This is a genomic window from Eubacterium sp. AF34-35BH (genome assembly GCF_003477765.1).
Taxonomy (GTDB): Bacteria; Bacillota; Clostridia; order Lachnospirales; family Lachnospiraceae; genus Eubacterium_G.
Genome location: NZ_QUDZ01000003.1, coordinates 1 through 57671, shown reverse-complemented (window position 1 = coordinate 57671; position 57671 = coordinate 1). Strand labels below are relative to the sequence as shown.

General features: G+C 32.9%; 52 protein-coding genes and 3 tRNA genes (1 of these 55 running past the window's edge). 50 read left to right on the top strand and 5 right to left on the bottom strand.

The annotated features are described in order from the left end of the window. The 7 genes from buk to DWZ69_RS03905 all read left to right on the top strand — a co-directional run. A protein-coding gene (gene buk / locus DWZ69_RS03930; protein ID WP_117998944.1) for a butyrate kinase crosses the window boundary here: on the top strand, positions 1-556 show its 3' portion. It extends 512 nt beyond the left edge of the window; the window shows 556 of its 1068 coding nt (coding positions 513-1068); its start codon lies beyond the left edge, outside the window; the stop codon is at positions 554-556. A gap of 9 nt (positions 557-565) precedes the next feature. Next, the gene (locus tag DWZ69_RS03925; RefSeq protein WP_117998945.1) at positions 566-763 is read left to right on the top strand and encodes a PspC domain-containing protein; all 198 of its coding nucleotides are present in this window, start codon (positions 566-568) and stop codon (positions 761-763) included. 108 nt (positions 764-871) lie between these two features. Further along, complete coding sequence (locus tag DWZ69_RS03920) at positions 872-2599, top strand: ABC transporter ATP-binding protein (protein ID WP_118436225.1); 1728 nt, start codon at positions 872-874, stop codon at positions 2597-2599. Further along, positions 2600-4348 (top strand): ABC transporter ATP-binding protein, encoded by a 1749-nt coding sequence (locus DWZ69_RS03915; RefSeq protein WP_117998947.1) that lies wholly within the window; start codon positions 2600-2602, stop codon positions 4346-4348. A 240-nt stretch (positions 4349-4588) separates the two neighbouring features. Then, positions 4589-4759, top strand: a complete 171-nt coding sequence (locus tag DWZ69_RS12045) for a hypothetical protein (protein ID WP_158561049.1) — start codon at positions 4589-4591, stop codon at positions 4757-4759. A gap of 211 nt (positions 4760-4970) precedes the next feature. Beyond that, positions 4971-5861 (top strand): hypothetical protein, encoded by an 891-nt coding sequence (locus DWZ69_RS03910; protein WP_117998948.1) that lies wholly within the window; start codon positions 4971-4973, stop codon positions 5859-5861. A 95-nt stretch (positions 5862-5956) separates the two neighbouring features. Next, positions 5957-6832, top strand: coding sequence for a hypothetical protein (locus tag DWZ69_RS03905; protein ID WP_117998949.1), 876 nt, complete (start codon positions 5957-5959; stop codon positions 6830-6832). Positions 6833-6983: 151 nt separating this feature from the next. Here DWZ69_RS03905 and DWZ69_RS03900 read toward each other — a convergent pair whose 3' ends face one another. Further along, positions 6984-8489 (bottom strand): polysaccharide biosynthesis protein, encoded by a 1506-nt coding sequence (locus tag DWZ69_RS03900; protein ID WP_158561050.1) that lies wholly within the window; start codon positions 8487-8489, stop codon positions 6984-6986. A 79-nt stretch (positions 8490-8568) separates the two neighbouring features. Between DWZ69_RS03900 and DWZ69_RS03895 the strand changes: the two genes are divergently transcribed. After that, positions 8569-9711 (top strand): cysteine desulfurase family protein, encoded by a 1143-nt coding sequence (locus tag DWZ69_RS03895; protein ID WP_117998951.1) that lies wholly within the window; start codon positions 8569-8571, stop codon positions 9709-9711. A gap of 57 nt (positions 9712-9768) precedes the next feature. On the opposite strand, the gene DWZ69_RS03890 is transcribed toward DWZ69_RS03895, so the two are convergent. Next, positions 9769-10536 (bottom strand): histidinol-phosphatase HisJ family protein, encoded by a 768-nt coding sequence (locus DWZ69_RS03890; protein WP_117998952.1) that lies wholly within the window; start codon positions 10534-10536, stop codon positions 9769-9771. A gap of 252 nt (positions 10537-10788) precedes the next feature. On the opposite strand from DWZ69_RS03890, the gene gap reads away from it, so the two are divergent. From gap to argS, 27 genes are all read left to right on the top strand, one after another. After that, positions 10789-11805: a type I glyceraldehyde-3-phosphate dehydrogenase gene (gene gap / locus DWZ69_RS03885; protein WP_117998953.1), complete on the top strand. Its 1017-nt coding sequence runs from the start codon at positions 10789-10791 to the stop codon at positions 11803-11805. 122 nt (positions 11806-11927) lie between these two features. Further along, positions 11928-13133, top strand: a complete 1206-nt coding sequence (locus tag DWZ69_RS03880) for a phosphoglycerate kinase (protein ID WP_117998954.1) — start codon at positions 11928-11930, stop codon at positions 13131-13133. Between the two features lie 291 nt (positions 13134-13424). Further along, positions 13425-14177: a triose-phosphate isomerase gene (tpiA, locus tag DWZ69_RS03875; RefSeq protein WP_117998955.1), complete on the top strand. Its 753-nt coding sequence runs from the start codon at positions 13425-13427 to the stop codon at positions 14175-14177. Positions 14178-14242: 65 nt separating this feature from the next. Further along, positions 14243-15532, top strand: a complete 1290-nt coding sequence (locus DWZ69_RS03870) for a hypothetical protein (protein ID WP_117998956.1) — start codon at positions 14243-14245, stop codon at positions 15530-15532. A 12-nt stretch (positions 15533-15544) separates the two neighbouring features. Then, a complete protein-coding gene (gene gpmI, locus DWZ69_RS03865) occupies positions 15545-17086 on the top strand; it encodes a 2,3-bisphosphoglycerate-independent phosphoglycerate mutase (protein ID WP_117998957.1) in 1542 nt (513 codons plus the stop codon). A 77-nt stretch (positions 17087-17163) separates the two neighbouring features. Beyond that, a complete protein-coding gene (locus tag DWZ69_RS03860) occupies positions 17164-18483 on the top strand; it encodes a CapA family protein (protein WP_158573359.1) in 1320 nt (439 codons plus the stop codon). Between the two features lie 57 nt (positions 18484-18540). Then, entirely contained in the window at positions 18541-19806 is a 1266-nt protein-coding gene (eno, locus tag DWZ69_RS03855; protein ID WP_118436221.1) for a phosphopyruvate hydratase, read from the top strand. 128 nt (positions 19807-19934) lie between these two features. Further along, the gene (gene secG, locus DWZ69_RS03850) at positions 19935-20180 is read left to right on the top strand and encodes a preprotein translocase subunit SecG (RefSeq protein WP_117998960.1); all 246 of its coding nucleotides are present in this window, start codon (positions 19935-19937) and stop codon (positions 20178-20180) included. Between the two features lie 171 nt (positions 20181-20351). Beyond that, positions 20352-22466 carry a ribonuclease R gene (rnr, locus tag DWZ69_RS03845; RefSeq protein ID WP_118436219.1) on the top strand — a complete coding sequence of 705 codons (2115 nt, stop codon included), beginning with the start codon at positions 20352-20354 and terminating at the stop codon, positions 22464-22466. 166 nt (positions 22467-22632) lie between these two features. Next, positions 22633-23091 carry an SsrA-binding protein SmpB gene (gene smpB, locus DWZ69_RS03840; protein ID WP_118436217.1) on the top strand — a complete coding sequence of 153 codons (459 nt, stop codon included), beginning with the start codon at positions 22633-22635 and terminating at the stop codon, positions 23089-23091. Between the two features lie 20 nt (positions 23092-23111). Continuing rightward, a complete protein-coding gene (locus DWZ69_RS03835) occupies positions 23112-24296 on the top strand; it encodes a pyridoxal phosphate-dependent aminotransferase (protein ID WP_117998962.1) in 1185 nt (394 codons plus the stop codon). Between the two features lie 14 nt (positions 24297-24310). After that, positions 24311-24490 (top strand): DUF6472 family protein, encoded by a 180-nt coding sequence (locus tag DWZ69_RS03830; protein ID WP_022165945.1) that lies wholly within the window; start codon positions 24311-24313, stop codon positions 24488-24490. 18 nt (positions 24491-24508) lie between these two features. Continuing rightward, positions 24509-25015, top strand: coding sequence for a phosphatase PAP2 family protein (locus tag DWZ69_RS03825; RefSeq protein WP_117998963.1), 507 nt, complete (start codon positions 24509-24511; stop codon positions 25013-25015). An 82-nt stretch (positions 25016-25097) separates the two neighbouring features. Further along, positions 25098-26462, top strand: coding sequence for an MATE family efflux transporter (locus DWZ69_RS03820; RefSeq protein ID WP_243002563.1), 1365 nt, complete (start codon positions 25098-25100; stop codon positions 26460-26462). Positions 26463-26488: 26 nt separating this feature from the next. Further along, positions 26489-27724 carry a GTPase HflX gene (hflX, locus tag DWZ69_RS03815; protein ID WP_117998964.1) on the top strand — a complete coding sequence of 412 codons (1236 nt, stop codon included), beginning with the start codon at positions 26489-26491 and terminating at the stop codon, positions 27722-27724. Positions 27725-27807: 83 nt separating this feature from the next. Next, complete coding sequence (locus DWZ69_RS03810; RefSeq protein WP_118436215.1) at positions 27808-28596, top strand: transporter substrate-binding domain-containing protein; 789 nt, start codon at positions 27808-27810, stop codon at positions 28594-28596. A 90-nt stretch (positions 28597-28686) separates the two neighbouring features. Next, positions 28687-29343 carry an amino acid ABC transporter permease gene (locus tag DWZ69_RS03805; protein ID WP_022165950.1) on the top strand — a complete coding sequence of 219 codons (657 nt, stop codon included), beginning with the start codon at positions 28687-28689 and terminating at the stop codon, positions 29341-29343. A gap of 12 nt (positions 29344-29355) precedes the next feature. Then, positions 29356-30141 (top strand): amino acid ABC transporter ATP-binding protein, encoded by a 786-nt coding sequence (locus DWZ69_RS03800; protein ID WP_118436213.1) that lies wholly within the window; start codon positions 29356-29358, stop codon positions 30139-30141. Positions 30142-30282: 141 nt separating this feature from the next. Further along, positions 30283-31128, top strand: a complete 846-nt coding sequence (thyA, locus tag DWZ69_RS03795) for a thymidylate synthase (protein WP_022165952.1) — start codon at positions 30283-30285, stop codon at positions 31126-31128. 146 nt (positions 31129-31274) lie between these two features. Then, positions 31275-31763, top strand: a complete 489-nt coding sequence (locus tag DWZ69_RS03790) for a dihydrofolate reductase (protein WP_022165953.1) — start codon at positions 31275-31277, stop codon at positions 31761-31763. A 202-nt stretch (positions 31764-31965) separates the two neighbouring features. Further along, entirely contained in the window at positions 31966-32148 is a 183-nt protein-coding gene (locus DWZ69_RS03785; RefSeq protein WP_117998967.1) for a hypothetical protein, read from the top strand. 44 nt (positions 32149-32192) lie between these two features. Continuing rightward, complete coding sequence (locus DWZ69_RS03780; protein ID WP_117998968.1) at positions 32193-33467, top strand: peptidoglycan-binding protein; 1275 nt, start codon at positions 32193-32195, stop codon at positions 33465-33467. A 211-nt stretch (positions 33468-33678) separates the two neighbouring features. After that, the gene (locus DWZ69_RS03775; protein WP_117998969.1) at positions 33679-34758 is read left to right on the top strand and encodes a carbamoyl phosphate synthase small subunit; all 1080 of its coding nucleotides are present in this window, start codon (positions 33679-33681) and stop codon (positions 34756-34758) included. Further along, positions 34751-37948 carry a carbamoyl-phosphate synthase large subunit gene (gene carB / locus DWZ69_RS03770; RefSeq protein WP_117998970.1) on the top strand — a complete coding sequence of 1066 codons (3198 nt, stop codon included), beginning with the start codon at positions 34751-34753 and terminating at the stop codon, positions 37946-37948. Before DWZ69_RS03775 ends, carB begins: the two co-directional genes overlap by 8 nt. Positions 37949-37992: 44 nt before the next feature. After that, complete coding sequence (locus DWZ69_RS03765; RefSeq protein WP_147364255.1) at positions 37993-38778, top strand: serine/threonine-protein kinase; 786 nt, start codon at positions 37993-37995, stop codon at positions 38776-38778. A gap of 85 nt (positions 38779-38863) precedes the next feature. After that, on the top strand, positions 38864-40135 hold the full coding sequence (locus tag DWZ69_RS03760) for a UTP--glucose-1-phosphate uridylyltransferase (RefSeq protein WP_347475017.1): 1272 nt from the start codon (positions 38864-38866) through the stop codon (positions 40133-40135). Positions 40136-40169: 34 nt separating this feature from the next. Beyond that, positions 40170-41933, top strand: coding sequence for an arginine--tRNA ligase (gene argS, locus DWZ69_RS03755; RefSeq protein ID WP_022165435.1), 1764 nt, complete (start codon positions 40170-40172; stop codon positions 41931-41933). 401 nt (positions 41934-42334) lie between these two features. Here argS and DWZ69_RS03750 read toward each other — a convergent pair whose 3' ends face one another. After that, on the bottom strand, positions 42335-42667 hold the full coding sequence (locus DWZ69_RS03750; protein ID WP_117998972.1) for a hypothetical protein: 333 nt from the start codon (positions 42665-42667) through the stop codon (positions 42335-42337). 223 nt (positions 42668-42890) lie between these two features. On the opposite strand from DWZ69_RS03750, the gene DWZ69_RS03745 reads away from it, so the two are divergent. Genes DWZ69_RS03745 through DWZ69_RS03735 form a run of 3 tightly spaced genes read left to right on the top strand, consistent with a single transcriptional unit; the run spans position 42891 to position 45446 of the window. Continuing rightward, positions 42891-43538 (top strand): HAD-IA family hydrolase, encoded by a 648-nt coding sequence (locus tag DWZ69_RS03745; protein ID WP_117998973.1) that lies wholly within the window; start codon positions 42891-42893, stop codon positions 43536-43538. A gap of 11 nt (positions 43539-43549) precedes the next feature. After that, a complete protein-coding gene (locus DWZ69_RS03740; RefSeq protein ID WP_117998974.1) occupies positions 43550-44431 on the top strand; it encodes a CPBP family intramembrane glutamic endopeptidase in 882 nt (293 codons plus the stop codon). Between the two features lies 1 nt (position 44432). Beyond that, on the top strand, positions 44433-45446 hold the full coding sequence (locus tag DWZ69_RS03735) for a glycosyltransferase family 2 protein (RefSeq protein ID WP_118436209.1): 1014 nt from the start codon (positions 44433-44435) through the stop codon (positions 45444-45446). 137 nt (positions 45447-45583) lie between these two features. On the opposite strand, the gene DWZ69_RS03730 is transcribed toward DWZ69_RS03735, so the two are convergent. Further along, positions 45584-46306, bottom strand: coding sequence for a phosphatase PAP2 family protein (locus DWZ69_RS03730; RefSeq protein ID WP_243002564.1), 723 nt, complete (start codon positions 46304-46306; stop codon positions 45584-45586). Positions 46307-46591: 285 nt separating this feature from the next. On the opposite strand from DWZ69_RS03730, the gene DWZ69_RS03725 reads away from it, so the two are divergent. From DWZ69_RS03725 to rlmB, 11 genes are all read left to right on the top strand, one after another. After that, complete coding sequence (locus tag DWZ69_RS03725; protein ID WP_118436207.1) at positions 46592-48727, top strand: Tex family protein; 2136 nt, start codon at positions 46592-46594, stop codon at positions 48725-48727. Between the two features lie 433 nt (positions 48728-49160). Continuing rightward, positions 49161-50051, top strand: coding sequence for a leucine-rich repeat domain-containing protein (locus tag DWZ69_RS03720; RefSeq protein ID WP_158573358.1), 891 nt, complete (start codon positions 49161-49163; stop codon positions 50049-50051). Between the two features lie 264 nt (positions 50052-50315). Beyond that, positions 50316-50388, top strand: a tRNA-Val gene (locus DWZ69_RS03715). A gap of 55 nt (positions 50389-50443) precedes the next feature. Beyond that, positions 50444-50517 (top strand) — tRNA-Met (locus DWZ69_RS03710). Between the two features lie 168 nt (positions 50518-50685). Continuing rightward, positions 50686-51171, top strand: coding sequence for a 2-C-methyl-D-erythritol 2,4-cyclodiphosphate synthase (gene ispF, locus DWZ69_RS03705; protein ID WP_117998978.1), 486 nt, complete (start codon positions 50686-50688; stop codon positions 51169-51171). Between the two features lie 10 nt (positions 51172-51181). Continuing rightward, entirely contained in the window at positions 51182-52093 is a 912-nt protein-coding gene (locus DWZ69_RS03700; RefSeq protein WP_117998979.1) for a phosphatidylglycerol lysyltransferase domain-containing protein, read from the top strand. Positions 52094-52104: 11 nt separating this feature from the next. Beyond that, on the top strand, positions 52105-53115 hold the full coding sequence (locus DWZ69_RS03695) for a GNAT family N-acetyltransferase (protein ID WP_118436203.1): 1011 nt from the start codon (positions 52105-52107) through the stop codon (positions 53113-53115). A 139-nt stretch (positions 53116-53254) separates the two neighbouring features. Continuing rightward, positions 53255-53878 (top strand): serine O-acetyltransferase, encoded by a 624-nt coding sequence (gene cysE / locus DWZ69_RS03690; protein WP_117998981.1) that lies wholly within the window; start codon positions 53255-53257, stop codon positions 53876-53878. Between the two features lie 19 nt (positions 53879-53897). Beyond that, complete coding sequence (gene cysS, locus DWZ69_RS03685) at positions 53898-55310, top strand: cysteine--tRNA ligase (RefSeq protein WP_118436201.1); 1413 nt, start codon at positions 53898-53900, stop codon at positions 55308-55310. Positions 55311-55339: 29 nt separating this feature from the next. Then, positions 55340-55783 (top strand): ribonuclease III domain-containing protein, encoded by a 444-nt coding sequence (locus DWZ69_RS03680; RefSeq protein WP_022164861.1) that lies wholly within the window; start codon positions 55340-55342, stop codon positions 55781-55783. A 2-nt stretch (positions 55784-55785) separates the two neighbouring features. Further along, complete coding sequence (rlmB, locus tag DWZ69_RS03675; protein WP_117998983.1) at positions 55786-56526, top strand: 23S rRNA (guanosine(2251)-2'-O)-methyltransferase RlmB; 741 nt, start codon at positions 55786-55788, stop codon at positions 56524-56526. A 106-nt stretch (positions 56527-56632) separates the two neighbouring features. On the opposite strand, the gene DWZ69_RS03670 is transcribed toward rlmB, so the two are convergent. Further along, positions 56633-56705, bottom strand: a tRNA-Thr gene (locus tag DWZ69_RS03670). A gap of 305 nt (positions 56706-57010) precedes the next feature. Here DWZ69_RS03670 and ilvN point away from each other — a divergent pair. Then, positions 57011-57493, top strand: a complete 483-nt coding sequence (ilvN, locus tag DWZ69_RS03665) for an acetolactate synthase small subunit (RefSeq protein WP_117998984.1) — start codon at positions 57011-57013, stop codon at positions 57491-57493. Positions 57494-57671: the final 178 nt, after the last annotated feature.

Genomic DNA, 57671 nt, shown 5'->3' with positions numbered 1-57671 from the left:
AAAGGCTTATGAAGACCTTAACTTAATTGTTGTTCATATGGGTGGTGGTGTTTCAGTTGGAGCACATAAGAATGGTAAAGTTATTGATGTTGCAAATGCATTAGACGGAGACGGTCCATTCTCACCTGAAAGATCAGGCGGACTTCCATCAGGTTCATTAATGAAGCTTTGCTTTAGTGGTGAATACACAAAAGAAGAAGTTGGAAAGATGATTAACGGTAACGGTGGTTTTAACGCATACGTTGGAACAAATGATATGAGAGATCTTTTAAAGATGGCTGAAAATAATGATGAAAAGGCTCAGTTAGTAATGGACGCTTTCCATTATCAGCTAGAAAAAGAAATCGGTGCAATGGCAGTTGTTCTTGGCGGAAAAGTTGACCAGATTATCTTAACAGGTGGTATTGCATATAGTGCAAATACTCAGAATCACATGAAGAATGCCGTAGAATGGATTGCTCCAGTTACAATTTATCCTGGAGAAGATGAACTTCTTGCATTAGCTCAGGGTGCTCTTAGAGTTATGAATGGTGAAGAAGAAGCTAAAGTATACTAGGAGAAATTAATGAAGAAAAAACTTATAAGATCATCAAGTGACAGAATGTTATGTGGTGTATGTGGCGGTCTTGGAATTTATTTTAATATAGACTCAACAATTGTAAGGCTTATTTGGGCAGTAGTTACTTTATGTTCCTGTGGTACAGGAATTTTAGCCTATATAATTGCCACATTAATAATTCCTAATGATGATATAATACAGTAGTGAATATATTTTAGAGTTTAAGGAAGAATATATAATATAAATAAAGGCTATGGAGATTTAGAGAATTTGTCTCTAATATTCATAGTCTTTATTTTTAAGAGGAAAATTATGTTTAAGTTATTAAAATATTTAAAAGATTACAAAAAAGAATCATTATTAGCTCCATTATTTAAAATGTTGGAAGCGTGTTTTGATTTGCTTGTTCCATTAGTTGTGGCAGCAATAATTGATAATGGTATAGCAGAAAATGACACAGCCTACATTTTGAAAATGGGTGGTGTATTGCTTTTATTAGCTGCAATAGGTCTGACATTTTCAATAACAGCACAATATTTTGCGGCAAAAGCAGCAGCAGGTTTTGGTAGAGGGTTAAGACACGATTTGTTTAAACACATTGGCGGTTTATCTTATACACAAATTGATCAGTACGGACCATCTACTTTTATTACCAGAATGACTGCTGACGTAAACCAAATACAGAATCAGGTGAACATGATGCTAAGACTTTTATTACGTTCACCTTTTATAGTAATTGGTGCTATGATTATGGCATTTACAGTAGATGTAAAAACAGCAGTGGTTTTTGCAGTGGCAATTCAAGGACTTTCAGTGATTGTATTTGGAATAATGTTAATCACAATACCTATGTACAAAGTTGTGCAGAATTCTCTTGATGTTGTAATGGGGCATACAAGAGAAAATTTAAGTGGTACAAGAGTTATAAGGGCTTTTAACAGGGAAGCTCAGGAAGTAAAAGAATACAATGAAGAAACTCAGGTTTTAAACAGATTTCAAATTATTGCAGGAAGAATTTCAACACTTATGAATCCGGCTACTTTTATTATTATAAATGTTGCTATCATAGCAATTTTGTGGTACGGCGGAATTAGAGTAAATGTTGGTGGACTTTCTCAGGGACAGGTTGTTGCGTTAGTCAACTATATGTCACAGATTTTAGTTGAGCTAATAAAACTTGCCAGTCTTATTATTAATCTGACAAAAGCCTTTGCCTGCGCAAATCGTGTAAATGAAATATTTGATATTCCTTGTGAGGAAGATATGGGTACATTAGATAATGGACCTGATTTAGATACAAAAGTTGAATTTGATAATGTTTCCTTAATCTATGAAGGAGCAGGGGAAAGCTCCATTGAAGGTGTTAATCTGAAAGTAAAATCAGGAGAAACAATAGGTGTTATTGGTGGTACAGGTTCAGGAAAAACAACTTTAGTAAATATGATACCGGGATTTTATTATCCAACAGAAGGAACCTTGAGCATTGAGGGCGCAGATATTAAAGAATTCAAAAAATCAGCATTACAGAAGAAAATATCAATAGTTCCCCAGAAGGCTTTATTATTTAAAGGAACAATTAGAAGTAACTTATTGTGGGGGAATGAAGATGCAACTGAAGAAGAATTAACAGATGCATTAAAGAAATCACAAAGTTATGATTTTGTAATGGAAAAAGAGAATGGAATTGACTCCTATGTTACTCAAACCGGAAAGAATTTTTCAGGGGGACAGAAACAAAGATTAACCATCGCAAGAGCGTTAGTTAAGAAACCTGAAATATTAATTTTAGATGACAGCTCATCGGCACTTGATTTTGCAACAGAGGCAAATTTAAGAAAAGCCATAAGAAGCTTAGAGAATGTTACAACATTTATAGTTTCTCAGCGAACATCATCTATTATGGATGCAGACCAGATAGTTGTATTAGACGACGGAAAAGTAGTAGGTGTTGGAAAACACGAACAATTATTGGAAAATTGTGAAGTTTACAAAGAGATATACCAATCACAGTTTAAAAATTCAGAGAAGGAGGGCAGATAAATGAATAATATGACACAAAAAGATGCCCTAAAAGAACTTCTTAAGAGAATAAAAAAATACTGGTACATGTTGTTACTGTCAGTGGTTTTTGCTACAGCTTATGTAATATTGTCTTTGTATATTCCAAAACTAATCGGACTTGGAACAGACAGAATTATTGGTCAGGGAAAAGTTGATTTTGTAGGATTAAAGGGCGTTATTCTTCAAATTGTTGTATGTACAATGATTGCCGCAGTAGGTTGGTGGATAATGGGATTATGTAACAACAAAATAACTTACAACGTTATACGTGATATTAGAAAAGAATCTTTTGATAAAATTCAAAAATTACCTGTAAGTTATATTGACTCAAAATCAAGTGGTGACATTGTAAATAACGTTATTACAGATGTAGACCAGCTTGCAGATGGTCTTTTAATGGGCTTTTCAAATTTATTTACAGGTGTAATAACAATACTGTTTACATTGATTTTTATGATACAGATTGATTTGAAAATTGCTTTAGTAGTAATTTGCGTGACACCTTTATCATTTTTTGTGGCAAGCTTTATTGCCAAGAGAACATATTCCATGTTTAGAGTTCAGTCAGAAATAAGAGGTGAACAGACAGGAATTGTAGATGAAACATTAAGCGGTTTGAAGGTCGTGAAGGCGTTTGGTCAGGAAGACAGCATATTAGAGGATTTTGATGACACAAATGACAGATTGTGGAAGGTAAATGTTAAGGCAACATTCTTTTCTTCAATTACTAACCCAAGTACAAGATTTGTAAATAACATTGTATATGCGTTAGTAGCAATATTCGGTGGTTTGGAGGCTGTGATAGCAAAAGGAATAACTGTTGGTGGTTTAATGACTATTTTAAGTTATGCAAATCAGTATACTAAGCCTTTTAACGAAATTTCAGGAGTTATTACAGAATTACAAAATGCAATTGCATGTAGTGCAAGAGTTTTTTCTTTAATAAATGAAGAAGAAATTGTAGATGTAAAAGAATCAGAAGAAACAGTCTTAAAAAATGTTGATGGAAGCATTGGTATAGACAATGTGAACTTTTCATACAACAAAGATAAAGAATTAATAAAAGACCTTAATTTGCATGTAAAACCGGGACAAAGAGTTGCCATTGTTGGACCAACCGGTTGTGGAAAGACAACAATTATTAATTTGTTAATGAGATTCTACGATGTTGATTCAGGTAAAATAACTGTTGATAACAGAAATATAACTGATATCACACGAAAAAGTTTGCGTGAAAATTACGGTATGGTTCTTCAGGAAACATGGCTGCAAAAAGAAACAATTGCAGATAATATTGCTTTTGGAAAAACTGATGCAACAAGGGAAGAAATAATTGAAGCAGCAAAACAAAGTCATGCCCACAGTTTTATTAAACGTTTACCGAAGGGATATGATACGGTAATTGGTGAAGATGGTGGTATCTTATCACAGGGACAAAAACAGTTGCTATGTATTGCAAGAGTAATGCTTGCCTTACCACCAATGCTCATTTTGGACGAAGCAACATCTTCAATTGACACAAGAACAGAAATAAGAATCCAAAAAGCGTTTAATAAAATGATGAAAGGCAGAACTACATTCATAGTAGCCCATCGTCTTTCAACAATAAAAGAAGCAGACATAATTCTTGTAATGAATAACGGAAAAATAATTGAACAGGGAAATCATCAGCAATTGCTTGAACAAAAAGGATTTTACTATAATTTATATAATAGTCAGTACCAATAAAGTAATGTTGCATAATATTTATATAAATGGTAGAATAAACAGTAAGAAAAACAGAATGAAAAACTAACAAAACAAAAGATTGTATTGAAAAACATTAACAAAAACACATAAACTCTCACATAACCATAATGTAAGTATAATCAAATGTATTTGTGGTTATGTGGGAGTTTTTTTATAGTGGTTATAAAAAATCTGTTGTTCGAAAACAACTTTGTGTTTAATGTTAGGGGAGGAAAAGTAATGAAGATAGCAGTGATAGATAATGATGAGAAATTTGCTAATGAAATGGCGAAATACATAAAGAGGATGTATGAAAATGAAGAGAAAATAGTTGTTGATTATTATTCGTCAGGGAAAAAATATATACATAGCAAAAAGAGTTATGAAATAGCTTTTTTGAACTTGATTTAAAAGGAGAAGAACCGTTTAGAATAATTAACATTTCAAGAAATATAAGAAAAGAAACATTGAATGTAATTATAACAACAAAGATTGAATTGTGTAGGAAAGGATATTTGGTAAACGCTTTTAGATTTATATACAAAAATGAATTTAAAAACTTTTGCAATATTTTTTGTATGTAATACGTTTAAAAAGTATAAATAAAAGGAGGTACTTTGATATGAAAAATAAAAAAGCAGTAAAACTATTAGCAACTATTAATATTTTGGCAATGTTGACTATGTTAGGACAGCCGGTTGTAAAGGCGCAACAACCAAAAGATATTTATCCTGTAGAAATTAATGAAACTAATTTCCCGGATGAACTTATTAGAAAAGACATAATTAACATAGTAGATGATAACAAGGACGGAAAGATAGAAAAAAGTGAAGCTGACAAAGTTCATTATTATTCAATTAATTTCTATGAAGGACTTGGAAAACTAGAAAAATATAATACAGGATTGGGAGAATTTGTAGATGAACCGGCTACTATTAATTTAAAAGGATTAGAGGTACTGGAAAATTTGGAGGAACTCTCTGTTGGTATTGAGCATAAAATCAAATTGGAAAATCTCAGTACAGTAGAGAAATTTAAAAAATTAAAGAAATTAATTTTGCTTAATGGAACAAATACAGCATTAGACAAGATTAATCTTGAAAACAATAAGAATCTTAATACCTTAGTGATTTGTGGCAAGCTTAAAAATAAAAATCTTAATTTCATAAAGAAAAACAAAGAACTAAAGAATGTTAATTTTACATATTTGCGAGGCATTAAAACTTTGGATTTCTCTAAGAATAAGAAATTAAAAAATGTTGTTATAGCAGAAGGAGACTTTAAGAAAATTAATTTTGGAAAAAATAGTAATTTAACTAAACTTCAGATTGATATGAGCAACAAGTTTACGGGATTAAACATAAAAGGTTTGAAAAAACTAAAAAAATTAAGAATTACTCAATGTAATAAAATAAAAAGAATTTATTCAGGAAAAAAGCAAAAGGTGAAAAGTGTAAAAGTAAAAGACTGTAAGAGAATATCAAAGAAGGATGTTAAAAGAATAAAAAAATAAATACTTGAAAAGCGTTCTCAACCATTTTTTTATAATGGGAATATTTTTAGGATGTAATACGTTTAAAAAGTATAAATAAAAGGAGGTGCTGTGATATGAAAAATAAGAAAGCAGTAAAACTATTAGCAACTATTAATGTTTTAGCAATGTTGACTATGTTAGGGCAGCCAGTTGTAAAGGCACAACAACCAAAAGAGGAGTATTTAGTAGAAATTAATGAATCTAATTTTCCAGATAATTTACTTAGAAGATACATGAATTTGGTTGTTGACTCAAATCAAAATGGAAAGATTGAACAAGATGAAGTTCAAAAAATAAAATATCTGAAATTAGGTGAATATGAAGGTGAAGGCGAGCTGGAAAAATTTACTAATTTAGGTGATGAAGGTGTAGTAAGAAATTTTAAAGGCATAGAATATCTGACTAATCTTGAGAAAATGAAGATAGCAATTCCAACTAAAATGACAAATAAAGAATCTCTTTATAAACTTACTAATTTAAAAAGTGTAACAATGCTTGGTGGATTTGGAAAAACAGATTTAAAGACTTTTGATTTTTCAAATTACAGAAAATTAAATAAAATTCAAATTGTTCAATTGAACAACCTGAAGAAAATCAACATATCAAAGAATAGTAATTTAAAAAGCTTCGAGTGTTGGGCAGGTGGTAAATTAAATGAAGTAGATTTTTCAAAATGTAAAAAAGTATCAAATATAAAAATCGTAGATACTAATATTAAAAAAATTAACATTGGAAAAAATAAAAAGTTAAAAAGCATTACCATAAAAAATGACAACAGTTTAAAAAAGATTGATATTTCCAAAGCCGGAAAAATTAAGTCTTTAAAAATTGTAAATGCTCCAAAGCTGAAGAAAATTATTACATCTAAAAAACAAAAGATTAAAAGTGTAATAGTAAAAGGATGTAAAAACATCAAAAAAAAGGACATAAGGAAAATAAAGAAAAAATAGAAAATAAACAAAAAGTAAATAGAAATACTATAGTAAAACAGGATGGAAGTTGAAAAGCTTTCATCCTGTTTTTTGTAATGGAAAAATTTTTAACTAGAGGCATACTTAGCGCGTAGAATATCATAAGTCATATTTACTGATTAAAACACATTTAAAACTGCTTAATATTTTTCCAGTAAGTATAAAAGAAAAATGAAAAGACACCGGCTAAAACTACTGCGCATACTCCGTTAGAAAAGTAACTATACAAACGTGTTTCTGAATTACAAAAAGAAAAAATATATCTGATAAGATAACAGCAAAGCATACTTATACTTAGCCAAATTACAGGCTTAATTATAAAGTCCATGCAATTAAGTTTGTGTCCAATATTCTTTTTTATACAATAATTATGCAGTAAAGTAGTTATAAGATTGCTACCAAGAAGTCCCCATAAATATCCTTTAATACCGATTGCAGGAACCAAAAACCATAGACAGAAAAGACGAATAACAGTTCCAACAACATTATGTATAAAAGCCTGATTAGTTTTGCCAAGTCCATGTAATATGGCACCCATGGTAATGGACAAATACATAAAAGGGCATATCCAGGCAAGAATTTTTATATAATCACCAGCCTGTCTGTGACCGAAGATTTCGCCACCAATAAAATCTCCAAAATACAGGAAAAATCCAATAAAGAAAATCCCCATAATTATAGAAAAACAAATAGAAGTTTCCGTAGCTTTTTTTACCTGATTATTTTTACCGCTGGTGTTAGCGTCTGCAATGGCAGGCAAAATCATGGTTGAGACAGAGGTATTAATTGCCAAGGGAAAAGTTATAACAGGAACTGCCATGCCCGTTAAAATTCCATAGACACTAAGAGCATTGTCCTTTGACAAACCACTTTTAACCAAAACAATAGGCACTAAAATTGCTTCAAAACATTGGAGAAAAGTTATCATGATTTTGTTAATTGTAAGCACATAGGAAACAGAAAAAAGTTTCTTCATGGATACAAACAAATCTTTAATTTTAAAAGAGTATTTTGGTTCTCCTGTCAAAGCAATAACACAGAAAATCACACCAATAAATTCTGAAATAATCATGGAATAAACTGCAACCATAGGTGTAATTTCGATTTTGTTTGTTATGACAACCATACCAATAATATAGACAGATGCTACTTTTGCAAGTTGTTCAAGCACTGTAGAAAAAGCAGGAACAAAAGTCTTTTTCATACCAAGATAATAACCGGTTATACAGGAGTGAAAAGCTGCAAGGGGGACAGTAAGAGACGCATATTTTATCATTTCATAACACTGGCTGTTTTTTATAATATTAACAGAAATAGGCAGAGCAAATTTATACAAAATAAAAGCCGTAAAAGCAGACAGAACAGCAGACATTACAAGGCTGCTTATTAAAATCATAAATTTGCTGTTTTTGTTTTTGCTTTCTGCAACAAATCTTGAAACAGCTATTTGGATACCACCGCAACTTACAGAGGTGGCAAATCCCAGAACCGGAAAAATTAATTGAAAAAGGCCCATTCCTTTTGCACCCATTAAGTTTGAAAGGAATATTCTATATAAAAAACCAAGAATTCTACTTAATAAAGTGGCAGATGTAAGGACAATGGTTCCTTGAATAATTTGCTTTTTTACAGACATAGTACCACCGAAAAACACTTTATTATAATTTATTCTTAACATTAAAAAAAAATGCTATTAATATTATTAAGGAGAAACCATGATTTATTTGGACAATGGGGCAACAACAAAAATATGCAAAGAAGCAGCAGAAGCCATGGAACCATATTTAAATGACATGTATGGAAATCCGTCAGGCATATATACATTATCAAAAAAATCAAGAAAGATTATAGAGGAAACAAGGGAGAAAATAGCCGGAGTTTTAAACTGCAAAGGGGAAAATATTATTTTTACGTCAGGAGGAACTGAGTCGGATAATTGGGTTTTGGAAAACGCAAAACAGTGGGGAAATCATATTGTTACTTCAAAAATAGAACACCACGCTGTTTTAAATAAATGCAGTGAGCTAGAACAAAAAGGTATGCATGTTTCCTACATTGGAACAGACAGAGAAGGGCTGATAAATCCCTACGAAATTGAAAGTTACATTAGGAATGATAAAACAATAAAAACAGGGCTAATTTCCATAATGTATGCAAATAACGAAATTGGCACAATACAGGAAATAGGAAAAATTGCGCAGATTGCTAAAAAACATAATATACTGTTTCATACAGATGCTGTGCAGGCTTTTTGCCATGTACCAATTGATGTGGAAAAATTGCAGGTGGATATGTTAAGTGCCAGCGCCCACAAGTTTTACGGCCCTAAAGGAATAGGCTTTTTGTATATAAAAGAGCCGAAAAAAATGAATCCACTGGTGTATGGTGGAAGTCAGGAATTTGGCAAAAGAGCAGGCACTGAAAATGTAGCAGCTATTGTGGGCATGGGGGTGGCGGTAGAAACTGCCAAAAATATAATAACCAAAAGATTGGAAAAAGAGAGCAGACTTAGAGATTATCTAATTAACAGAATGTTAAGAGAAATTCCATACGTGAGATTAAACGGCCATCAGATAAAACGACTACCGGGAAATGCTAATTTTACAATAGCAGGAATTGATGGAACATCACTTGTAATACTAATGGATAATGAAGGTGTGTGTATTTCTGCCGGTTCAGCATGTTCTTCTTCATCAGATAAGCCGTCTCATGTTATAACCGCAATTGGCGTATCGGATAAATTTGCATACGGAACCATTAGAATTACATTATCCTACGAAAACACAAAAGAAGAGATTGATTACACAGTAAATAAACTGAAAGAAAATATTTTGAAAATGAGAAAAGCGGGAAATTAGAAAAGGAGCTGTGCGCCGGTGATTAGATATCTTTAAGGCGACAGCTCTATGTTTAAATTAAAGCGTAAATATTTTTAAATCAAAAGAATTAGCAATTTCGTATGCTTTATCAAAACCGTAACCAATGTATTCAGCTTTATGAGCGTCAGAACCAAGGGTAACATATTTTCCACCTAATTCCTTATATCTTTTAATAATATCAGTATGTGGATTAAAAAAGTCAAAACCTTTAGATAAGTTAGAAGTGTTAATTTCCAACTTAATGTCTTTTTCTATAATGAATTTTAAAATCTCATCAATAACATCCTGGTAATCACGTGGTGAATAGTTTGAGTCTCTGTTTGGACTGTATCTTACAACATAGTCTAAATGACCTAAAGTATCAATTTGGCTGAATTCTAATAAGCCTTCCAAAAGAGTTTTAAAATAAAGTTCAAAAGCATCCCTGTCCTGTCTGTTTTTCCAAAAATCTGTATAATATGGGTCCATGTTGTCCACAATATGACAGGAGCCAATTATAAAATCCAACGCTGATGCATTTATAAGCTCCAGGCATTGAGTACCTGTACCTTTCATAAGCCCCAACTCAATGCCTTTAAAAAGTTTAATTTTATTTTTGTATTGTTCTTTTTTTTGAGATAAAACCAAATTATATTTAGGAAGGTCAATAAGAGGAGTTTCGCCTTCAACAGGCCAGTTAAAATCCTCATGGTCGGTTATGACAATTTGGTTCATTTTTAACTCAATTGCTTTTGAAATAATATTGTCGATTTTTTCTTCTGAGTCAAAAGAAAATTTGCTATGAACATGATAATCTGAAAACATAATATTAGTCCTTTTTATTTTTTTGCAAAATTCACGTTAAAATTTAACTTAGAATTTTAAATAAAATATAGCAAAAACAACAATAAAAATCTACAATAACGTTTCATTATCAAAAAATTGACAAAAATTTAACAAAAAACCAAGAAAAACCATAAAAACACCTTGATATTTACAGAGTAATTATGTAAAATAATCAATAGGTTAATGAAAATTAACAATAAAAATTTTAAATTTTTCAGGAGGAAAAATCAAATGGCAGTTAAAGTTGCAATTAACGGATTTGGACGTATTGGACGTCTTGCTTTCAGACAGATGTTTGGTGCTGAAGGTTATGAAGTAGTAGCTATCAACGACTTAACAAGTCCTAAAATGTTAGCTCACTTATTAAAGTATGATTCATCACAGGGTAAATATGAAAAGGCTGATACAGTTTCAGCTACAGAAGATTCTATCATCGTTGATGGTAAGGAAATCAAGATTTATGCAGAAGCTGATGCTTCAAATTGCCCTTGGGGAGAATTAAACGTAGACGTAGTATTAGAATGTACAGGATTCTATACATCAAAGGACAAAGCACAGGCTCATATCAAAGCTGGTGCTCGTAAGGTTGTTATTTCAGCTCCAGCTGGAAATGATCTTCCTACAATCGTTTACAATACAAACCACAATACATTAAAGCCAGAAGATACAATTATCTCAGCTGCTTCATGTACAACAAACTGTTTAGCACCTATGGCTGATGCTCTTAACAAGTACGCTCCAATCCAGAGTGGTATCATGTTAACAATTCATGCTTACACAGGTGATCAGATGACTCTTGATGGCCCTCAGAGAAAGGGTGACTTAAGAAGATCAAGAGCTGCTGCAGTTAACATCGTTCCTAACTCAACAGGTGCTGCAAAAGCTATCGGATTAGTAATTCCAGAATTAAACGGAAAATTAATCGGATCTGCACAGAGAGTTCCAGTTCCAACAGGATCAACAACAGTTCTTACTGCTGTAGTTAAAGGAAAAGATATCACAGTTGAAGGTATCAACGCAGCTATGAAGGCAGCTTCAAACGAATCATACGGATACAATGAAGACGAAATCGTTTCTTCAGATATCGTAGGTATGAGATATGGTTCATTATTTGATGCTACACAGACAATGGTATCAAAGGTTGACGAAGACACATATGAAGTACAGGTTGTTTCATGGTATGACAATGAAAATTCATACACAAGCCAGATGGTTAGAACAATCAAATACTTCTCAGAACTTGCATAAGTTTAAGAATATTAAGATCCAAAAGGGTCCGGCTTTAATGGGCCGGGCCCTTTGTCTATGTATGGGCTTTTAGTTTATACAGTATGGATTTTTAAATATGAAAATTAGAAAGGAAAGTTAATATGCTTAACAAAAAATCAGTTGATGATATCAATGTAAAAGGATTAAAGGTATTAGTTCGTTGTGATTTCAACGTACCTTTAAAGGAAGGCGTTATTACTGATGAAAACCGTCTTGTAGCAGCTCTTCCAACAATCAAAAAATTAATTAATGATGGTGGTAAGGTTATCCTTTGCTCACATCTTGGAAAGCCAAAGGGAGAACCAAAGCCTGAATTATCACTTGCACCAGTTGCAGTAAGACTTTCAGAATTATTAGGACAGGAAGTTAAGTTTGCAGCAGATGATAATGTTGTAGGTGAAAATGCAAAAGCAGCAGTAGCAGCTATGCAGGATGGTGACGTAGTATTACTTCAGAATACACGTTATAGAGCAGAAGAAACAAAGAACGGAGAAGCTTTCTCAAAAGAACTTGCTTCACTTTGTGATGTATTTGTAAATGATGCATTTGGTACAGCTCATAGAGCACATTGTTCAAACGTTGGTGTAACAGAATATGTTGACACAGCAGTAGTTGGTTACTTAATGCAGAAGGAAATTGATTTCTTAGGAAATGCAGTAAACAATCCTGTAAGACCTTTCGTAGCTATTCTTGGTGGTGCTAAGGTTGCTGACAAATTAAATGTTATCAATAACTTACTTGAAAAGTGCGATACTTTAATTATCGGTGGTGGTATGGCATACACATTCGTTAAGGCTCAGGGCGGAAATGTTGGTATCTCTTTAGTAGATGACAGCAAGCTTGATTACTGTAATGATATGCTTAAGAAAGCAGAAGAATTAGGAAAGAAGATTTTACTTCCAATCGATACAGTTGCAGCTGATGGATTCCCAGATCCAATTGATGCAGAAATCGAAACAATGATAGTTCCAACAAATGCAATTCCTGATGACAAAGAAGGACTTGACATTGGACCTAAAACAAGAGAATTATTTGCTGATGCAGTAAAGAATGCTAAGACAGTAGTATGGAACGGACCTATGGGTGTTTCAGAAAATCCATGTCTTGCAGCAGGTACTATTGCAGTAGCTCAGGCTTTAGCTGATACAGATGCTACAACAATTATCGGTGGTGGTGATTCAGCAGCAGCAGTAAACAACCTTGGATTTGGTGATAAGATGACTCACATCTCAACAGGTGGTGGGGCAAGCTTAGAATTCTTAGAAGGAAAAGACTTACCAGGCGTTGTGGCAGCAAACGACAAATAACGCTAAGGCAAATGAGTCCATTTACACAAAAACAAATTAAGAACAATGAATGCTTGCATTCATTTGTTCAATGATTTGTTTTTGTGAAGCTGGCGAATGCCAGCGTGCTTATTGATGCTTTGCATCAATAAGAAAACGGCGAAAGAATGGTAGGTCATAACGTTGCCAGCGTGCTTATTGATGCTTTGCATCAATAAGAAAACGACGAAAGAATGGTAGGTCATAACGTTGCCAGCGTGCTTATTGACGTAGAACGTCAATAAGAAATGGCGAAAGAATAAAGGAGATTTCATAATGAGAAAGAAGATTATTGCAGGCAACTGGAAAATGAACAAGACTCCAAGTGAGGCAGTTGCATTAATTAATGAATTAAAACCATTAGTAGCTAATGATGAAGTTGACGTAGTATTCTGCGTACCAGCAATCGATTTAGTTCCAGCTATGGAAGCTACTAAGGGGACAAATATTAATATTGGTGCTGAAAACATGTATTTTGAAGAAAGCGGTGCTTACACAGGTGAAATCGCTCCTAACATGCTTACAGACATTGGTGTAAAATATGTTATCATCGGACATTCAGAAAGAAGAGAATACTTTGCTGAAACTGATGAAACAGTAAACAAAAAAGTTCTTAAGGCTTTCGAACATGGTATTACACCAATTATCTGCTGTGGTGAAACTCTTGAACAGAGAGAACAGGGAATCACAATTGATTTCATTCGTCAGCAGATTAAGGTTGCATTTAACAATGTAACAGCAGATCAGGCTAAGGAAGCAGTTATTGCTTACGAACCAATTTGGGCAATCGGAACAGGTAAGACAGCTACATCTGATCAGGCTGAAGAAGTATGTGCAGCTATTAGAGCTTGCATCGCTGAAGTATATGATGATGCTACAGCAGCAGCTATCAGAATCCAGTATGGTGGATCAATGAATGCAGGAAATGCTGCAGAATTACTTGCTAAACCTGACATTGATGGTGGTTTAGTTGGTGGAGCCAGCCTTAAGGTTGACTTTGGACAGATCGTTAATTACAACAAATAATATATAACCCACAGGACACTGTTCCGCAGTGTCCTGTTTTAGTAAAAAAAGGGGATAAGATAATTATGAGAACAGGTAGAATAAAAGTATTATTATCAATAGCTGCCGTATTGTTTATGTGTACAATGTTTAATTGTAATGCACAGGCAAAAATGAATGTGACAGTGTCACCGGCCAAATTAGTTCAAAATGCAAAAAAACACCCAACAGTATATGATAGCTCAGTTGCTCATTGTATGGCTTTAAATGAATATACAGAGAGCATGAGAAAAGCAGGAGGAGGAAAACTTACATTTAAAAAAGGAACATATAGATTCCAGTATTCTGTATGTATACCATCTAATGTAACAGTTGTTTTTGAAGATGGTGTTGTTATTGAGAATATATTTGATACAAAAGCACATATTAAACCTGCAACAGCTATGTGGCAGTTGGTTCCAAAGAACATGACTTACAAGAATAAGGCAATTGGTAAATATAATGGAACATCGAATGCAAAAATGATAGCTAAAGGCAAGGTTGTATTCGATATGAAGTATATTAAAGGTTTATCCATTGTAGCAGTTCATTGTAAGAATATTGAAATTTCAGGTATTACTTTCAAAGGTATGAATGGTAATCACTACATTGAAGTAAATGGTGCTAAAAATGTAAAAATTAACAAGTGCAAATTCAACAAAGCAAAGAAAGGTTCACCACAAAAAGCTTATGTTAAAGAAGCAATTAACATTGATATGGCTGATGAAATAACAGGTGGTGTTGGTTGTACTTGGGCAAAACAGGACAAAACACCATGTGTAAACATTAAAGTTACTAATAGTGTATTTCAGGGAATGAGCAGAGGTGTAGGAACACATAACTATTCTCAAACAAAGAAAAAGAAAAATATTTATCATTCAAAGATTTTAATTAAAGGAAATACTTTTAAAAATCTTTATGATGCAGGTGTTTATCTGATGAATTGGAAAAACACAAAGATATTAAATAACAGATTTATTAAAAATGGAAAAGGAAACAATCTAACAAGCACTAACACAGGTCATGCAATTTCAGGAAGTGGCGTTAAGAATATTACAATAACAGGAAATCATTTTAAACAAATTAAAAAGAATCCTATTAATTTTAACGGTCAGGAAAATGTAGGAAATGGTGCAGGTGCATATACTAGAATTTATGTATATATAACTAAAAAAGAAGCTGAAAAAATGCTTGATAATACTTCCGAAAAATGTGGTAACGATCCAAAGTTCCCAGGCTACGATGTAGTTTATTTTAGAAATGACGGAAGAAGAACAAAAGAAAACGCAGTGGGCATTAATTTTGCTAAACAAAAAGTAAATTTTAACATAGAATAAGGAGAAAAGAAAATGGCAAAGAAACCAGTAGTATTAATGGTCTTAGATGGCTATGGATTAAATGAAAAGACAGAAGGAAATGCTATTGCAATGGCAAACACACCTGTTATGGACAAATTAATGGCAGAATATCCTTTTGTAAAAGGAAATGCGTCAGGTTTGGCAGTAGGACTTCCTGATGGTCAGATGGGTAACTCAGAAGTAGGTCATATGAATATTGGTGCAGGAAGAATTATATATCAGGATCTTACAAGAATTACAAAAGATATTGAAGATGGTACATTCTTCGAAAACAAAGTATTATTACAGGCAATTGAAAACTGTAAGAAAAACAATTCAGACTTACATTTGTGGGGCTTGTTATCAGATGGTGGTGTACACAGCCATAACTCACATTTATATGGTTTATTGGAAATGGCAAAAAAGAATGGCCTTGAAAACGTGTATGTACACGCATTCTTAGATGGTAGAGATACACCTCCTGCATCAGGAAAAGATTATGTACAGCAGTTAGAAGACAAAATGAAGGAAATCGGAGTAGGAAAGATTGCTTCATTATCAGGCCGTTACTATGCAATGGATAGAGATAACAACTGGGATCGTGTAAAATTAGCTTACGATTCATTAGTTACAGGAGAAGGTGTTAAGGCTACAGATGCTGTTAAGGCTGTAGAAGATTCATACGCAAATGACAAGACAGACGAATTTGTATTACCAACAGTTATTACAGATGAAAATGGCCAGCCATTATCATTAGTAAAAGATGGTGATTCAGTTATCTTCTTTAACTTTAGACCTGATAGAGCAAGAGAAATCACAAGAGCATTCTGTGATGACAAATTTACAGGCTTTGAAAGAGATTTCTTAAAATTAACATATGTATGCTTCAAGGATTACGATGAAACAATTCCTAACAAGCTTGTTGCATTTGAAAAAGAAGAAATTAAAAATACATTTGGTGAATTTTTAGCAGCACATGGAAAGAAACAGCTACGTTTGGCAGAGACAGAAAAGTATGCTCATGTTACATTCTTCTTTAACGGTGGTGTTGAAGATCCTAACGTGGATGAATTCAGATTATTAGTAAATTCTCCAAAGGATGTTGCTACTTATGACTTAAAACCAGAAATGAGTGCACCTGAAGTAGGTATGGACTTAGTTGAAGCTATTAAATCAGATAAGTATGACGTAATCGTTATTAACTTTGCAAATCCTGACATGGTAGGTCATACAGGTGTAATTCCTGCAGCAGTAAAGGCTGTTGAAAGAGTTGACAGTCTTGTTGGAGATGCTGTTCAGGCAGTAAAAGACGTAGATGGTGTATTGTTTATTTGCGCTGACCATGGAAATGCTGAAAAGATGATTGATTACGAAACAGGTGCTCCACATACAGCACATACAACAAATCCGGTTCCATTTATTTTAGTAAATGCAGATCCTTCATGGAAATTAAGAGAAGGTGGATGTTTAGCAGACATTGCCCCAACACTTATTGAAGTAATGGGAATGGAACAGCCAAAAGAAATGACAGGAAAGTCATTGATAATTAAATAATAGCAATTAAAATAGTCATCAGACAAACTAATGTAAGTTAGAATTGTTTGATGACTATATTTGAAAAAAGGGAAATTATGACAAACAGAAGAAGAAAAGTACGCAAAAATTATAATAAGTATCATTCAATATACCACAGACATAGAAGATTAAACGTTAAACGTATAGTAATAAGTGTGGGCACATTAATTGTTTTAGGTGTATTAATGGTTATAGGAATAACGACCTTAGTATCAAACAACAAATCAGTTAAGGTTGTTCAAAATAATATAGAATTGCCAACAAAAGTAGCAGATAAAAAAGTAAAAAATACAGTTAAAAATGCAGCCCAAAATATTAAACCTACAGAAGTTTCTATAGTTGCAGTGGGGGATAATCTGGTTAGTGACTCGGTTCTTTATACTGCCAAACGTTATGGTGGTGGCAAATATGATTTTTCAGAAGTATTTGAAAAAATGAAATCTGATTTTAAGGCAGCAGATATTGCCATAATTAACCAGGAAACAATGTTAGGCGGAAAGCAGTTTGAATATCAGGGTTTTCCGTTATTTAACACACCTGATTCTATGGGAAGGGCTGTAATAGATGCCGGATTTGATATAGTCCAGTGTGCTTCAAATCATTCTTTGGATACCAAAGTTGAAGGTATGCAACATGCAATTAAGTTTTGGAAGAAACATAAGAATGAAATAATGATGGTTGGCTTAAATGAAAATGAGGAAGAATATAATAGTATACCAATTTACGAATGTAAGGGTATAAAATTCGCAGTTCTAAATTATACGTATGGACTTAATGGTTTAAAACTTCCACAGGAGTATTCATATATAGTTAATTTAATGGACAAACAACATAAAGAAAAAGTAAAATCCGATATTGAAAGAGCAGAAAAAGAAGCTGATTTTACAATTGTCCTACCACACTGGGGGCAGGAATATGTACAGCCTGAACCAATTAAGGAACAGGTGCAGTGGGCGAAGCTTATGGTAGAAGCCGGAGCTGATTTGATTATTGGAACTCATCCCCATGTATGTGAAAAGATTCAGTGGATTAAAACAGACAATGGAAATAAGGCATTGTGCTATTATTCTTTAGGTAACTACACATCAGGTCAACAGCAGTGGGAAACACTTATGGGTGGCATGGCAACTCTTACAGTTAGAAAAGACAATAAAGGAACAAGAATTATAAAGAAAACAGCTGGAGTTGTGCCTACAATCAATCATTATGTTTGGGGCAAATCTGAAAATGTTATAAGAAAACAATATACCTACAGACTAACTGATTATAATGACTCAATGTTAAGAGAACATAGTATTCAATGGTATGATCCTGTAAAATATCAGGACTACGTTGATTTGTCCAAAAAAGTGTTTGGCAAATTTATAAAAAAATAAAAGGATAAAAATCTCCTAGATGTGCAAAATAAGAAAAAGCATGTTAGGAGGTTTTTTATGTATAAATTTTTAAAAATTGTTAATGTAAAAGGCAGAGAAGTAATGGATTCAAGAGGAAATCCAACAGTTGAAGCGGAAGTTACTGTTAAGGTTGACGGTAAGGCAGGAGAGTTATATACAGGTTGTGCCATTGTGCCATCAGGGGCTTCAACAGGAAAGTTTGAGGCAGTGGAACTACGTGATAGGGGTGAAAGATATAATGGAAATGGCGTGAAAAAAGCCGTAAAAAATGTAAATGAAATTATTTATCCTGCATTAGAAGGCATCAATGGCTTAAATCAGAATAAAGTAGACAGCATAATGTTAAAGCTTGATGGAACATCTAACAAGGAAAATCTTGGAGCTAATAGTATTCTTGCAGTATCAATGGCAAATATGAAAGCCTGTGCAAAAGCATTAAAGCTTCCTGATTATAAATATATTGGTGGTATTTGTGGAAGAAAAATGCCTATACCAATGATGAATATTTTAAATGGTGGTGCTCATGCGTCAAATAATGTGGATATACAGGAGTTTATGATATTACCTGTAGGGGCAAAATCTTTTAAGGAAGGGCTTAGATGGTGCAGTGAGGTCTATCATTGCCTTAAAGGGCTGTTAAAAGAACGTAATTTGTCAGTAGCTGTTGGAGATGAAGGTGGCTTTGCACCGGATTTAGAAAGCGAAGAACAGGTTCTGGATATTATAGTTGAAGCAGTAGAAAAGAGTGGCTTTCAAAAAGGAAAGGACTTTAAAATTTCTTTGGATGTGGCAGCATCTGAATGGAAAGGAAGTTCAGTTGGAAAATATACTATGCCAAAGAAAAATAAAAATGTAACATCAGATGAATTAATTGAGATGTGGGAAAATATAGTTAATAAATATCCTATTTTTTCAATTGAAGACCCATTGGATGAAGAAGACTGGGATGGTTGGAAGAAACTAACGCAGAGAATAGGAAGTAAAGTAAGATTAGTAGGTGATGATTTATTTGTCACAAATGTAAACAGACTGCAAAAAGGCATTAAAGAGAAAAGCGCCAATGCAATATTGATTAAACCAAATCAGATAGGCTCAATTACTGAAACTATAAAGGCAGTACAATTGGCACAGAAAAAAGGCATGATAGCCATAATGTCTCATCGCTCAGGAGAAAGCGAGGATACAACAATAGCAGATTTGGCAGTGGCACTTAATACAGGCTATATAAAAACCGGTGCCCCATGCAGAGGAGAGAGAACTGCCAAATATAATCAATTACTACGAATTGAGGAAATGTTGTAAAAATCCTTAACACAAACTGCTGTAAAAATACTCTTGATTTAGAGAGCATAATATGATAATATTGTCTTTGCGTGATACGAAATATTAAGGATTGGTATCCTTGTAATAGATAGAGGAGGAAAAAACTAATGACATTACTTAGAGTATTAACAGTAGTATTTATGATCGTATGTTTAATTATTACAGTAGTAATCTTACTTCAAGAAGGAAAACAGGCAGGACTTACTGGTGCAATCAGTGGTGCAGCTGACACATATTGGGGAAAGAACAAGGGCCGTTCAATGGAAGGTAAACTTGAGAAGGCTACAAAGATTTGCGTTGTATTATTCTTTGTACTTTCAGTAATTCTCAATATGGGATTTATCGGATTTTAAGATAAAATAAAATGTTGACTGATTAAGGTGTAGGTTTCTACACCTTTTTTCTTTGTAAAAAAATACCAAATAAGTATAAACAGTTTGGACAGATTAAGGTATAATGTTTTTGGATATTATTTAAGAAGAAAACGGAATTTATGATAGACAAATAGATAAAGGGAGATTTGAATGGATTTAATAGAAGAAAAGAAAAAAATAATACTTCAGTTAATGAATGACAAACATTATGTACCAATGAAATTTAAAGAGTTGGTTGTTATTTTAAATGTTAGAAAAGAAGACAGAGGGTTGCTTGACATTGTTTTAACTGAATTACTAAACGAAGGGAAAATAACAATATCAAAAAAAGGAAAATATAGTATTCCACAGGAAGAGTACAGACAGGGACTTTTTATTGGAAATGAAAAAGGTTTTGGCTTTGTAGAAGTTGAAGGCGAGGAAGAGGATTATTTTATACCAAAAGGAAATGTTAATGGTGCCTTTCATCATGATATGGTATTGATTGCGGTAGATCCTATCCAAACAGGAAAGAGAAAAGAAGGCAAAGTTATCAAGATTATTTCTCACGAAATCAGAGAAGTAGTAGGTTATTTTCAGAAAAATAAAAGTTTTGGTTATGTTATTCCTGACAATAAGAAAATTTTTAGTGATATTTATATTGCAGGGAAAGATACAAAAGGGGCAGTAGATGGTCACAAAGTTGTTGCAAAAATTAAAACTTATGGCACAAAGGATAGAAAACCTGAAGGTGTTGTAACAGAAATTCTAGGTCACGTAAATGATCCAGGTGTAGATATTTTATCGATTGTGAAAAATTATGACATACCTTGTGAGTTTCCTGAAGAAGTAATGGAACAGATTGAAAATATTCCATCTGAAGTGGAAGAAGAAGATAAGGTAGGCAGATTTGATATTCGAGGCCTTCAGACCGTAACTATTGACGGTGAGGATGCTAAGGATTTAGATGATGCTATTACTTTGACAAAAGAAGATGGGATTTACACTTTAGGTGTTCATATTGCAGATGTATCCCACTATGTTACTGAAAATTCACCATTAGATAAAGAGGCTGTGAAAAGAGGAACAAGCGTATACTTAGTAGACAGAGTTATTCCTATGTTACCTCATAAATTATCCAATGGAATTTGTTCACTTAATCAGGGTGAGGACAGGCTTGCCCTTAGCTGTATAATGAAAATTAATGAAAAAGGTGAAATCGTAGACCATCAGGTCAAAGAAACTTTAATAAATGTTGATAGACGAATGACATATACAGCAGTAAATGATATTATAACAAATAAGGATGAAGCCACAATTAAGCAGTATGAGGATTTTGTGCCAATGTTTAATTTAATGGCTGAGTTATCAAAAATACTTAGAGATAAAAGATACAAAAGAGGTGCCATTGATTTTGATTTTCCAGAGTGTAAAATCAAACTTGACGAAAAAGGCTATCCTATATCAATTGAACCTTATGATAGAAATGCAGCTACAAAAATTATTGAAGATTTTATGTTGGCAGCTAATGAGACAATAGCCGAATATTTTTATTGGCAGCAGGTGCCTTTTGTATACAGAAATCACGAAAAGCCGGATAGTGACAGAATGAAAGCTTTGGCAACATTTATTACCAACTTTGGTTATTCTGTAAAATTATCAGGAGAGGAAGTACATCCAAAAGAAATACAAAAATTGTTAAATAACATTGAAGGAACACCGGAAGAGGCTATGATAAGCAGGGTAACTCTTCGCTCAATGAAAAGAGCAGAGTACACACCTGAATGTTTGGGACATTTTGGCTTGGCTGCAAAATATTATACGCATTTTACATCGCCTATTAGAAGATATCCTGATTTGCAGATACATCGTATTATAAAAGAATGTATTAACGGGAAGATGACGGATAAGCATGCTGAACATTACAAGAGCATACTACCTGAAGTGACAAAGAATTGTAGCACAAATGAAAGACGTGCAGATGATGCAGAAAGAGACACAGAAAAGCTAAAGCAGGCAGAATATATGCGTGGACAAATTGGCGAAGAATTTGTAGGTGTGATTTCAGGTGTTACAAACTTTGGTTTGTATGTAGAATTGCCTAATACAATAGAAGGTTTGGTGCATGTTTCAAATATGTGTGACGACCATTATATATATGATGAGGATTCTTTCTCAATGACAGGTGAAGCCACTAAGAAGACATATAAGTTGGGCCAGCCTGTAAGAATACGTGTTGAGGCGGCAGACAAATTAACAAGAACGATTGATTTTAGTCTGGTGTAAATTATTTGAAACAGATTATATTTTGTATGAATTATTTGAAATGAATTAAAGCCGGTATAAAAAATTCGAAACAAATTAGTTCTGATTTAAACAATTTGAAATAGATTATATCCGGTATGGTAATATAAAATATTATTAGTGATTAACTTTAAAGAAAGGAAAGAGTATGGCTTCAGGAAAATTAATTGCAAGCAATAAGAAAGCAAGACATGATTATTTTATAGAAGATACTTATGAGGCAGGAATTGTTTTACATGGAACAGAAGTTAAGTCTTTACGTGCAGGCCATTGCAGTATAAAAGAGTCATTTGTAAGAATTGAAAATGGCGAAGTTATAATATACGGAATGCATATTAATCCTTATGAAAAGGGAAACATTTTCAACAAAGATCCTTTAAGACCAAAGAAATTAATGCTTCATAAATATGAAATTAATAAATTATTTGGAAAACTAAATGAAAAAGGGTTGACCTTAGTACCTTTAAGAGTTTATTTTAAAGGAAGTCTGGTAAAGGTTGAAATAGGACTTGCCAGAGGTAAAAAACTATATGACAAGAGAGCAGACATTAAAAAGCGTGATTTGAAGAGAGAGCACGAAAAAGAGTTTAAGATTCATATGCGCTAGTTATAAATAAGGAGGATAAAATGTATACAGAATCATTAGTAAAGTTAGGAAAAGTACGTTCAGAAATCAGAGAAATTTTTGAATATGGTAATAAGAGAAAGGCTGAAATCGGAGCAGAGAATGTTTTTGATTTTAGTATTGGTAATCCAAGTGTACCTGCACCAAAAAGTGTAGATGATGCCATTATTGATTTAGTTAATAATTTTGATTCAGTAGCCCTTCATGGATATACATCAGCTCAGGGTGATGCACATGTTAGGGAAACAATTGCAAATTATATTAATGACAAATTTGGGACGAATGTTACAGCAAACAATATTTACATGACATGTGGAGCAGCAGCATCACTTACAATTGTAATGAATGCAATTTTACAAAAAGATGACGAGTGTATTGTATTTACTCCTTATTTTCCTGAATACGGGGTGTTTATTGAAAGAACAGGCGCTAAATTAGTAGAAGTTAAGTCACAGGAAAAGACTTTCCAGATTGACATGGATAATTTCGAAAAAGCCATTAATGAAAAAACAAAGGCAGTAATAATTAATTCACCTAACAATCCATCAGGTGTTGTTTATACTGTAGAAACAATTGAAAAAATGTGTCAGTTATTAAAAAAGAAAGAAGAGGAATATGGACATCCTATTTTCCTTATTACTGATGAACCATATAGAGAGTTAGTTTATGATGATACAGAAGTACCATATGTTATTAATTATTATGACAATACTTTTGTATGCTATTCATATAGTAAGGCATTATCTCTTCCGGGAGAAAGAATTGGATACATAGTAGTATCACCAAAGATGATTGATGAAGAAGATGCTTACGCAGCAGTTTGTGGAGCCGGAAGAGCTTTAGGCTATGTATGTGCCCCAAGTATGCTTCAAAGAGTAATTGAAAGGTGCATAAGTGATACATCTGATATTTCAATTTATAAAGAAAACAGAGATTTATTATATAATGCTTTAACAAAAATGGGCTTTGAATGTGTTTACCCTGATGGTGCATTTTACTTATTTGTAAAAGCCATGGGAGAGGACGCTTACGAATTTTGTGAAAAGGCAAAAGAATACGAATTATTACTTGTACCTGCTGACAGTTTTGGAACACCGGGATATGTAAGAGTTTCTTATTGTGTTCAGACAAAGCAGATTGAAGATGCGCTTCCTGCATTTGAAAAGTTAGCAGAAAGTTATAAGTAAACAGGAGTTTAACAATGAGTGATCAATATAGTTGTGAATTTTGTAGCAATTACGTATATGACGAAGAATATGAAGAATACGGCTGTGTTGTAAATATGGATGAAGATGATTTAGCCATGTTAATGCAGTTTAAGAGAGCAACATGTCCGTATTTCTCCTATGGTGATGAATACAGAATTGCAAGAAAACAGTAGAATTATTTCGGAGAAAAAATGAAACAGGAAAGCTATATAAAAATAACAGAAGCTGTTAGAAAAAAGAAAAACGGAGTTAAAATAGTTACAGGAATAAACAGGATAGTTACAATAATGATTTATGTTTTATTTGCTGTAATTATTTTAATGTCTGCGTTTATGCAGTATCAAAACAATAGTGGTACCTGTGTAAGAGTTGTGCTTGTATGTAGCATATCTTTTGTGGCAGTTACAATATTCAGATATATTATTGACGAAAAAAGACCTTATGTTGTATATGATTTTTCACCGTTGATTGTAAAAGAAAAAAAAGGTCAGTCAATGCCAAGTCGTCATGTTTTTTCTGCCTTTGTAATTGCTATGTCAGCTTTGTATATTTGTATCCCTTTGGGGATTTTTATGATGCTTCTTGCTGTTATTATGGCATTTGAGAGAGTAATTTGTGGAGTTCATTTTCCAAAGGATGTAATAGCAGGGGCAGTTATAGGAATTGCATCAGGAATAATTGGATTTTATTTAATTTAACAATTACATTGTCAAAAGGTTTTATACCATCTGTACAGCATGAGTGGATAACCTTAGGACAAGCTAAAGGATGAGGAAAATTATGTCAAAAGAAAATAAGTTTTTAAAGGACATGACAAAGGGCACACCTTGGAAATTGCTTTTGCAGTTTGCAGTACCTTTGTTTATTGGAAACATATTCCAGCAATTGTATAACATGGTGGATTCCATAATTGTTGGAAATTTTGTTGGTCCTAATGCGTTAGGCGCAATCGGAACAACAAACTCACTTAATTTTTTATTCTTTTCCTTAGTAGCAGGTTTATCTGTTGGAATAGGAATAATTGTCGCACAGTTTTTTGGCTCAAATAATGAAGAGAAGGTAAAAGACACAATAGGAAATGCAATATGGATTGTGCTTATAAGTTCAGTAATAATGGCTTGTATAGGCTTTTTTATAGCAAAACCGGTATTAGTGTTACTTAGAACAGATAAGGTTATTTTAGGTGACGCAACAGCTTATTTAAAAGTTACATCCATAGGTATTTGCTGTACAGGTTTATACAACGGAGTATCAAGTATACTTAGAGCCTTAGGAGACAGTAAAACACCTTTAATATTTTTAATATTTGCAAGTCTTGTTAATGTTGTGCTTGATTTGTGGTTTGTATTAGGACTTGGCTGGGGAGTTGTAGGCGCAGGTGTTGCCACAGCATTTTCACAGTTTTTATCAGCAGTTACATGTATTTTTTATGCATATAAGAGCAATACTTATTTTAGGCTAAAAAAGAAGAATTTAAAACTTAACAGTTATATTGTAGAGAAGAGTTTAAGACTGGGTATACCTGTAGCATTACAGAATTCATTAATAGCCTTTTCATTAATAGTATTACAGGCTATTGTTAATGGTTATGGAGCAACATTTACTACAGCTTTTACAGTTATTTCAAGAATAGAAACATTAGTTCAGCAGCCATTCATGTCACTAGGAGCAGCAGTTTCTACATATACAGGTCAGAATCTTGGTGCAGGAAAGACAGACAGAGTTGTGAAAGGATTTAATTCTTCAAATGTTATGAATGTAATATTTTCAGCAGTAGTCCTTGTTCTGTTTTGGACTTTCACATCACCAATTGTGTCAATATTCGGAAAAGATGCTGAAGTTTTACGGATAGCTTCAGATGGTCTTAGAATAACAAGTTGTTTCTATGTATTTTTAGGTCTCATTTATACAACACGAAATGTATTAAATGGTGCCGGGGATGCAATGTTTTCTCTTTTTACGGGCATAGTGGAATGTATAGGAAGAGTTGGATTTGCATATCCATTAACATTAATTCCATTTTTAGGTAGTTATGGTGTATTTGTTGCAACAGGAATTACATGGATGCTAAACGGGTTATTTAGTTTAATAAGATACAAACGTGGAAAGTGGAAAACTATTAATTTAGTTGTACATAATGAATAGAGTGTGAAGTTGGTTAAGGAGGCAGAATGTACGAAAATAAAGAAGAATTGGAAAAAGTAATTCTGGTGGCTGTTTCCACAGGTCATGAGGAAGATGCACAGGAATCATTAGATGAATTAGAAGAATTAGTAAGTACAGCCGGGGCTGTTGTAGTTGGAAGAGTTGTACAGAATCTTGAACATATAAATAATACAACCTATGTTGGAACAGGTAAAGTAAAGGAAATTAAAGATTTAATTTGGGAAACAGATGCAGATGCCATTGTATGTGACGATGAACTATCACCTGCCCAGTATAAGAACCTTGAAGATGAATTGGAAGTTAAGGTTATGGACAGAACCCTTATTATATTAGATATTTTCGCAGGTAGGGCAAAAACTGCTGAAGGTAAGATTCAGGTAGAATTGGCACAGCTTAGATACCGTTCAACAAGACTTATTGGTATGAGAAATCTATCAAGACAGGGTGGTGGAATCGGTACAAGAGGACCTGGTGAAAAGAAACTTGAAGTTGACAGACGTTTAATTAGAAACAGAATTTCACAGTTAAAAGAACAGGTTTCAGAAATGGAGAACCACAGACAGGTAACAAGGGCGAAACGTCAGGACAATCCTGTTCCGGTAGTTGCGATTGTAGGCTATACAAACGCAGGAAAATCAACACTTCTTAACACAGTAACAAACGCTGAAGTTTTAGAAGAGGATAAGCTTTTTGCAACCCTTGATCCAACAACAAGAAACTACAAATTACCGGATGGGCAGGAAGTGCTTTTGACAGATACAGTAGGTTTCATAAGAAAATTACCACACCACTTAATAGATGCTTTTAGAAGTACGTTAGAGGAAGCAAAATATTCTGACATTATTATTCATGTAGTGGATGCCTCTAATCCGTCAATGGATAAAAATGTTCACGCAGTGTACGAAACTCTCGATAACTTAGGTGTAAAAGACAAAACGATTATTACCGTTTTCAACAAAGAAGATAAGTTGGAAACAAAACCTATATTAAGAGATTTCAAGGCAGATTACGTTGTACATGGTGCCATTAAAAAGGGCATAGGAATTGATGACATAAACGAGGCAATTGAGAATGCAGTTAAGTCAATGCGTGTATTGTACGAAAACGTATTTACTTATGCCGAAGCAGGCAAGACAGGCCTTATTAGAAAATATGGTCAGTTACTTGAAGAAGAGTATAAAGAAGACGGTATACACGTAAAAGCATACGTGCCAACATCTTTAATTGGAAGATTAAATTGACAATGATATTTTTATATGGTATATTCTCAATAGTTTAGCATAGTAAAGCACTAACACACGAAAATGAAAGAAGAGGATAAATTATGAAAAAGAAAATAGCATTATTATTATCAGTGGTAATGGTAGCATCTTTATGCTTAGTTGGATGTGGTAGCAGTAAGAAGAGCGGAACAGACAGCAAGGTATATGCTGTAGAAGCAGGTTCAGCAGGTGAGCAGGCTGCAAAGGACAAAAAGTGGAAAACAAATGCAGTTTCATCACAGGCAGATGCTTTAATGGAAGTTAAGTCAGGTACATCTGATGCAGCTATTATTGATTTACTTATGGCTGGTGCAATGATTGGTGAAGGAACAAGCTATCCTGACCTTAAGTACACAGATAAGCTTACAACAGAAGAATATGGTGTTGGCTGTAGAAAAGATTCTGATTTAACAGATTACATTAACAACTTCTTCAAAGATACATATGCATCAGGCGAAATGGAAAAAACAGCAAAGAACTATGGTGTTCATGAAGCTATTTTAAAACAGGATAAGCCTGGTAAGTATGTTGAAGGTGATGATGTTAAATACATTAAGAAAAAAGGAACATTAATCGTTGGTATTACAGAATTTGAACCAATGGATTACAAAGATAAAGACGGTAATTGGATTGGATTTGATGCTGACATGGCATCACTTCTTGCAAAGAAATTAGGTGTTAAAGTTAAATTTGTTGTAATTGATTGGGATACAAAAGCAATGGAACTTAAGTCAAAGAACATTGATGTTGTATGGAATGGTATGACATTAACAGATGAAGTTAAGAACGCAATGAACTGTACAACTGCTTACTGCAACAATGCACAGGTAGTTGTTGTTCCATCAAAATAATATAAACAAATACTTTAAATATGTAGACTAATAAGGCAGGGAGAAAACTCTCTGCCTTATATATGCGTAAAAAGCTAAGGAGAAAATTTTATGTTTTGGGATGTAACAGAAACATTATTAAATGGACTTGGAACAACTTTTGAAATTTTTATTTTTACATTGTTGTTTTCTCTTCCATTGGGACTTATAGTTTCATTTGGAGCTATGAGTAAATTTAAACCACTTAGATATTTAGTACAGATATTTACTTGGATTATAAGAGGAACACCACTTATGCTTCAGTTAATTATTATTTTCTATGGTCCTGGTTTATGGTTAGGACATAATATTTGGAGCGGTGATGAATGGGGAAGAATTTCAGCTACAGTTGTTGCATTTACAATTAACTATGCATGTTATTTTTCAGTAATATTCAGAGGTGGTATCGAAGGTGTACCTGCAGGTCAAAGAGAAGCAGGACAGGTTTTAGGTATGACAAAATCACAGATTTTCTTTAAGATAACATTATTACAGATGATAAAGAGAATTGTGCCACCAATGTCAAATGAAATAATAACCTTAGTTAAGGATACATCATTGGCAAGAATTATTGCTGCATACGAATTAACATTTACAGGTTTTGCTTTTATGAAATCAGACGGTATTACATGGCCATTGTTCTACACAGGCGTGTTCTATTTGATTTTTGTTGGTATATTAACTTTATTATTTAACTACATAGAAAAGAAATTAGATTATTTTAAATAGGAGGTGCTATAAATGGCAATTTTGGAAGTAAAAAATATAGAAAAACATTTTGGTAGCACCAAAGTCTTAAAAGATATAAGTTTTGATTTAGAAGAGGGACAGACATTAGCAATAATTGGTTCTTCAGGTTCTGGAAAAACAACATTGCTTAGATGTTTGAATTTCCTTGAAACACCAAATCATGGAACTATTTCCGTAAAAGGTGAAAAGTTGTTTGATGCCTCATTACCTAGAGTTAAGAAGGATAAGGCATTAAGAGATAAAAGACTTCATTTTGGTATGGTTTTTCAATCATTTAATCTTTTTCCACAGTACACAGCATTAGAGAATGTTATGTTGGCACAAAAGCTTCTTGCAGAGGAAAGAGAAGATTACAAGAAAAATAAAAAAGAAATTTTGGCAGAAATTGAAAATCATGGAAAAGAACTTTTAAAGAAAATGGGTCTTGAAGACAGAATGGATCATTATCCACATCAGTTATCAGGTGGTCAGCAACAGAGAGTTGCCATAGCAAGAGCTTTGGCTTTGCAACCTGATATTTTATGCTTTGATGAGCCCACATCAGCTCTTGATCCTGAACTTACAGGAGAAGTTTTAAAAGTAATTAAGGGACTAGCAGAAGAAAAAACAACCATGGTCATTGTTACTCATGAAATGGCTTTCGCAAGAGATGTGGCAGACACGGTTGTATTTATGGACAAAGGTGTTATTGTTGAGCAGGGCGATGCAAAAGAAGTAATTAACAATCCTAAAGAAGAGAGAACTAAACAGTTCTTATTAAGATACAGTCAGGGATAAAAGGCTAAAAATTTTATATTTATTCATACGCAGGGAAAAGCTATTTTGAATTTGTATAGCTTTTCCTTTTTTACTTTTCTATTTATTAATTAAATTAAAAATGCTATACTTGTTTAAGATTTTTAAAAACAGGAGGATTCAATGAGTTACGCAGATAAAATATTTGTAAATATGTGTAGAGACATTTTAGATAACGGAACAGATACAAAAGGTGAGAAAGTACGTGCAAAGTGGGATGATGGTTCATTTGCATATACAATAAAGAAATTTGGTGTTGTAAACAGATATGATTTAAAGAAGGAATTCCCGGCTTTGACTCTTAGAAAAACAGGTTTTAAAAACTGTGTTGACGAGTTACTTTGGATTTGGCAGAAAAAGTCCAATAATGTTAATGACTTAAACAGCCATATTTGGGATGCATGGGCTGACGAAACAGGCTCAATTGGAAAAGCTTACGGCTACCAGATGTCGGTTAAACATCATTATCCTGAAGGAGACATGGATCAGGTTGACAGAGTGTTATACGACTTAAAAAACAATCCTTACAGTAGAAGAATCATGACAAACATTTATGTACATCAGGATTTATCAGAAATGAATTTATACCCATGTGCATATAGTATGACGTTTAATGTAACAAAGAATAAGGAAACTGGAAAACTTATTTTAAACGGAATACTTAATCAGCGTTCACAGGATGTTTTAACAGCAAACAACTGGAATGTGTGTCAGTATGCAGCTTTGTTACATATGTTTGCTCAGGTCAATGACATGGAGGTTGGAGAGTTTGTACATGTTATTGCTGATGCGCATATTTATGATAAACATGTAGATTTAGTTGAGGAATTAATTACAAGAAAACAGTATCCGGCACCAAAACTTTGGATTAATCCTGAAATCAAAAACTTTTATGATTTTACAGTAGATGATATAAAACTATTGGATTATGAACATGGTGAGCAGATTAAAATTCCTGTAGCAGTTTAGAATAATGCTACGGGTGAGGGTTAAGAAGTTTTAACGTAATGTAGTAGCGTGGATTATGGATTTGTGAAAATAATAGTTAGTTATTTAACCGATTTATTATTTTCGGATTGACGAGAAAGGAATCTTTGCAAAGATTAAGGTGAAACATGAATTTAATAGTAGCAGTAGATAAGAACTGGGCAATTGGAAACAACAATGAATTATTAGTTAGCATACCCGATGACATGAAGTTCTTTAGAGAACATACAACAGGAAATGTTATAATTATGGGTAAGAAAACATTAGAAAGCTTTCCAGGAAAAAGACCACTTAAGAATAGAGTAAACATTGTAATAACAAAGAATCAGAACTATAAGGTTGATGGTGCAATTGTTGTACATTCTATTGAAGAGGCAGTTGAAAAAGCAAAAGGATATAATGAAGATGTGTATGTTATAGGTGGTGGCTCAATTTATAAGCAAATGCTACCATACTGTGATACAGCCTATGTAACATACATTGATCATCAGTATGCGGCAGATACATTTATTCCAAATTTAGATGAAATGACTGACCAGTGGGAGTTGGCAGAAGAAAGTGATGAGAACACTTATTTTGATTTGGAATATTATTTTAGAACATATAAAAGAAAATAAGAATATTTGAATATTGAATAGAAATATTTGAATGTAATATAAAAGAAGTTGTGGCTTATGTACCGACCCCCAAAAGTTAGACCTAAAAGTCTAACTTTTTGGGGTCACATCATTATTATTTTTTAGACACAGCTTCTTTTTTGACTTCGTTAGTGGAGATAGTGAAAAAAAGTGATTACGCTCAAATAGGAGAGGTATGTTCATGGCAAGGAGAAAAAAATCCGTTTGCATTAACATAGTAATGATATTGTCTATATTGTTTAGTACAAACAATCAGGCGTATGCAAATAATACAGAAAATGAAATTACAAACATTGCACAGATTTATAGTTCAACTGACACAGAGGAAAAGCGGATATATGAAAATGTTGTCATAAAACATTAAGTAATCCATATAATGTATAGATTAAAAAAGTATGGAAAAAGTATATGCTTATAAAAATGCAGGTAAATTCAGGAGATATAGGTGAATTACAAATAAATGTAGTTGACAGTAATAATGTGCCAATAAAAGATGCAAGGGTAATAATTAGCAGAAAAACAAATGAGAATGAACCGCTAGATAATGAGACAACACAATTAGAGCAATTATCAACGGATTCTTCAGGTCAGACAGAAGTAGTAGACTTAGATGCCCCACCTTTAGAGTACAGTTTGGATGAAAATAATGATAATATGCCTTATGCCAATTATAATGTTGAGGTAGATGCACCGGGATATGAGTCGGAAAATATTGATAACGTTGAAATATTGCCAAGGTCTTTGGCAATACAAAATGTAAAACTTGAAAAGGTTCAAGGCGAAGAAACTGAAAATATAATTATTCCACCGCACACTCTTTATTATGAGTATCCGGCAAAAATTCCTGAAGATGACATAAAGGATGTAAATGAGCCGGGAGAAATCGTATTAAGCAGAGTGGTTGTGCCTGAATATATTGTTGTACATGATGGTACACCAAGTAGTAATGCAAGAGACTATTATGTAACTTATAAGGATTACATTAAGAATGTGGCTTCGTCAGAAATATATGCTACATGGCCAAGAGCAACCTTAGAAGCTAATATTTTGGCAATTATGTCATTTACATTAAATAGAGTGTATACGGAATGGTACAGAAACAAAGGTTACGATTTTACAATTACATCTTCCACAGCCTATGATCAAAAATGGATTAATGGCAGAAATATTTTCGAATCAATTAGTGTTGTAGTTGATAGTATATTTGATCAATATTTATCGTTTCCTGATGTGAGACAGCCAATACTTACACAGTATTGTGATGGTAGAAGAGTAACCTGTCCTAACTGGCTAAGTCAATGGGGCTCATGCAATTTAGGAGAACAGGGGTATTCAGCATTGGAAATAATCCGTAATTATTATGGTAGTGAAATGTATATTAATACAGCAGAACAAATATCAGGTATACCTGCTTCATGGCCTGGATATGATTTAACAATAGGTAGTAGAGGACAGAAAGTTCAGCAGATACAGGAGCAGTTAAATACAATCGGAAAAGTGTATACAGCCATTGGAAATGTAAATGTAGATGGTATTTACGGTGAAGACACCCAAAGAGCCGTAAGAAACTTCCAAAAAATATTTGACTTGCCACAAACAGGCATAATTGATTTTGCAACCTGGTATAAAATATCACAAATATATGTGGGCATAACAAGGATTGCAGAAGGAATTCCACGTTAAAATGTAAATTTATAAAATTTTTTGAAAAAATATGCATTCTAAGGAGTGCATATTTTTTCATTTCTGCTATAATAAAAAATTAAGAGAAAAATCAGAGATTGACGAATAGAATTAAAAAATGTTGGCAAACATATTGAAAGAAATGTCGATATTTGATATAATCTTGTAAGTTTAGGCAAAAATACTAAAACAAACGAAAGGAAAAACATTTATGAACGCATTTCTTATCTTAGAAGACGGTACAGTTTTCGAAGGAAAATCAATTGGTAGCAAAAAAGAAATTATTAGTGAAATCGTGTTTAACACATCCATGTGGGGTTATTTAGAAGTATTGACTGATCCATCATACGCAGGACAGGCAGTATGTATGACTTACCCACTTCAGGGAAATTATGGTATATGTCATGAGGATATGGAATCATTACATCCTTGGCCGGATGCTTACATAGTACATGAATTAAGCAGAATGCCAAGCAACTTCAGAAGTGATGATACAATTCAGAATTTCTTAGTTGAAAATGACATACCGGGAATTTCAGGTATTGATACAAGAGCACTTACAAAGATTCTTAGAGAAAAAGGTACCATGAATGGTATGATTACAACAAACGAAAATTATAACTTAGACGAAGTATTACCTAAGATTAAGGAATACAAAGTAACAGGAGTTGTAAAGAAAGTTTCATGTAAGGAAAAGAAAATGCTTAAAGGTGATAAGTACAATGTGGCTTTACTTGATATTGGAGCAAAAAATAACATTGCAGAATCATTAAATAAGAGAGGCTGTAATGTAACAGTTTTACCATGTGATACATCAGCAGAAGAAATTATTGCAATGAATCCTGACGGTATTATGTTATCCAACGGACCGGGAGATCCAAAAGAATGCGTTTATCAAATTGAACAGATAAAGAAATTATATAATTCAGACATTCCAATTTTTGCAATTTGTTTAGGTCATCAGCTTATGGCACTTGCAACAGGAGCTGATACAAAGAAAATGAAATATGGCCATAGAGGTGGAAATCATCCTGTAAAGGATTTAGATTCAGGTCATGTTTATATTTCATCACAGAACCATGGATATATGGTTGACGGAGATACAGTTAATCCTGAAATTGCAAAAGTTGCATTTGTAAATGTAAATGACAAGACAGTTGAAGGTTTAAGATACAAAAACAAAAACATATTTACAGTTCAGTTCCATCCGGAAGCTTGCCCGGGACCACAGGACTCAGACAGACTATTTGATGAATTTATTGAAATGATGGAGGTGAAGAAGAATGCCTAGAGATTTAAGCATAAAGAAAGTTTTAGTAATAGGTTCAGGTCCTATTGTAATAGGACAGGCAGCAGAGTTTGACTATGCCGGAACACAGGCATGTCGTTCTCTTAAAGAAGAAGGTATTGAGGTAGTATTATTAAACTCAAACCCTGCTACAATTATGACAGATAAGGATATTGCAGATGAAGTTTATATTGAACCATTAACAGTACCTGTTTTAAAGAAGATTATTCAGAAAGAAAAACCGGACAGCATTCTTCCAACTCTTGGTGGTCAGGCAGGACTTAACCTTGCAATGGAAATTGCTGAAACAGGATTTTTAGAAGAAAATAACTGTAGATTAATTGGTACAACTTCAGAAACAATTAAGAAGGCAGAAGACCGTTTGGAATTTAAGGAAACTATGGAGAAGATTAATGAGCCATGTGCCCCATCTCTTGTAGTTGAAACAGTTGAAGACGGTATTGAATTTGCTAATAAGATTGGTTACCCTGTTGTACTTCGTCCCGCATATACACTTGGTGGTAGTGGCGGTGGTATCGCTAACAACCAGCATGAATTAGTGGAAATCCTTGAGAATGGTTTAAGACTTAGCCGTGTAGGACAGGTTTTAGTAGAAAGATGTATTGCAGGTTGGAAAGAAGTTGAATACGAAGTGATGAGAGACTCAGCCGGCAACTGTATTACAGTATGTAATATGGAAAATATTGATCCTGTTGGCGTTCATACAGGTGACAGTATAGTAGTTGCTCCATCACAGACATTAGGTGATAAGGAACATCAGATGCTTCGTACATCAGCACTTAACATTATTAACGAATTAAACATTACAGGTGGATGTAACGTACAGTATGCACTTCATCCTGAAAGTTTTGAATATTGTGTAATTGAGGTAAACCCTCGTGTTAGCCGTTCATCAGCATTAGCTTCAAAGGCTACAGGTTATCCAATTGCAAAGGTTGCAGCAAAGATTGCGTTAGGTTATACATTAGATGAAATCAAGAATGCAATTACAAAGAAAACATATGCAAGTTTTGAACCTACACTTGATTACTGTGTAGTTAAGATCCCAAGACTTCCATTTGATAAATTTATTACAGCGAGTAGAAAATTAACAACTCAGATGAAAGCTACCGGTGAAGTCATGAGTATTTGCAATAACTTTGAAGGTGCATTAATGAAAGCTATCAGATCACTTGAACAGCATGTTGAATGTTTAATGGATTATGATTTTACAGAATTAAACGATGACGAATTAGAAGATATGCTTCACAAAGTAGATGATAGAAGAATCTGGGTTATTGCAGAAGCTTTAAGACGTGGTGTAAGTTACGACCATATACATGACATTACAAAGATTGACAAGTGGTTTATTGACAAACTTGCAATTATCGTAGAAATGGAAAATGCGTTAAAGACTCAGCCACTTACAGCAGAATTATTAAAAGAAGCTAAGAGAATTGAATTCCCTGATACAGTTATCAGCAGACTTACAGGAAAGAGCGCAGATGAAATTAAACAGATGCGTTATGATAACAATATTGTTGCAGCATATAAGATGGTTGATACATGTGCGGCAGAATTTGAAGCTGAAACACCATACTATTATTCAGTATACGGTGGAGAAGATGAAGCAATTGAAACAAAACCACAGAAGAAGGTTCTTGTTTTGGGTTCAGGTCCAATCCGTATTGGACAGGGTATTGAATTTGACTTCTGTTCAGTTCATTGTACATGGTCATTTAAAGAAGAGGGTTATGAAACAATTATTGTAAATAACAATCCTGAAACAGTATCAACAGACTTTGATATTGCTGATAAACTTTACTTTGAACCATTAACACCTGAAGATGTTGAAAATATTGTAAACATTGAAAAGCCTGATGGGGCAGTTGTACAGTTCGGTGGTCAGACAGCTATTAAGTTAACAGAAGCTCTTATGAAGATGGGAGTTCCAATTTTAGGTACAGATGCAAAAGATGTAGACGCTGCAGAAGATAGAGAATTATTTGATGAAATTCTTGAACAGTGTGGAATCCCAAGACCTACAGGTGGTACTGTATTTACAGCAGAAGAAGCAAAAGAAGTTGCAAACAAATTAGGTTATCCTGTATTAGTAAGACCTTCTTATGTACTTGGTGGTCAGGGTATGCAGATTGCAACATGTGATGAAGAAGTTGAAGAATTCATGGAAATCATCAACAGAATCGCACAGGATCATCCTATTTTAGTAGATAAATATTTACAGGGAACAGAAGTAGAAGTTGATGCTATCTGTGACGGAGAAGATATTTTAATTCCTGGTGTAATGGAACATATTGAAAGAGCCGGAGTTCACTCAGGTGACAGTATTTCAGTATATCCTGCATACACATTATCACAGGATATTATTGATACAATTGAAGATTATACAAAGAAACTTGCAATGTCACTTCATGTAAAAGGTATGATTAACATTCAGTTTATTGTATGTGACGGACAGGTTTATGTAATAGAAGTTAATCCACGTTCATCAAGAACAGTTCCATACATTAGTAAGGTTACAGGTATACCAATTGTAAAACTTGCTACAAAATGTATTATTGGACACAAGATTAAAGAACTTGGATATACACCTGGCTTACAGCCAAAGGCTGATTACTATGCAATTAAGATGCCTGTATTCTCATTTGAAAAGATTAGAGGAGCAGAAACAAGCTTAGGACCTGAAATGAAATCAACAGGTGAATGTTTAGGAATAGCCAAGACATTTAACGAAGCTTTATACAAAGCATTCTTAGGTGCAGGTGTAGTTCTTCCAAAACATAAGAAGATTATTATGTCAGTAAAAGATGCTGACAAGCAGGAAATTATTCCATTGGCTAAGCGTTTTGAAAAATTGGGATACGAGATTTACGCTACAAGAAGCACAGCAGATGTTTTAAGAAAAAATGGAGTAGATGCAATTAAGGTTAATAAGATTCACCAGGAAGCTCCTACAGTAATGGACTTATTACTTGAGCATAAGATTGACATTGTTGTTGATACACCAACTCAGGGACGTGATAAGAGTAGAGATGGATTCTTAATCAGACGTACATCAATCGAAACAGGTGTAAACTGCTTTACAAGTTTGGATACAGTAGATGCTTTACTTACAAGCTTAGAAAGCGATGCAAAAGAAAATCTTACATTAGTAGATATTGCTACTTTATAAGAGGCTTAAGATTGGAGAGAAGCACATCCGGAAAGGTGTGCTATATGGACAAAATAATAAATACGGTAGTTGGAGGACGATATTATGTATTGGAGAACATAGGAACCGGAGGTAGTTCCTGTGTGTATAAGGTTAAAGATGTTTATACTTCAAAAATGTTTGCCTTGAAACAGTACATAACATCAGATCCTGCCAACAGAGAAAAATTATTGGAAGGAATGGAAAAAGAACTTAATGCGCTTAAGCATTGTAGTCATCCGGTCCTTCCAAAAATTTTTAATTTAATAAAAGAAGATGGAAGATTCTATCTGATTATGGAGTATGTAGAAGGTATAAACTTAGATAACTATGTGAAAATCAATGGTTGCATGAACAGAAAACAACTTGCCAATGTGGCAGAACAGTTGTGTAGTGGGCTATATTATTTGCATTCCTTAGAGAAACCTATTATTTACAGAGATTTGAAACCGTCTAATATTATTATGAAAAAAGATGGCAGAATCAAGTTAATAGATTTTGGAATTTCTAAACGATATAGTGTTGATGCTGTTGATTATGTAGCTTTAGGAAGTGTGGGATTTGCCGCACCTGAACAATATGGAGACTGTAAAGGTATTAGTTTGTATAATACAGACATTCGAACAGATATATACGGTATAGGAACAACGTTATATTTTTTGCGCACAAAGAAAAAATATAATAACAAAATAAAATCTTTTAGAGTTAATGGTAAGTTAAGAAAGATAATAAAGAAATGTACAAAAATTAACCCAAAAGACAGATATCAAAACTGTATTGACCTTCTATGCGACATTAAAAAACTTGCATAATATACAAAAATATTTTATCCTTAATAATATGTAAGAGAGTCGTTATAATTGATAATCACAAAATTAATTTCATGGCAGTTATGTTATGGAAATTTTAATGATGGAATTGAAAGGAAAGCGAGGAAATATGAGTTACGATGATATTAAAAAGTTATTAGAGGAAAATAATCAGGAGCAGTTATTAAAGTATTATAATGAACTAAGCGATACTCAAAAAGCAAATTTATTAGATCAGATTAGTAAGCTTGATTTTAGTTTAATTGATTTAATTAAAAATAAAGATCATTGTGGAGATAAAGGTGTTATCACACCATTAGATGATGCTGTTTCCATTAAGGACATAGAGGAAAACAGAGAAAAGTTTACTGCTGTAGGTGCAGATGCAATTAAAAAAGGAAAAGTTGCAGCACTTCTTTTAGCAGGTGGTATGGGAACAAGACTTGGTTCAGATAAGCCAAAGGGCATGTACAACATTGGTGAAACAAAAGATGTTTATATTTTTGAAATGCTTATTAGAAATTTAATGGATGTTGTAAATGAAACAGGTGCTTGGGTTCCTTTATATGTTATGACAAGTGAAAAGAACAATGATGATACAATTAATTTCTTTAAAGAGATGAATTATTTTGGGTATAATCCTGATTTTGTTGATTTCTTTATTCAGGAAATGGCACCGGCAGCGTCTTTTGATGGGAAGATTTATCTTGAAGGAAAAGACAGAGTATCAACTTCACCCAATGGCAATGGTGGTTGGTTTATTTCTTTTGTTAAATCAGGTTTATGTAAAAAGGCAAAAGAAATAGGTGTAGAATATATTAATATTTTTGCTGTTGATAATGTTTGTCAGAGAATGGCTGATCCTTGTTTTGTAGGTGCTATGATTGACGGCGGCTACCGCTCAGCAGCTAAGGTTGTATCAAAGGCAAACCCTGAGGAAAAAGTAGGCGTGCTTTGTTTAGAAGATGGAAAACCATCAATAGTTGAATATTATGAACTTACAGAAGATATGCGCTATGAAACATTGGATAATGGTGAGTTGGCATATAAGTATGGTGTAATATTAAACTATTTATTTAATATAGAAGATTTAGAAACGAATCTTGAAAACAATTTATCAGTTCATATTGTAAAGAAGAAAATTCCATACATAAATGAGAACGGTGAATTAGTTAAACCTGAAACAGAAAATGGTTACAAGTTTGAAACTCTTGTTTTAGATATGATTCACATGATGGATAACTGTCTTGCCTATGAAGTGGTAAGAGAAAAAGAATTTGCCCCTATTAAAAACAAAACAGGTGTGGATTCAGTAGACACTGCAAAAGAGTTATTAAAATTAAATGGTGTTGAATTATAAAATATAATTAAATACATAAAGAATGGAGAGCATAATGAAAAAGTTACTGGAACTAATAACAGAGGAATTTGAAAAAGCATTTGAAAAATGTGATTATGATAAAAAATTAGGAAAAGTTAGTGTTTCTAACAGACCTGATCTTTGCGAATATCAGTGCAATGGTGCCATGGCCGGTGCAAAATTATACCATAAAGCGCCTATTATGATTGCAAATGATGTTGTTGAAGCAATTGGAAATAATGGCATGTTCAAATCAGTGGAAGCTGTAAATCCCGGATTTATTAATATTAATTTGAATAGCGACTTTTTAGCAAAATATTTAAATGAAATGAATTTGGCAGATAAGCTTGGAATAGAAAATGACAATATTGAAACAGTTGTAGTTGATTACGGTGGAGCAAATGTTGCAAAACCACTTCACATTGGTCATTTACGTTCAGCAGTTATTGGTGAAAGTGTAAAAAGAATTTCAAAGTACATGGGAAATAAAGTTATTGGAGATGTTCACTTAGGGGACTGGGGACTTCAGATGGGACTTATTATTACTGAGTTACAGGAACGTAAGCCGGACTTACCATATTTTGATGAAAGCTTTACAGGAGAATATCCAAGTGAAGCACCATTTACAATTTCTGAATTAGAAGAAATTTATCCATGTGCAAGTAAGAAATCAAAAGAAGATGCTGCTTTTAAGGAAAAAGCCCATGAAGCAACATTAAAACTTCAAAGTGGATATGCTCCATACACAGCACTTTGGAAACATATTATGAATGTTTCAAAAATTGATTTAAAGAAGAACTATGATAACTTAAATGTTGAATTTGATTTATGGAAAGGTGAAAGCGATGCTCAGCCTTACATACCTGGATTAATTCAGGATTTAATTGATAAGGGATTAGCATATGAAAGTCAGGGAGCTTTAGTTGTTGACATTGCAGAAGAAGGAGACAGCAAAGAACTTCCTCCATGTATAGTTAGAAAGTCAGATGGAGCAGCTTTATATGCAACATCAGATATCGCAACTTTAGTTCAAAGAGAACAGGACTTCCAGCCAAATAAGTATGTTTATTTAGCAGACAAGAGACAGGATTTGCACTATACACAGTTCTTTAGAGTTGCTAAGAAGGCAGGCATTGTTAAACCTGAAACAGAATTGAAATTTATTGGTTTTGGTACAATGAATGGCTCAGACGGTAAGCCTTTTAAGACTCGTGAAGGTGGCGTAATGCGCCTTGAAAATCTTATTTCACAGATTAACGAAGCTGTTTATAATAAGATTATGGAAAACCGTTCAGTAAGCGAAGAAGAAGCCAGAGAAACTGCAAAAATTGTAGGTTTGGCAGCTTTAAAATATGGTGATTTGTCAAATCAGGCATCAAAAGATTATGTTTTTGATATTGATAGATTTGCTTCTTTTGAAGGAAACACAGGTCCATATATTTTATATACAATTGTTCGTATTAAATCAATTATCGAAAAATACAAAGAAGAAGGAAAGACAGTAGATAATCTTTCTATTATTGATACAGATAATGATGAACAGTTACAGTTAATGCTTGAAATTGCCAAGGCAAATGAAGTAATTGAAAATGCAGCTAAGGAATTAGCCCCACACAAGATTTGTTCATATATTTATGATTTATCAAATGCATTTAACAGATTTTATCATGGAACAAAGATTCTTTCTGAAGCAGATGAAAAGAAGAAAGAAGGTTATATTGCATTAATTAATATGGCAAAGAAAGTATTAGAGACAGGTATTGATTTACTTGGTTTCTCAGCACCAGAGAAAATGTAATGTTTATACATTACTTTTTCATAAATTTTATATTTTTAATATTTTTTATGGTTATATTTATAACCTTATTATCCAACAGGATTTATTTCTAAGAAACGGTGTTTCTTAAAAAAGGCATCACTTAGTTGTTTTAGCTAAGTGGTGCCTTTGTTGTTGTGTTTATAGACGACTTTCTAATATATATAATTTCTTGACTTTTTTATCCCGGAAAATAAATAATTCGCTGCTATCTTCCTGAGATTTGTAATATGTTAAACAATTATTGTAATCAGGTCGCATATTTCAACTTTTATTTCATCAAGAAAAGAATTAGAAGCTTCTTTCATAGAAGAACTTAAAGACCGGATAGCTTATTAACTATCCGGTCTTTATAAACTGTTTAATAGTTATCTACTAGCTGTTTATTTAGTAGTAGTCTGTTCTGTAGTTGCTACAGTAGTAGTCTGTGTAGCACTGTTGTTAGTTGTTCCCTTTACATTTGAATCACCGTTCTGAACAAGAGCGTTTCTAATGCTTTCAAGCTGGCTCTTAGATAATTCAGTGTGTGATGTAGTTGTTGCAGGTGTATAAAGACCTGTTGTAACTGCAATTGAATAACCCATGTATCCTATAAAAATAATTGCCACTAATGTAGTTACAACATAAGCTGCGATTTTCTTCACGTTTCTTTTCTTTGTGGCATGTTTTCTGTTGTACTTTTCCTGTTTGTACTTGTCTACTTTTTCTTGACTCATTTTTATGTACCTCTCAAAAATTTAATATTAGATAATTCAGAAAAATCACTGGATGTAAGCGATAGTCAATTCTGTCTTATCATTGGTTTAAATATAATGAATACAATCAAAATCGTTTTCATTTTCCGAAACCAAAACACTATTAAATTATAAAGCAAAAACGGATGTAAAACAAGTGGGTTTGTGTTATAATAGTTTGAAAATTGCGTGAAAGAGGAAATCTATGAAAGAGTACAAGGTTATAATTTTTGATTTAGATGGAACCATTAGCGATTCCGGTGTTGGAATAACAAAGTGTGTTCAGTATGCTTTGAAGAAACTAAATATTATAGAAGAGGATTTGGAAAAATTAAAACATTTTGTGGGACCGCCTCTTAAAGATGAATTAATAAAAACTTATGGTTGTTCAGAAGAACAGGCAAAGCAGGGTGTTGAATTTTATAGAGAAAGATATACACCTATAGGAATATATGAAACAAGCCTGTATGAAAAGGTGGAGCAGTTACTTATATCTTTGAAAGAAAAAGGTAAAATCATTGCTTTGGCAACATCAAAACCGTTAGGCATGGCGAAGGAAGTTATTAAATATTTACATATTGAGCAATATTTTGATTATGTAATGGGAGCAGATTTAAATGGTCCTATACATAATAAGAACGATGTTTTGCTAGCTTTACTTAATGAAATTAATTCTGTAGATAAACATGAAACGGTTATGATTGGAGATACTATTTTTGACATTGAAGGTGCAAATTCAGTTGGAATAGATTCAATAGGTGTTTCATATGGATATGGAGTTGTAGAAGAAATGAAAGAAAAAGGCGCAAAGGCAATAGCAAATACGCCTATTGAATTGTTGGATTTAGTTTAAAGGAGTATGCTTTGAAAGAAAGAACTTTAGGAAGAAAACTTTGGGGTATAGTGACTCCAATGTTAATTTATTTATGTATACAAATAGCGGTAATAGTTATTATTCAGGGTGGAATTACAGCGTATGGTATTTTCCATGGCATGTCATTATCAAAACTTCAACAATATTTAACAGAAATTACAAATAGCTATGCTATGTTACTTACAGGTATTTCTGCACTTGGAACAATTCCGATTATGGGACTGATGATGAAACTTGATATAGACGCAGATAAGAGAACAGGTGATTTTAAAAGATATGAATCAGTAAAAAAATGGAAATATTTATTGATACTGCCGTTTGGAGCTTTTTGTATGTGGTGGGCAAGTATGCTTGTGTCAATATTACAAATGTTTATGCCACAGTTTATGATTGACAGTTATTCAAGTACACAGACTGCCATTAATTCAAGCTCATTTATATCTCAGCTTGTTACAGCAGGCTTCATTGCACCTATTGTAGAGGAAATGATTTTTAGAGGGCTGATTTATAAAAGATTAAAAGTCTTATCTAATGTTACAATAGCTGCAATTTTATCGGCAGTATTATTTGGGGTATTTCATGGAAACTGGATACAGGCACCATATACTATTATTATAGGCTTGCTTGCTGTTTGGTTATATGAAAAATATAAGTCAATTGTTGCTCCAATATTATTTCATATGGGAGCAAATATTACATCAGTGTTAGTTTCGGCAATGTCTGAGGCAGCGGCCACAGGAAGTGAAACAACAGAAACAATATCTAATAGCGAACTTATTTATGGCTTATTTACAGTGATGATTGTTTTTGCTTTGGCATCATTGGTTATTGGTGTTATAATAAACAAATTAGTCAAACCTAAGGAGGTATAAAATGAAATTATTAACAGTAGCTATTCCATGCTACAATTCAAGTGAATATATGGACAAGAGTATAAGAAGTGCAATTAGCGGCGGTGACAGAGTGGAAGTTGTAGTGGTTGATGATGGTTCATCTGATAATACATTAGAGATTGCGAACAAATATCAGAAGAAATTTCCTGATATTGTAAAAGTTGTTCATCAGGAGAATGGTGGTCATGGTGAAGCTGTAAATACAGGTATCAAAAATGCTACAGGTCTTTACTTTAAAGTTCTTGATAGTGATGACTGTCTTGGAAAAAATGCTTTACAGAAAGTCCTTGATTTATTAGAGGATATGGTTTCAAAAGATGCAGGACTTGACATGCTGATTTCTAACTTTATGTATGATAAGCAGGGAGCAAAGCATAAGAAAATTATGAAATACAAAAGTGCAATGCCTGTAGGAAGAATGTTTGGTTGGGATGAGTTACACTTTGGCACATCACAGTATTTATTAATGCACTCTGTTATATATAGAACAAAAGTATTAAGAGAATGCAAGATGCAGCTTCCAAAACACACATTTTATGTGGATAATATTTATGTGTTCCAGCCATTACCATATGTAAAGAACATTTATTACTTAGATGTATGTTTATACAAATACTTTATAGGAAGAGATGACCAGTCTGTAAATGAATCAATTATGATTAAGAGATTGGATCAACAGTATAGAGTCACACGTATAATGTTAGATGTATACAACAATACTGTTATAGAAAATAAACACACAGATGATGCCATGGTTCATTACTTTGATATGATGATGTGTGTCTCATCAATTCTTTCTATATTGGAAGGTTCAGAACAAAGATTAAAAGATAAAGAAAAATTATGGCAGGACGTTTTAGAAAGTAATCCTGTGTTATATCAAAAGGTTAGAAAGTCACTTCTTGGTAGAACAATGAATCTACCTGGTAAAGTTGGAAGAAAATGTTCTGTAATAGGCTATGCATTAGCTCAAAAAATATTTGGATTTAACTAAAATGAAAAAAGCTAAGTCTCATTAATGAAAAGGAATGTAAACCAAACATTAATGAGATTTAGCTTTTTATATTAGAAACTAAATTATTTTTTTATAAAAATAAAACAATTATAAGTATTATAATCTAAGAATTGTAATTATTTTCTTTTGTTTAAGAAATAAAGAACCTGATGTTGTTTAGGATCTTTAATTTTTGGAGCAGGAAATTCTGTATTTCTAAACCACCATTTAAATACTATAAAGTACATTATAAAAGCTAAGGCGGTTCCTGCTAAAACATCTAAAACAGAATGTTGTTTTAAAAACAATGTTGACATACATATCAAAATAGCTAATATAAGCGATATTACTTTAATATGTTTTCTTGAATTTAAGCCCTGCATGTGTGGACTTTTTACTAAACAAATGTGTGCGCTAATAGTCACGTATACGTGAAGACTAGGAAAAACATTTGTTGGTGTATCGTTATTGTATAGGAAATGGACTAAGTCAATAAGTATGTTTTCCCTACCGATATTAGAAAGTCGAAGTTCTAAACCGTTAGGATAGAATGTACATACCAGTAAAGCAATAGTCATTCCTGTAAACTCATAGGCACAAATACGATAAAATTCATTTTTTGAATGATAAAAAAGAAAAACAAATATAGCAGGTATATATAAAAACCATAATAAATATGGTATTACAAACCATTCGCAAAATGGAATAATATCATCCAAAGGACAATGCATAATATGAAGTCCCGGAAAATCTGCCGGTATATATTTTTCTAAAAGAATGAACCATGGCATATATATGAAAACATATAGTAAGGGCCATGCGTGTTTGTACTTACGAAGCTCATTGGTTATTTTGCTCATAAGTCACCTTCATCTAATTGTTTATTTATTTTGAACTAATGATTTTACGAGAAATAAATTTCGTAGACACCAATAGTATAATAGACACATTATATTAAAAAACTATTACAAAATGCACACAAATTTATAAAAATTTGATAGAATAGTTATGGTCTTAAAAAGTATAACATTGTGAAAAAAAAAAATAAAGAGTTATTGAGGATAAAAATAAAGACTTATTAAATATAAAAATATTAGAGTTATTTATATAAGAATATTAGAGAGTAATTGAAGAAGGTAGGAAAAATGAACATTAATGAAATTATTGCAGAAGAATTACAGGTAAAAGTTTGGCAGGTAGAAGCAGCAGTAAAGTTAATAGATGAGGGAAATACAATTCCTTTTATTGCCAGATACAGAAAACCTGTAACGGGAGAGTTAAATGACGAACAGTTAAGAGACTTAGACGAAAGACTAAAATATTTACGTAATTTAGAAGAGAAAAAAGAGACAGTTATTGCTTCTATTGAAGAACAGGGCAAAATGACTGATGAATTAATGAAGCAGATAAAAGAGGCTAAGACTATTGTTGCAGTGGACGATATTTACAGACCATACAGACCAAAACGAAAAACAAGAGCAACAGAAGCTAAGGCAAAAGGTTTAGAACCACTTGCAAATATTTTTCTTCTTCAAAAGAGTGAGAAGACACCGGAGGAAGAAGCGAAGAATTATATTAATGAAGAATTAGGTGTGGAAACAGTAGTAGATGCCATAAATGGTGCAAAAGACATTATTGCAGAAGCTGTGTCAGATAACGCAGAATATAGAAATGCCATAAGACATACGGTAATTAAGCATGGAAATATAACATCTAAGGCAAAGAATGAAGAGGAACAGACACCTTATGAAAATTACTATGCCTATAGTGAAGCTATTGATAAAATTCCAGGTCATAGAATATTAGCAATTAATCGTGGTGAAAAAGAAAAGGTACTTAATGTAAAAATAGAAATGCCTGATGAAAATATTATCAGAGTTTTGGAAAAATCCATAATTGTAGGCCAAAATCCTTTTTCAGACGTTTTAAAAGAAGCAATTGAAGATGGTTTTACAAGATTAATAAAGCCAGCCATTGAAAGAGAAATAAGAAACTATTTAACAGAAAAGGCAGAGGACGGAGCAATTTCAGTATTCGGCCAGAACTTAAAACAGCTTCTTATGCAACCACCAATTGCAGGAAAAACAGTATTAGGCTGGGATCCTGCTTTTAGAACAGGCTGTAAGCTGGCAATTGTAGATGAGACAGGCAAAGTATTATACACCAAAGTAATTTTTCCAACAGCACCACAAAATAAGGTTGAAGAGTCAATTAAGATTGTTTTAGATATTGTTAAGAAATACAATGTTAGCCTTATATCATTGGGAAATGGTACAGCTTCAAGAGAATCAGAAGCAGTTGTATGTGAAATAATTAAGAGATGCCCTACAAAATTAGAGTATGTAATAGTAAATGAAGCAGGTGCTTCTGTTTATTCTGCAAGCAAACTGGCAACAGAAGAATTTCCTAATTTTGATGTGGGACAAAGAAGTGCAACTTCAATGGCAAGAAGATTACAGGATCCATTAGCAGAACTTGTAAAAATTGAACCAAAGGCAATTGGCGTAGGACAATATCAGCATGACATGAATCAAAAGAAACTGGAAAATGTACTTGGAAATGTTGTGGAAGATTGTGTTAATAATGTAGGCGTTGATTTAAATACAGCTTCAGCATCTCTTCTTGAATATGTTTCAGGAATAAGTAAAACTCTTGCAAAAAACATTGTTGCATATAGAGAGGAAAACGGTCAGTTTACAACAAGAAAGCAGCTATTAAAAGTTGCTAAATTAGGTCCAAAGGCTTTTGAACAGTGTGCAGGTTTCCTTAGAATCAGAAATGGAAAAGAACCTTTGGATTATACAAGTGTTCATCCTGAAAGTTATACAGCAGCTAAAAAGCTTTTAAAGAAATTTGGTTACACAACAGAGAATTTGCTATCAGGAAATGTTAAAATTGCAAAAGATGTAAAAGACATTAAAGCTGTGGCAGAAGAAATTGATACGGACGAAATAACCTTAAAAGACATGATTGCTGAAATGGAAAAGCCGGGTAGAGATCCAAGAGAAGAAATGCCTAAGCCAATCCTTAAAAGTGATGTTTTAGATTTTGATGATTTAAAAGAAGGCATGGAACTTAAAGGAACTGTAAGAAATGTAATTGATTTTGGGGTTTTTGTTGATATTGGTGTTCATCAGGACGGTCTTGTTCATATTTCAGAAATGAGTGATAAGTTTATAAAACATCCATTAGATGTGGTATCTGTTGGAGATGTTATAAATGTGAAAGTATTAAGTGTTGATAAGCAAAGAAAGCGTATTCAGCTTACTATGAAATTATAATATAAGATTGCAGTTTGATGTAAGATGCTGCTTAATGTAAGATTACAGTTTGATGTAAGATTATAGTAGAAAAATGGTTTGCTTCCTATAAGGAGTCAAACCATTTTTTTGTATATTCAAGAAAGTTCTGTTCATCCTCTGTAAGTAATTTATCCTTATCCCAGGCGATGGCAAGAGAACGGGATACTTTTTCTTTAAGTGGAACTATTGTAACTTTATCTGAATGTTGCAGATTACAAAAAGTGAAATAGAAATAATACATAGAGTTTAAAAAGATAAAATTTACATAAAGGATGAAAAATGGTACAATATTCCATGTTGAAGGGGTTGGAAGACTTAAATTATATTTTCAAGAAAATTCTAAATTTCTAAAATAAGTATGAAAAGAATTTCCCGAATCCCCAATAAAATATTATATGCGGAGGAAGTGTTTATGAAAAAAAGAACATTAAAGTATTTATTTTTAATTGCTGCAATTATGTTTTGTGTAAGTAGTAATACAAAAGTTCAAGCAGCATCAGATTTTGTTATTAAAAAGAGTGGGCAGGAGTACATACTGACAGAATATAAGGGAAGAGATACTACAGTATATGTTCCTAAAAAAGTAACTATTATAAACGGTGCTTTTAAGAATAATAAGAAAATCAAAAAGATTGTTTTATCAGATAAGGTAGATAGTATTTATGATGGTAGTTTTGATACGTTGAAGAACCTGAAAGAAGTAGTTTTTTCAAAAGGTTTAACAACAATAGAAAAAGGAGCTTTTAGAAAGTGTCCTAAAGTAAAGAGCATTAAAATTCCTAAAAAATGCAAATATATAGGTGATTATGCTTTTGCCGGATTGTCAGGTTTGAAATCAATAAAAGTTGAAAAAGGCAACAAATCTTTTAAAGTGTACAAGGGAGCATTATTTAACAGTAAGAAGACGGAGTTAATTTGCTATCCAAGAAAATATAGTGGAAACAAAGTATTTACTGTTCCCAAAACAGTAAAAGTTATTGCAAGTTACGCGTTTAAGGATAATTGCTATTTGGAGAAATTAATAATCAAAGGTGATGCTTACGATGGTGGCTATGATGACATGAAGGCGTTTACTAATATGAAAAAACTCAAGACTGTAGTGTTTAAAACAACACAGAAGAGAGATAATATTAGTTTTCGTAATTGCAAAAAATTAAAAAAGGTTGTCTTAGCTGAAGGAACTGAAAAGATTATAGACAAGCAATTTTATGGTTGTAAAAATTTAACAATCATTAATATTCCAAAATCTGTGAAAATAATTGAAAAGAATGCATTTAAAGGTTGTCCAAAATTAAAATTGTAGAATGGAGAGAAAAGGCATCGAAGATAAGGTTATAAAAAACTTTATTTTCGATGTTTTCTTATGTAATGGAAAATTATTCTGGAGATTCTATTATGCCATAAAAGCTATAGATATGTCTATGAGATTTGGTTCTATAGCAAAGGAATAATAGAGTGGAATTTAGATATGCAAAATGGCCAAAATAAAAAATGTTAAAAAAAATAAAAAAAGTGCTTGACAATTTTCGCTCAAAAGTATATATTAATAAAGCAGTTTGAAAGCAACGGGATCTTAGCTCAGCTGGGAGAGCATCTGCCTTACAAGCAGGGGGTCACAGGTTCGAGCCCTGTAGGTCCCATTTATAAGTTTTCAAATGACAATTTAATAATTAACACTTACGTGTTATTCATTGTGGCGAGATAGCTCAGTTGGCTAGAGCACACGGTTCATACCCGTGGTGTCGAGGGTTCGAATCCCCCTCTCGCTACTTTTTTATTGCCCTAAAATATATTTTTTGTTTTAGGGTTCTTTTTTTACCAAAATTAAGGGATTAGATAACTTTTTTCGTTTTTGTACATAATATAATGATTTTATTAAAAAGTGTGGTATAATAAAAACATCTTTGCGGAAAAATATAATTTAATAGGAGAATACTATGAGAATAGGGATGGGATATGATGTCCATAAATTAGTAGAAAACAGAAAATTAATATTAGGCGGAGTGGAGATTCCATACGAGTACGGACTTCTTGGACATTCAGATGCGGATGTTGTTGTTCATGCAATTATGGACGGGTTACTTGGTGCGGCAGCATTAGGTGATATAGGAAAACATTTCCCTGATACTGATCCACAATATAAGGATATTTCAAGTATTAAATTATTGATGCATGTAGGAAAATTATTAGAAGAAAATAATTATGTAATAGGAAATATTGATGCAACAATTATATGCCAGAAACCAAAACTTGCACCTTTCAGGGAACAAATGGTAAAAAACGTGGCAGATGCATTAAATATTAATGTGAATCAGGTGTGCATAAAAGCAACAACAGAAGAAGGGTTAGGTTTTACAGGGGAAGGACTTGGAATTTCATCACAGGCTATTGTATTGTTAGAGGAGAATATACATAACAGATAGAAGGCAAAATATGAAAGATTATCAATTACACGAAATAAAAATAGAGGACTACAACCAAATAAATGAATATTACAATTTAAGAAGACCGGAGACGGCAGACAGTAATATACTTGATTTGTTCCTTTGGGAGAATTGTTATCCTACATGGTATTTTACAAATGAACATGGATTAATGTGGGTGGCAAAGAGTGAAGATAATCAATACTATTCATCAGTGCCTTGTTGCAGGGAAGAAGACTTGAAAGAATGTTTCCTTGAAACACAGGACTATTTCAACAATGTATTAAAGAAGAAACTAACAATGTACCTTGTTGATAAGAAGGCTCTTGAAACTTTAGATTTGCCGGAAGATGAATATATAGTAATACCTGACAGAACATACTACGATTATGTATATGATGCTGAAAAACTAAGAACTTTCAGTGGCAAAAAATACCACAAGAAGAAAAATCATCTAAATGCCTTTAAGAAAGAATATGAAGGTCGATACTCATTTAAGATTCTAGGTAAAGAAAATGAAAAAGAAATTTTAGAATATTTGGAAAAATGGAAAGAAACAAAAAGTCATGCTGAAGAATATGAGTTTATAGACAGTGAAGCAAAAGGAATCAAATACATTTTGGATAATGAAGAAGTTTTTGATTACAAAATTGGCGGTGTGTATGTAGATGACAAATTAGAGTCTTTCTGCATAGGAAATTATTATGAACAGGAAGATATGGTTTATTTGCCGGTAGAAAAGGCAAATCCGGAAATAAGAGGACTTTATCAGTATATTTGTAGCCAGTTTTTAATTGAAGCATTTCCACTGGCAGGAAAAGAAAACAGAGAAGATGACATGGGAATTGAGGGCCTTAGAAAATCCAAATTATCATATAATCCTATTTATATGGTAGAGAAATACACAATAATTCAGAAGTAGAGAGAGTGGTTATGGTAAGATTACTTGAGAATAATGAAAAAACAAAAATAAGAGATTTGTATGAGCATTGTTTTGAAGAAGATACAAAAGAGTTTGTTGATTACTACTTTGACAAACGAATTCGTGAAAATGAAGTAGTGGTTAATGAAAAGGATGGCGAAATTGTATCTGCTATTCATTTGATTCCAAAAGATGCAGTTGTAGGAAACCTGAAAACAAATGTAACTTACATTTATGCAGTTGCTACATGGGAAAAATATAGAAAAAAAGGATATATAAAAGAAATATTTCAGGACGTTATTTCAAGTATGTTTTTAAATATGGATGTTTTTACATATTTAATTCCATCAAGTCCTGAAAATGCAGAAATATATAGAAAATTCGGTTTCGAATTTGTTATGGACAAGCGGGAAATGATAGAGAAAGAGCATAGAAGAAAGCCAAGCCATTCTGTTATTAGAAGAAAAGCCGAAAAGTCAGATTTAGTAAAGTTATCAATTTTTGCACAGCAGGCAATGGATAGTAACCATCGCATTGCTTTATCAAAAGATTTAGACTATTTTAAGCAAATGCTTGAGTTAGTTGAAGTTGAAAATGGCGAAATAGAGTTGTTTATCCAAAAGAAAGTAATTGTTGGGTACAGAATATTTATAGATGGTGAAATATTAGAAGAAGTGTTAGACAGCAGTTTGCAGACTCTTAGTTGGCAAAGTGATGTTAGAAAACCATACGCAATGGCAAGACTTATTAATATTAGAAAAACATTGAGGTTGTTATCTTTTAAGGATTTTAAAGAAAGAACAATAAGGATTACAGATCCGATTTTAAAGGAAAATAATGGATGCTTTAAGATGAATTTCCATCATGGAAGTGTCAAATTAGACAAAATCGAAAATCAGGAAGACGTAGATTTTGATGTTAGTATTGGGGAACTTACAGCACACATATTTGGCTATAAAGAAATACCAAATTTTCCAACGGTTTGTAAAAAAGACAGCTTTTTCATAAACGATTATGTTTAAGAAAAGTGGTATACTTTAGAAATTGTGGTATTATAAAGAATTGTAGTGTCATAATTAATTAAGTATTTGACTGATAAGATATTAAATTAAAAATATAATGCATATATAGTAATTAGACGAATTTAGTTTGGAGATTAAAATGGGATTTTTTAAATTTTACAAAGAAGAAGTAGAAGTAATAAAGGATAGAGATCCTGCAATAAAAAAAGATATTGAGGCAATATTATATCCAAGTTTTTGGGCAATTTATAATTATAGAAAAGCTCATAAGCTATATTTAAAAGGAAAAGTTTTTAGAGCAAGACGCATATCACAAAGAACAGCCAGAAAGACAGGTATAGAAATTCATCCTGCAGCACAGATTGGTAAAGGACTATTTATTGATCATGGTCATGGTGTGGTTATAGGTGAAACAGCTATAATTGGAGAAAATGTTACTTTGTATCAGGGAGTTACCCTTGGAGGTACCGGCAAAGAAAAAGGTAAACGTCATCCTACTATAGGCAATAACGTTATGATTGGAGCAGGAGCAAAAGTACTTGGTTCCTTTACAATAGGTGACAACTCAAAAGTTGCAGCAGGCTCTGTTGTATTAGAGGAAGTACCACCAAACTGTACAGTTGTAGGTGTTCCGGGTATTGTGGTAAAACAGGATAATGTTCCGGTTCAGCACAATGATTTAGATCAGGTACACATTCCACATCCTGTACAAAATGAATTAAAGAGATTAAACGATGAAATAGAAAAGTTAAAAAACAAATAGTCTACATAAAGGAGATAATATGAAAATTTACAACACTTTAACAAAGAAAAAAGAAGTTTTTAAACCTATATCAGAAGAACAGGTTGGCATGTATACATGTGGACCTACAGTTTATCATTATGCGCATATTGGAAATCTTCGTAGCTATATTATGGAAGATGTACTTGAAAAAGAGTTGCGTTATGAAGGTTACAACGTAAAGAGAGTTATGAATATTACTGACGTTGGCCATTTATCAAGTGATGCTGATACCGGCGAAGATAAAATGTTAAAGGGTGCAAAAAGAGAACATAAGACAGTTATGGAAATTGCCAAATTCTATACAGATGCATTTTTCTCAGATTGTAAAAAATTAAATATTAAAACTCCTGACGTAGTTGAACCTGCAACAAATTGTATTGATGAATTTATTAATATGATTAAGGTTCTTCTTGAAAAAGATTATGCGTATGTAGCAGGTGGTAATGTATATTTTGATACATCAAAGCTTAAAGAATACTACACATTAACAAGTCATGATGAAGATGAACTTATGGTTGGTGTAAGAGATGATGTAGATGAAGACGAAAACAAGAAAAATAAAACAGACTTTGTATTATGGTTTACAAAATCAAAGTTTGATAATCAAGAGTTAAAATGGGATAGTCCTTGGGGTGTTGGTTACCCTGGATGGCATATTGAATGTTCTTGCATTAGTATTAAACATTTAGGAGAACATTTAGATTTACATTGTGGTGGAATTGATAATATTTTCCCACATCATACAAACGAAATTGCACAGAGTGAGTCATTTTTAGGTCATAAATGGTGCAATTACTGGTTCCATGTACATCATTTAAATGATAAGAGTGGTAAGATGAGTAAGTCAAAGGGAGATTTCCTTACAGTTTCATTATTAGAAAGTAAAGGTTATGATCCGGTTGTGTACAGAATGTTCTGTTTACAGTCTCATTACAGAAAACCACTTCAGTTTAGTTACCAGGTACTTGATTCTGTAGCTGCCGGCTATAAGAAGTTAAGAAACCGTATTGGCAAGCTTACAAATGATGGCGAAATAAATCAGGAATTAGTAAAGGAATACAAAGAAAAGTTCATTGATGTTGTTGGAAATGATTTAAATACAGCTTCAGGTATTACATTAGTATATGATGTATTAAAAGAAGATACTAATGAGGCAACAAAATTAGCTATTATAAATGATTTTGACAAAGTTCTTTCATTAGACCTTACAAAGGGTGCTATTGAAGAAAAGAAAGAAGAAAATATTGACAGCGAATTAGAAACATACATTAATGAAATGATTGCTAAGCGTGCAGAAGCAAAGAAAAACAAAGATTTTGCTATAGCAGACTCAATTAGAGATGAGTTAGCTTCTAAGGGAATTATTTTAAAGGATACACGTGAAGGAACAACTTACCATATTGAAAAGTAAGTTTAGCGAAAATGGAGATAATTCAAAACATGGATTTATTCGAGATAATAAAAAACAAAATGGAGTTAGAGGAGATAACAATTACTGATTATTCTCCTTTGACTTTGGCTTATATAGGTGATGGAATATATGAAATCATCATTAGAACAGTAATTGTTGACGAGGCAAACCGTCAGGTAAACAAAATTCATAAGGCGGCTTCTAATCTGGTCAAAGCCCAAACACAGGCAGAAATGATTCATTTAATTATGGATGATTTAACAGAAGAAGAAGTGAAAATCTACAAACGTGGAAGAAATGCCAAGGCAATTACAAGAGCCAAGAATGCATCAATGTCTGATTACAGAGTTGCAACAGGTTTTGAGGCACTAATGGGATGGTTATATTTAACAAAGCAGTCAGACAGAATGATGGAACTTATAAAAATGGCTGTTAGCAGATTTAAGAATAACGAAGAAAATAAGAGAGGTTAATTTTGAGATACGAGGAATTTGTAATAGAGGGACGAAATGCCGTAATTGAAGCTTTCAGAGCCGGGAAAACAGTAGATAAGTTGTTTGTGTTGGAACATTGCAAAGAAGGTTCAATGAACACTGTTTTACGTGAAGCAAAAAAACACGATACGATAATTAATTATGTAAAAAAAGAAAGACTTGATCAAATGTCAGAAACAGGAAAGCATCAGGGAGTTATTGCATATATTGCAGCTTTTGAATATGCAACAGTTGATGATATTTTGAAAAAGGCAGAAGATAAAGGGGAACCACCATTTGTTGTTATTTTAGATGATATTGAAGATCCACATAATTTAGGGGCAATTATCCGTACAGCAAATTTAGCAGGTGCCCATGGTATAATTATTCCAAAACACAGAGCAGCAGGACTTACGGCAACTGCAGTTAAAGCATCAGCCGGAGCAGTTAGCTACACACCGGTTGCCAAGGTTACAAACATCTCAAAAACAATAGAAGAGTTAAAAGATAAAGGTTTATGGTTTGTGTGTGCAGATATGGGTGGCACAACAATGTACGATTTAGACCTTAAAGGACCTATAGGTTTGGTTGTTGGAAACGAAGGAAAAGGTGTTAGCAGACTTGTAAAAGAAAAATGCGACTTTATTGCATCAATTCCCATGTTCGGAGATATTGATTCATTAAATGCTTCTGTGGCAACAGGAGTTTTGGCGTATGAAATCGTAAGACAGAGAATGAAATAAAAATACAAGCTACTTTCAAATGATTATGAAAGTAGCTTGTATAAATGATAAATAACTGAAATCAAAAAGAGTGCATTAAGTTTTAATGCACTCTTTTTAGCTATAAAGCTGCCTAGGGGACTTGAACCCCCGACCTCCGCCTTACCAAGGCGACGCTCTACCGACTGAGCCAAGGCAGCTTGCTGCAACAAATATTAGTATATAAAATTTATATTTTTTAGTCAACAGAATAATTTTCTTTTTGCACAAGTGTGCGTCCCTAATGGAGCACTTTGGGGGAATAAGAAAATGTGGATAAATTTCTTGCTGTATAAAACAGATATAAAATATATTAAAAAAGATCAAGAAAAAATGTTATATTCATATATTGTAAATAGGATAAATTTTTGATAAAATTTACAAGGAATGATAAATACGTTTCATTGACAAAAATGTTATATGTGATAGTATTAATTGATAGAAACTGAGAAAAGGGGAATACATTATGAACAAGAAAGTTTTATCAGTATTAGTTGACAATACATCAGGTGTATTGAACAGAATAGCAGGCTTATTTAGCAGAAGAGGATACAACATTGACAGCTTAACTGTTGGTGAAACTGAGAATCCACTTTATTCAAGAATGACAATAGTTGTAACAGGTGATGATGACATTCTTGAACAGATTATAAAGCAGATTACTAAATTAGAAGATGTTAAAAGAGTTGATGTTTTAGAACCATCTAATTCAGTAACAAGAGAACTTATTTTAGTTAAGATTAAGACAACACCTGAACAGAGACAGCAGGTTATGGCCATGACTGAAATTTTCAGAGCTAACATTGTAGACGTAGCAAAAGAAAGTGTAATGATTGAAATTACAGGTAGTCAGTCAAAGTTATCAGCGTTTTTAAGCTTATTAGAAGATTACGAAATCTTAGAACTTGTAAGAACAGGTATTACAGGTTTAGCAAGAGGTATTAAATAAAGTCGATTTAGGAATAGGCTAGGTAAAAAAGATTATTTTATAGTTTAACTATAATAAAATAAAAATATACATATGGAGGCAAAGAAATGTCAGAAGCAAGAATTTTTTATCAGGAAGATTGCAACTTATCATTATTAGATGGAAAGAAGATTGCAATCATCGGTTATGGTAGCCAGGG

Bases quoted from the DNA above. Each gene is read 5' to 3' on its own strand.
- DWZ69_RS03830 (WP_022165945.1), top strand. From the start codon at position 24,311: ATGAGTGATCAATATAGTTGTGAATTTTGTAGCAATTACGTATATGAC.
- DWZ69_RS03695 (WP_118436203.1), top strand. From the start codon at position 52,105: ATGGTAAGATTACTTGAGAATAATGAAAAAACAAAAATAAGAGATTTG.
- DWZ69_RS03800 (WP_118436213.1), top strand. From the start codon at position 29,356: ATGGCAATTTTGGAAGTAAAAAATATAGAAAAACATTTTGGTAGCACC.
- gpmI (WP_117998957.1), top strand. From the start codon at position 15,545: ATGGCAAAGAAACCAGTAGTATTAATGGTCTTAGATGGCTATGGATTA.
- DWZ69_RS03785 (WP_117998967.1), top strand. From the start codon at position 31,966: ATGGCAAGGAGAAAAAAATCCGTTTGCATTAACATAGTAATGATATTG.
- DWZ69_RS03735 (WP_118436209.1), top strand. From the start codon at position 44,433: ATGAAATTATTAACAGTAGCTATTCCATGCTACAATTCAAGTGAATAT.
- DWZ69_RS03765 (WP_147364255.1), top strand. From the start codon at position 37,993: ATGGACAAAATAATAAATACGGTAGTTGGAGGACGATATTATGTATTG.
- DWZ69_RS03835 (WP_117998962.1), top strand. From the start codon at position 23,112: ATGTATACAGAATCATTAGTAAAGTTAGGAAAAGTACGTTCAGAAATC.
- smpB (WP_118436217.1), top strand. From the start codon at position 22,633: ATGGCTTCAGGAAAATTAATTGCAAGCAATAAGAAAGCAAGACATGAT.
- hflX (WP_117998964.1), top strand. From the start codon at position 26,489: ATGTACGAAAATAAAGAAGAATTGGAAAAAGTAATTCTGGTGGCTGTT.
- thyA (WP_022165952.1), top strand. From the start codon at position 30,283: ATGAGTTACGCAGATAAAATATTTGTAAATATGTGTAGAGACATTTTA.
- DWZ69_RS03730 (WP_243002564.1), bottom strand. From the start codon at position 46,306: ATGAGCAAAATAACCAATGAGCTTCGTAAGTACAAACACGCATGGCCC.
- DWZ69_RS03870 (WP_117998956.1), top strand. From the start codon at position 14,243: ATGAGAACAGGTAGAATAAAAGTATTATTATCAATAGCTGCCGTATTG.
- gap (WP_117998953.1), top strand. From the start codon at position 10,789: ATGGCAGTTAAAGTTGCAATTAACGGATTTGGACGTATTGGACGTCTT.
- DWZ69_RS03810 (WP_118436215.1), top strand. From the start codon at position 27,808: ATGAAAAAGAAAATAGCATTATTATTATCAGTGGTAATGGTAGCATCT.
- DWZ69_RS03825 (WP_117998963.1), top strand. From the start codon at position 24,509: ATGAAACAGGAAAGCTATATAAAAATAACAGAAGCTGTTAGAAAAAAG.
- ispF (WP_117998978.1), top strand. From the start codon at position 50,686: ATGAGAATAGGGATGGGATATGATGTCCATAAATTAGTAGAAAACAGA.
- DWZ69_RS03720 (WP_158573358.1), top strand. From the start codon at position 49,161: ATGAAAAAAAGAACATTAAAGTATTTATTTTTAATTGCTGCAATTATG.
- DWZ69_RS03900 (WP_158561050.1), bottom strand. From the start codon at position 8,489: ATGTCTGTAAAAAAGCAAATTATTCAAGGAACCATTGTCCTTACATCT.
- argS (WP_022165435.1), top strand. From the start codon at position 40,170: ATGAAAAAGTTACTGGAACTAATAACAGAGGAATTTGAAAAAGCATTT.
- DWZ69_RS03680 (WP_022164861.1), top strand. From the start codon at position 55,340: ATGGATTTATTCGAGATAATAAAAAACAAAATGGAGTTAGAGGAGATA.
- DWZ69_RS03745 (WP_117998973.1), top strand. From the start codon at position 42,891: ATGAAAGAGTACAAGGTTATAATTTTTGATTTAGATGGAACCATTAGC.
- DWZ69_RS03780 (WP_117998968.1), top strand. From the start codon at position 32,193: ATGCTTATAAAAATGCAGGTAAATTCAGGAGATATAGGTGAATTACAA.
- cysS (WP_118436201.1), top strand. From the start codon at position 53,898: ATGAAAATTTACAACACTTTAACAAAGAAAAAAGAAGTTTTTAAACCT.
- DWZ69_RS03890 (WP_117998952.1), bottom strand. From the start codon at position 10,536: ATGTTTTCAGATTATCATGTTCATAGCAAATTTTCTTTTGACTCAGAA.
- DWZ69_RS03805 (WP_022165950.1), top strand. From the start codon at position 28,687: ATGTTTTGGGATGTAACAGAAACATTATTAAATGGACTTGGAACAACT.
- DWZ69_RS03860 (WP_158573359.1), top strand. From the start codon at position 17,164: ATGACAAACAGAAGAAGAAAAGTACGCAAAAATTATAATAAGTATCAT.
- DWZ69_RS03820 (WP_243002563.1), top strand. From the start codon at position 25,098: ATGTCAAAAGAAAATAAGTTTTTAAAGGACATGACAAAGGGCACACCT.
- DWZ69_RS03750 (WP_117998972.1), bottom strand. From the start codon at position 42,667: ATGAGTCAAGAAAAAGTAGACAAGTACAAACAGGAAAAGTACAACAGA.
- ilvN (WP_117998984.1), top strand. From the start codon at position 57,011: ATGAACAAGAAAGTTTTATCAGTATTAGTTGACAATACATCAGGTGTA.
- DWZ69_RS03760 (WP_347475017.1), top strand. From the start codon at position 38,864: ATGGAAATTTTAATGATGGAATTGAAAGGAAAGCGAGGAAATATGAGT.
- DWZ69_RS03895 (WP_117998951.1), top strand. From the start codon at position 8,569: ATGATTTATTTGGACAATGGGGCAACAACAAAAATATGCAAAGAAGCA.
- DWZ69_RS03725 (WP_118436207.1), top strand. From the start codon at position 46,592: ATGAACATTAATGAAATTATTGCAGAAGAATTACAGGTAAAAGTTTGG.
- rnr (WP_118436219.1), top strand. From the start codon at position 20,352: ATGGATTTAATAGAAGAAAAGAAAAAAATAATACTTCAGTTAATGAAT.
- eno (WP_118436221.1), top strand. From the start codon at position 18,541: ATGTATAAATTTTTAAAAATTGTTAATGTAAAAGGCAGAGAAGTAATG.
- carB (WP_117998970.1), top strand. From the start codon at position 34,751: ATGCCTAGAGATTTAAGCATAAAGAAAGTTTTAGTAATAGGTTCAGGT.
- DWZ69_RS03925 (WP_117998945.1), top strand. From the start codon at position 566: ATGAAGAAAAAACTTATAAGATCATCAAGTGACAGAATGTTATGTGGT.
- secG (WP_117998960.1), top strand. From the start codon at position 19,935: ATGACATTACTTAGAGTATTAACAGTAGTATTTATGATCGTATGTTTA.
- DWZ69_RS03910 (WP_117998948.1), top strand. From the start codon at position 4,971: ATGAAAAATAAAAAAGCAGTAAAACTATTAGCAACTATTAATATTTTG.
- cysE (WP_117998981.1), top strand. From the start codon at position 53,255: ATGGGATTTTTTAAATTTTACAAAGAAGAAGTAGAAGTAATAAAGGAT.
- DWZ69_RS12045 (WP_158561049.1), top strand. From the start codon at position 4,589: ATGAAGATAGCAGTGATAGATAATGATGAGAAATTTGCTAATGAAATG.
- DWZ69_RS03790 (WP_022165953.1), top strand. From the start codon at position 31,275: ATGAATTTAATAGTAGCAGTAGATAAGAACTGGGCAATTGGAAACAAC.
- DWZ69_RS03920 (WP_118436225.1), top strand. From the start codon at position 872: ATGTTTAAGTTATTAAAATATTTAAAAGATTACAAAAAAGAATCATTA.
- DWZ69_RS03775 (WP_117998969.1), top strand. From the start codon at position 33,679: ATGAACGCATTTCTTATCTTAGAAGACGGTACAGTTTTCGAAGGAAAA.
- DWZ69_RS03880 (WP_117998954.1), top strand. From the start codon at position 11,928: ATGCTTAACAAAAAATCAGTTGATGATATCAATGTAAAAGGATTAAAG.
- DWZ69_RS03915 (WP_117998947.1), top strand. From the start codon at position 2,600: ATGAATAATATGACACAAAAAGATGCCCTAAAAGAACTTCTTAAGAGA.
- DWZ69_RS03905 (WP_117998949.1), top strand. From the start codon at position 5,957: ATGAAAAATAAGAAAGCAGTAAAACTATTAGCAACTATTAATGTTTTA.
- DWZ69_RS03700 (WP_117998979.1), top strand. From the start codon at position 51,182: ATGAAAGATTATCAATTACACGAAATAAAAATAGAGGACTACAACCAA.